This window comes from Longicatena sp. 210702-DFI.1.196, assembly GCF_020563125.1.
Classification (GTDB): domain Bacteria; phylum Bacillota_I; class Bacilli_A; order Erysipelotrichales; family Erysipelotrichaceae; genus Longicatena; species Longicatena caecimuris.
On record NZ_JAJCPX010000006.1, the window covers coordinates 1 to 57671 of the forward strand.

The 57671-nt window shown below is 37.9% G+C and carries 61 protein-coding genes (1 of these 61 running past the window's edge); 54 read left to right on the forward strand and 7 right to left on the reverse strand.

From position 1 onward, the window contains the following. Positions 1-59: 59 nt before the first annotated feature. The 3 genes from LI241_RS04140 to LI241_RS04150 all read right to left on the reverse strand — a co-directional run bounded on the left by LI241_RS04140 (position 60) and on the right by LI241_RS04150 (position 3004). Positions 60-944, reverse strand: coding sequence for a fructose bisphosphate aldolase (locus LI241_RS04140; protein ID WP_008688921.1), 885 nt, complete (start codon positions 942-944; stop codon positions 60-62). 128 nt (positions 945-1072) lie between these two features. Next, positions 1073-2194, reverse strand: coding sequence for an FAD:protein FMN transferase (locus tag LI241_RS04145; protein WP_008688920.1), 1122 nt, complete (start codon positions 2192-2194; stop codon positions 1073-1075). 516 nt (positions 2195-2710) lie between these two features. Further along, a complete protein-coding gene (locus LI241_RS04150; protein WP_008688917.1) occupies positions 2711-3004 on the reverse strand; it encodes a hypothetical protein in 294 nt (97 codons plus the stop codon). A 345-nt stretch (positions 3005-3349) separates the two neighbouring features. Here LI241_RS04150 and LI241_RS04155 point away from each other — a divergent pair, with 345 nt between their 5' ends. The 8 genes from LI241_RS04155 to LI241_RS04190 all read left to right on the forward strand — a co-directional run bounded on the left by LI241_RS04155 (position 3350) and on the right by LI241_RS04190 (position 9190). Then, a complete protein-coding gene (locus LI241_RS04155; protein WP_008688916.1) occupies positions 3350-4642 on the forward strand; it encodes an RnfABCDGE type electron transport complex subunit C in 1293 nt (430 codons plus the stop codon). Positions 4643-4655: 13 nt separating this feature from the next. Further along, positions 4656-6164, forward strand: a complete 1509-nt coding sequence (locus LI241_RS04160; RefSeq protein ID WP_008688915.1) for an RnfABCDGE type electron transport complex subunit D — start codon at positions 4656-4658, stop codon at positions 6162-6164. An 11-nt stretch (positions 6165-6175) separates the two neighbouring features. After that, positions 6176-6694, forward strand: coding sequence for an FMN-binding protein (locus tag LI241_RS04165; RefSeq protein ID WP_008688914.1), 519 nt, complete (start codon positions 6176-6178; stop codon positions 6692-6694). A 14-nt stretch (positions 6695-6708) separates the two neighbouring features. Further along, on the forward strand, positions 6709-7368 hold the full coding sequence (rsxE, locus tag LI241_RS04170) for an electron transport complex subunit RsxE (RefSeq protein WP_008688913.1): 660 nt from the start codon (positions 6709-6711) through the stop codon (positions 7366-7368). Between the two features lie 3 nt (positions 7369-7371). After that, positions 7372-7953 (forward strand): electron transport complex protein RnfA, encoded by a 582-nt coding sequence (locus LI241_RS04175; RefSeq protein WP_008688912.1) that lies wholly within the window; start codon positions 7372-7374, stop codon positions 7951-7953. Between the two features lie 3 nt (positions 7954-7956). Continuing rightward, positions 7957-8121, forward strand: coding sequence for a hypothetical protein (locus LI241_RS04180; protein ID WP_008978987.1), 165 nt, complete (start codon positions 7957-7959; stop codon positions 8119-8121). 15 nt (positions 8122-8136) lie between these two features. Then, a complete protein-coding gene (locus LI241_RS04185) occupies positions 8137-8445 on the forward strand; it encodes a (Fe-S)-binding protein (protein WP_008688911.1) in 309 nt (102 codons plus the stop codon). Between the two features lie 169 nt (positions 8446-8614). Then, the gene (locus tag LI241_RS04190) at positions 8615-9190 is read left to right on the forward strand and encodes a DNA-3-methyladenine glycosylase I (protein ID WP_008688910.1); all 576 of its coding nucleotides are present in this window, start codon (positions 8615-8617) and stop codon (positions 9188-9190) included. Positions 9191-9262: 72 nt separating this feature from the next. Here LI241_RS04190 and LI241_RS04195 read toward each other — a convergent pair whose 3' ends face one another. Together LI241_RS04195 and LI241_RS04200 are read right to left on the reverse strand one after the other, a co-directional pair. After that, complete coding sequence (locus LI241_RS04195) at positions 9263-9763, reverse strand: ECF transporter S component (protein ID WP_008688909.1); 501 nt, start codon at positions 9761-9763, stop codon at positions 9263-9265. Further along, entirely contained in the window at positions 9763-10278 is a 516-nt protein-coding gene (locus LI241_RS04200; protein WP_008688908.1) for an ECF transporter S component, read from the reverse strand. The genes LI241_RS04195 and LI241_RS04200 overlap by 1 nt, the downstream gene beginning before the upstream one ends. A gap of 119 nt (positions 10279-10397) precedes the next feature. On the opposite strand from LI241_RS04200, the gene LI241_RS04205 reads away from it, so the two are divergent. From LI241_RS04205 to LI241_RS04345, 29 genes are all read left to right on the forward strand, one after another. Further along, positions 10398-11765: a PLP-dependent aminotransferase family protein gene (locus LI241_RS04205; protein WP_008688905.1), complete on the forward strand. Its 1368-nt coding sequence runs from the start codon at positions 10398-10400 to the stop codon at positions 11763-11765. Between the two features lie 280 nt (positions 11766-12045). Further along, complete coding sequence (locus LI241_RS04210) at positions 12046-12717, forward strand: MgtC/SapB family protein (RefSeq protein ID WP_008688903.1); 672 nt, start codon at positions 12046-12048, stop codon at positions 12715-12717. Between the two features lie 164 nt (positions 12718-12881). Next, positions 12882-14273 carry an MATE family efflux transporter gene (locus LI241_RS04215; RefSeq protein WP_227151028.1) on the forward strand — a complete coding sequence of 464 codons (1392 nt, stop codon included), beginning with the start codon at positions 12882-12884 and terminating at the stop codon, positions 14271-14273. Positions 14274-14400: 127 nt separating this feature from the next. Continuing rightward, positions 14401-15078, forward strand: a complete 678-nt coding sequence (locus LI241_RS04220; protein WP_008688900.1) for a response regulator transcription factor — start codon at positions 14401-14403, stop codon at positions 15076-15078. Next, a complete protein-coding gene (locus LI241_RS04225) occupies positions 15075-16073 on the forward strand; it encodes a sensor histidine kinase KdpD (RefSeq protein WP_008688898.1) in 999 nt (332 codons plus the stop codon). The genes LI241_RS04220 and LI241_RS04225 overlap by 4 nt, the downstream gene beginning before the upstream one ends. 90 nt (positions 16074-16163) lie before the next feature. Beyond that, positions 16164-16847 (forward strand): ABC transporter ATP-binding protein, encoded by a 684-nt coding sequence (locus tag LI241_RS04230; RefSeq protein ID WP_008688897.1) that lies wholly within the window; start codon positions 16164-16166, stop codon positions 16845-16847. Next, the gene (locus LI241_RS04235; protein WP_008688896.1) at positions 16844-19435 is read left to right on the forward strand and encodes an ABC transporter permease; all 2592 of its coding nucleotides are present in this window, start codon (positions 16844-16846) and stop codon (positions 19433-19435) included. Before LI241_RS04230 ends, LI241_RS04235 begins: the two co-directional genes overlap by 4 nt. Before the next feature lie 94 nt (positions 19436-19529). After that, positions 19530-21011, forward strand: coding sequence for a glycerol kinase GlpK (gene glpK, locus LI241_RS04240; RefSeq protein ID WP_008688895.1), 1482 nt, complete (start codon positions 19530-19532; stop codon positions 21009-21011). A 203-nt stretch (positions 21012-21214) separates the two neighbouring features. Next, the gene (locus tag LI241_RS04245) at positions 21215-21634 is read left to right on the forward strand and encodes a hypothetical protein (protein WP_008688894.1); all 420 of its coding nucleotides are present in this window, start codon (positions 21215-21217) and stop codon (positions 21632-21634) included. Positions 21635-21824: 190 nt separating this feature from the next. After that, positions 21825-22244 carry an FMN-binding protein gene (locus tag LI241_RS04250; RefSeq protein WP_008688893.1) on the forward strand — a complete coding sequence of 140 codons (420 nt, stop codon included), beginning with the start codon at positions 21825-21827 and terminating at the stop codon, positions 22242-22244. A gap of 456 nt (positions 22245-22700) precedes the next feature. Further along, positions 22701-23081 (forward strand): NusG domain II-containing protein, encoded by a 381-nt coding sequence (locus tag LI241_RS04255; protein WP_008688891.1) that lies wholly within the window; start codon positions 22701-22703, stop codon positions 23079-23081. Next, positions 23081-23575 carry a Gx transporter family protein gene (locus LI241_RS04260; protein WP_017144630.1) on the forward strand — a complete coding sequence of 165 codons (495 nt, stop codon included), beginning with the start codon at positions 23081-23083 and terminating at the stop codon, positions 23573-23575. Before LI241_RS04255 ends, LI241_RS04260 begins: the two co-directional genes overlap by 1 nt. A gap of 17 nt (positions 23576-23592) precedes the next feature. Further along, positions 23593-23859: a TIGR03905 family TSCPD domain-containing protein gene (locus LI241_RS04265; protein ID WP_008688889.1), complete on the forward strand. Its 267-nt coding sequence runs from the start codon at positions 23593-23595 to the stop codon at positions 23857-23859. Positions 23860-23923: 64 nt separating this feature from the next. Beyond that, positions 23924-25735, forward strand: coding sequence for an ABC transporter ATP-binding protein (locus LI241_RS04270; RefSeq protein ID WP_227151026.1), 1812 nt, complete (start codon positions 23924-23926; stop codon positions 25733-25735). Further along, positions 25704-27551 (forward strand): ABC transporter ATP-binding protein, encoded by a 1848-nt coding sequence (locus LI241_RS04275; RefSeq protein WP_008688884.1) that lies wholly within the window; start codon positions 25704-25706, stop codon positions 27549-27551. The genes LI241_RS04270 and LI241_RS04275 overlap by 32 nt, the downstream gene beginning before the upstream one ends. Before the next feature lie 313 nt (positions 27552-27864). After that, on the forward strand, positions 27865-28380 hold the full coding sequence (locus LI241_RS04280) for a deoxyuridine 5'-triphosphate nucleotidohydrolase (protein ID WP_008688883.1): 516 nt from the start codon (positions 27865-27867) through the stop codon (positions 28378-28380). Positions 28381-28645: 265 nt separating this feature from the next. After that, positions 28646-29362: a C39 family peptidase gene (locus LI241_RS04285; protein WP_008688882.1), complete on the forward strand. Its 717-nt coding sequence runs from the start codon at positions 28646-28648 to the stop codon at positions 29360-29362. A 217-nt stretch (positions 29363-29579) separates the two neighbouring features. Continuing rightward, complete coding sequence (locus LI241_RS04290; protein WP_008979005.1) at positions 29580-29909, forward strand: PadR family transcriptional regulator; 330 nt, start codon at positions 29580-29582, stop codon at positions 29907-29909. After that, positions 29896-30891 carry a DUF1700 domain-containing protein gene (locus LI241_RS04295; protein ID WP_008688880.1) on the forward strand — a complete coding sequence of 332 codons (996 nt, stop codon included), beginning with the start codon at positions 29896-29898 and terminating at the stop codon, positions 30889-30891. Before LI241_RS04290 ends, LI241_RS04295 begins: the two co-directional genes overlap by 14 nt. A 4-nt stretch (positions 30892-30895) precedes the next feature. Next, complete coding sequence (locus LI241_RS04300) at positions 30896-31357, forward strand: hypothetical protein (RefSeq protein ID WP_008688879.1); 462 nt, start codon at positions 30896-30898, stop codon at positions 31355-31357. A 107-nt stretch (positions 31358-31464) separates the two neighbouring features. Beyond that, on the forward strand, positions 31465-32022 hold the full coding sequence (locus LI241_RS04305; RefSeq protein ID WP_008688878.1) for a GNAT family N-acetyltransferase: 558 nt from the start codon (positions 31465-31467) through the stop codon (positions 32020-32022). A gap of 92 nt (positions 32023-32114) precedes the next feature. After that, on the forward strand, positions 32115-32444 hold the full coding sequence (locus LI241_RS04310; RefSeq protein WP_008688877.1) for a PadR family transcriptional regulator: 330 nt from the start codon (positions 32115-32117) through the stop codon (positions 32442-32444). Further along, the gene (locus tag LI241_RS04315) at positions 32441-32824 is read left to right on the forward strand and encodes a DUF2812 domain-containing protein (RefSeq protein ID WP_008688875.1); all 384 of its coding nucleotides are present in this window, start codon (positions 32441-32443) and stop codon (positions 32822-32824) included. Before LI241_RS04310 ends, LI241_RS04315 begins: the two co-directional genes overlap by 4 nt. 63 nt (positions 32825-32887) lie before the next feature. Then, positions 32888-33643, forward strand: a complete 756-nt coding sequence (locus LI241_RS04320; protein ID WP_008688874.1) for a hypothetical protein — start codon at positions 32888-32890, stop codon at positions 33641-33643. Positions 33644-34064: 421 nt separating this feature from the next. Continuing rightward, positions 34065-34544, forward strand: a complete 480-nt coding sequence (gene lspA / locus LI241_RS04325) for a signal peptidase II (RefSeq protein ID WP_008688872.1) — start codon at positions 34065-34067, stop codon at positions 34542-34544. Then, positions 34532-35449, forward strand: a complete 918-nt coding sequence (locus tag LI241_RS04330; RefSeq protein ID WP_008688870.1) for an RluA family pseudouridine synthase — start codon at positions 34532-34534, stop codon at positions 35447-35449. Before lspA ends, LI241_RS04330 begins: the two co-directional genes overlap by 13 nt. Positions 35450-35453: 4 nt before the next feature. Further along, positions 35454-36698 carry a rhomboid family intramembrane serine protease gene (locus LI241_RS04335; protein WP_008688869.1) on the forward strand — a complete coding sequence of 415 codons (1245 nt, stop codon included), beginning with the start codon at positions 35454-35456 and terminating at the stop codon, positions 36696-36698. A 5-nt stretch (positions 36699-36703) separates the two neighbouring features. Next, a complete protein-coding gene (locus LI241_RS04340; RefSeq protein ID WP_008688867.1) occupies positions 36704-37189 on the forward strand; it encodes a dCMP deaminase family protein in 486 nt (161 codons plus the stop codon). Positions 37190-37417: 228 nt separating this feature from the next. Further along, positions 37418-37573 (forward strand): hypothetical protein, encoded by a 156-nt coding sequence (locus LI241_RS04345; RefSeq protein ID WP_008688865.1) that lies wholly within the window; start codon positions 37418-37420, stop codon positions 37571-37573. Positions 37574-37756: 183 nt separating this feature from the next. Here the strand turns inward: LI241_RS04345 and rnhC are convergent, their stop codons facing one another. Then, positions 37757-38650, reverse strand: a complete 894-nt coding sequence (gene rnhC, locus LI241_RS04350; protein ID WP_008688863.1) for a ribonuclease HIII — start codon at positions 38648-38650, stop codon at positions 37757-37759. 293 nt (positions 38651-38943) lie between these two features. Between rnhC and LI241_RS04355 the strand changes: the two genes are divergently transcribed. The 17 genes from LI241_RS04355 to LI241_RS04435 all read left to right on the forward strand — a co-directional run bounded on the left by LI241_RS04355 (position 38944) and on the right by LI241_RS04435 (position 57557). After that, on the forward strand, positions 38944-39603 hold the full coding sequence (locus LI241_RS04355; RefSeq protein WP_008688861.1) for a CvpA family protein: 660 nt from the start codon (positions 38944-38946) through the stop codon (positions 39601-39603). Further along, the gene (locus LI241_RS04360) at positions 39600-41927 is read left to right on the forward strand and encodes an endonuclease MutS2 (RefSeq protein WP_008688859.1); all 2328 of its coding nucleotides are present in this window, start codon (positions 39600-39602) and stop codon (positions 41925-41927) included. Before LI241_RS04355 ends, LI241_RS04360 begins: the two co-directional genes overlap by 4 nt. Before the next feature lie 4 nt (positions 41928-41931). Then, positions 41932-43713, forward strand: coding sequence for an excinuclease ABC subunit UvrC (uvrC, locus tag LI241_RS04365; RefSeq protein ID WP_008688856.1), 1782 nt, complete (start codon positions 41932-41934; stop codon positions 43711-43713). Beyond that, positions 43706-43954 carry a helix-turn-helix transcriptional regulator gene (locus tag LI241_RS04370; RefSeq protein ID WP_008688854.1) on the forward strand — a complete coding sequence of 83 codons (249 nt, stop codon included), beginning with the start codon at positions 43706-43708 and terminating at the stop codon, positions 43952-43954. Before uvrC ends, LI241_RS04370 begins: the two co-directional genes overlap by 8 nt. Before the next feature lie 232 nt (positions 43955-44186). Next, positions 44187-44678 (forward strand): hypothetical protein, encoded by a 492-nt coding sequence (locus LI241_RS04375; RefSeq protein WP_008688853.1) that lies wholly within the window; start codon positions 44187-44189, stop codon positions 44676-44678. 126 nt (positions 44679-44804) lie between these two features. After that, positions 44805-45872 (forward strand): M15 family metallopeptidase, encoded by a 1068-nt coding sequence (locus tag LI241_RS04380; protein ID WP_008688851.1) that lies wholly within the window; start codon positions 44805-44807, stop codon positions 45870-45872. Between the two features lie 305 nt (positions 45873-46177). After that, on the forward strand, positions 46178-46990 hold the full coding sequence (locus LI241_RS04385) for a hypothetical protein (RefSeq protein ID WP_008688848.1): 813 nt from the start codon (positions 46178-46180) through the stop codon (positions 46988-46990). A gap of 281 nt (positions 46991-47271) precedes the next feature. Continuing rightward, complete coding sequence (locus LI241_RS04390; protein ID WP_008688846.1) at positions 47272-48240, forward strand: GerMN domain-containing protein; 969 nt, start codon at positions 47272-47274, stop codon at positions 48238-48240. Positions 48241-48397: 157 nt separating this feature from the next. Beyond that, positions 48398-48883, forward strand: a complete 486-nt coding sequence (locus LI241_RS04395) for a metallophosphoesterase (protein WP_008688843.1) — start codon at positions 48398-48400, stop codon at positions 48881-48883. Between the two features lie 57 nt (positions 48884-48940). Next, positions 48941-50131 (forward strand): coenzyme F420-0:L-glutamate ligase, encoded by a 1191-nt coding sequence (locus LI241_RS04400; RefSeq protein ID WP_008688842.1) that lies wholly within the window; start codon positions 48941-48943, stop codon positions 50129-50131. 167 nt (positions 50132-50298) lie between these two features. Further along, positions 50299-51036: a sigma-E processing peptidase SpoIIGA gene (locus LI241_RS04405; protein WP_008688839.1), complete on the forward strand. Its 738-nt coding sequence runs from the start codon at positions 50299-50301 to the stop codon at positions 51034-51036. Next, a complete protein-coding gene (gene sigK, locus LI241_RS04410; RefSeq protein WP_008688838.1) occupies positions 51036-51752 on the forward strand; it encodes an RNA polymerase sporulation sigma factor SigK in 717 nt (238 codons plus the stop codon). The genes LI241_RS04405 and sigK overlap by 1 nt, the downstream gene beginning before the upstream one ends. A gap of 267 nt (positions 51753-52019) precedes the next feature. After that, the gene (locus tag LI241_RS04415; RefSeq protein ID WP_008688836.1) at positions 52020-52769 is read left to right on the forward strand and encodes an N-acetylmannosamine-6-phosphate 2-epimerase; all 750 of its coding nucleotides are present in this window, start codon (positions 52020-52022) and stop codon (positions 52767-52769) included. A gap of 16 nt (positions 52770-52785) precedes the next feature. Then, entirely contained in the window at positions 52786-55056 is a 2271-nt protein-coding gene (locus LI241_RS04420) for a pyruvate formate lyase family protein (RefSeq protein WP_008688833.1), read from the forward strand. After that, complete coding sequence (locus tag LI241_RS04425) at positions 55049-55945, forward strand: glycyl-radical enzyme activating protein (protein WP_008688831.1); 897 nt, start codon at positions 55049-55051, stop codon at positions 55943-55945. Before LI241_RS04420 ends, LI241_RS04425 begins: the two co-directional genes overlap by 8 nt. A gap of 545 nt (positions 55946-56490) precedes the next feature. Continuing rightward, positions 56491-57270 (forward strand): SigB/SigF/SigG family RNA polymerase sigma factor, encoded by a 780-nt coding sequence (locus LI241_RS04430; RefSeq protein WP_008688829.1) that lies wholly within the window; start codon positions 56491-56493, stop codon positions 57268-57270. A 44-nt stretch (positions 57271-57314) separates the two neighbouring features. Next, the gene (locus LI241_RS04435; protein WP_008688827.1) at positions 57315-57557 is read left to right on the forward strand and encodes a PRC-barrel domain-containing protein; all 243 of its coding nucleotides are present in this window, start codon (positions 57315-57317) and stop codon (positions 57555-57557) included. A 96-nt stretch (positions 57558-57653) separates the two neighbouring features. Here the strand turns inward: LI241_RS04435 and bcp are convergent, their stop codons facing one another. Next, positions 57654-57671, reverse strand: the 3' portion of a protein-coding gene (gene bcp / locus LI241_RS04440) for a thioredoxin-dependent thiol peroxidase (RefSeq protein ID WP_008688826.1). It continues 456 nt past the right edge of the window; the window shows 18 of its 474 coding nt (coding positions 457-474); the start codon falls outside the window, past its right edge — the gene reads right to left on this strand; it ends in the stop codon at positions 57654-57656.

The following is a 57671-nucleotide window of genomic DNA, read 5'->3' on the forward strand; positions in this document are numbered from 1 at the left end:
GGAACCGTACGTACGGTGGTGTGAGAGGGTGATTTATTTCACCCTACTCGATTTTAAATCTAAGTTATACTTGCCTCATAAATGGAAACAATGGAAGCTTTTAATAAAGCGTCAAACGCTTCTTGGGTTTGGGTAATCTGCAGACCTTGTGTTAAGGCTCTGGAAAAGCTTGCTATGATACCATGATTTTTTGCCAATAATGCATTCGCTTGTTCACGGCTGTAACCACCGGATAAGGCCACAATTCGCACAATATGCGTATCCGTTAATAAATCTTTATAGAAATCATCTTGACTTGGCAATGTTAATTTAAACATGATTTGTTCATTATCCAAAGTTAACAATTGCTTTTTAATCTCTTCTTTTAAACGTTTTTCACAGGCTGCCTTATCTTCGCTATAAATATCAACTTCCGGTTCTAAAATAGGGATAAAACCATGTGCGGCAATTTGTTTGCCTAAGGCGAATTGCTGTTCAACGATTCTTTGAATACCATCTGCATTCGCGTGATGGATGACACTTCGCATCTTAGTGCCGAAGATATGACGTTGTTTTGCCCGTTGCAGTAATTCTTCTAAATTAGGAATTGGCTTCATTAGTTGAACGCCATCACTTTCTGTTTGCAATCCTTTATCAACCTTAAGGATTGGCAAGATATGCTTTTCTTCCCATAAATAATCTGCCGTATACTTCCCTTCAATTTGACGATCCATCGTATTTTCAAAAAGGATGGCAGCTAAGATATGAGCATTCGTAAAAGCTGGAGAAGTCATGATACGTGTACGCATAGCGTGAATACAATTAAACATTTCTTCATCACTGTGGTATTGTGATGCATCGACGCCATATAAACGAAGGGCTTTTGGTGTACTTCCGCCGCTTTGATCAAGTGCAGCGATAAACCCTTTGTGTGAATGCATTTGAATGACTCTTTCATCTTTCATCATTCACACCTCCTTCAAACGTTTTTTTAAACGTTTTCTTTATACTATTATTGTACCACGTTTTCCGCAAATAAAAAGGAATGTATCAAATAGTCACTTTTCCATTTGTATGATAAATTGAACGCATGCTATTTTTTCAACATCTTTTCAGCACCTTCACTCATTACTAGCTGATATCCATGAGAAGATAAGGTTGCTGTATCATCTTCAGGGGCAATGGTATCGTCATAAACCCAAATGGCTTCAACAGAAATGCCTTTTTCTTTACGAATCTTTGCCAAAATTTTTTCGCCTTCTGCATGAGATACCGTATATAGGGTCGTCGATAACATGTCGGCAATACCACCATCCTTGGTGATAACAGTTACACTGCGGCAATGTTTTGCAGGCATAAGCGTACTAGGGTCAATAATATGATGCATGATTTGTCCTTTGTATGTATAATAGCGTTGATAATCACCGCTAGTCACAAAAGATGAAGATTCATTAATGGAAATAGATGCTAAAGAATCGCTCGATAAAGTATCATAATTGGGGATTTGCAGGCCAACATTCCAGGCACTTCCATCTGGTTTTGCGCCAATTAAGCGAACATTGCCACCGCCATTGATGATGGCATGCTTTAAACCGGCTTTTTCTAGCTTTTGTGCTACTTTTTCAACAGCATATCCTTTTGCAATTGCGCCAACATCAAGCTGTGTATGTGAATTGTTAATATAGACTGTGCTTGCTTTTTCATCCAGTTCAACATGTTCCCATCCCGTATAGGTGTTTGCCTGTTGCAAGGCTTTCTTAGAAGGGATGGTTGCGTTTTTTGGATTTTTTTCAGCGGCTTCGCGCGCATCGTGCCATAAATCTAAGACAGCTCCCATCGTAACGGAAAACTGATGATTGCTAAGGGCATCGTATTCTTTTGATTGTTTTAACAGCTCCATAATAGGTTCGTCTACCTTGATCGGCTTGTCACCGGCATGATCATTGATTGTCTTAATATTGTTAATGCCATCATAATTATGATATTTATCAAATAGCTTATCATAGCGTTTGAATTCATCTTGAAGAATCTGCTCATATTGTTTATACGTATGTTCATCTTTTGCATAGGCTGTAAACATGACTACCGTATCAAAGCCTAAGCTTGTAGAAGTCATGGAATATTTTTCTAGTGTTACAGTATCTTTTTTACTGCTGCATCCATTACTGATCAGGATTGTTAACAGGCAGCATAAGCATAATTGGATTTTTCTCATTCTTATCACCGAGAGTTATTATACCATTATCATTTGGTATTATCCACTAAAAGCAAGCTTCCTTTGTTAGCATCCTTAAAATAAGCCATTAGGGATAAAAATGTGTATAATATCGCTTCATTTCAAAACAGAAGATGGACTCATTGCAAATGAGGAAATGCGTATGCCGCGATGACGTCAGAAGATGCGGGGATTAGCTAATTATTAGAGATGTTTTGATTATTTGAGGAATCATTTGATGAAAGGAAATGTTTTATGAAATGAACATGTGTACCAAGGCCCAAGATATTGGATTTTTAAGATAAGATGAAGGAATTTAAGAAAAGAATAACGTATGCAAAGGACAGGAAAAGCGTTTCTTTTGTTATGACAGTAGGTGTTGTGTAAAAATCATAAAAACGAAATTCTAAGATAACTGCGAAATGAATAAATAATAAAAAAGTATGAAAATCATCCGAAATTGTATGGATGATTTTCATACTCTCTGTTATTTAATGATGCCTTGCTTTTTTGGCGTTATGCGAATTCAATGACGGTAGAAGCGTCGAGCATTTTTATTTTCTCCATCATCTGTTGTCGCTTTTCTTCAAAATGTTCTTTTTGATTTGCATAACAAGATGCATGCTGTTGGAAGAGCTCTAACAATTGAGCGGCTGTGATCGTTTTATTGACACAATTGCTGTTTTTCCAATTGATGGTGATATTCCACACACCATGATCATTCAAGTAAATCAAGCCTAAGGGGGTAATTGCCAAAGGTACAACAAAGCCTAATACGATCGTATCTTGAAATACGTTTTGCAGTTTCATAAACGTCATCCTCTTTCATAATATAAGATAATTGTAAAACGAAATAAACAAACAGGCAATACTTTTATAGGAGATAAAAAGAACGAAATGATAAGAAGCGTTTTCTAAGATTGCTTTTAATTAATACATGGGTGGTGATCTTATAAATGTACTGCCATAACCAGAGGAAGGAATTCACACTATATTCCATCAGCTGGAAACATCAGGAATCCGATGAAAAAAACGAAAAATTTCTTTATGTACCTATTTGAAAATGTTATAATAATCTCGGTATGTGATTTAGATGAATTATCTGAATTTACATAGAAAATTAGGAAAGGCTTAAAGAAAGGTTAGGTGACGATGATGTCATTGTTTAAAGGTCCAATGCGTCAGCACATACAGGGTCACAAAGAGTTGACAGAGCATGTTGACATTCTGGAAATTAAGGCTGGAAATTGTGTATACATTCCCATGCTGTCCGGTGCCAGCACCAATCTGGAAATGCTTGTACAGGAAGGCGATAAAGTCTTAGTAGGTACAAAGCTTGCTGTATGCAATGAACGTAATGTTGTTCCTATTTATTCAAGTGTTTCCGGTACTATGAAGGGTATTGAGAAACGTATGCATTCTTCATTAAAACCGGTGAATCATCTGGTGATTGAAAATGATGGAGAGTACAAAAAAGAACAGTCCTTTGAACCGTTGGATTATGAAACAGCGGATCGTACAGCTTTAATCGATTTCATGATGAATGCTGGTATTATTGGACTTGGTGGGGCAGGATTCCCTGCTTACATCAAATACAAATTTGCGAAGGATGTTGAAAAACTGATCATTAATGCTGTGGAATGTGAGCCATTCATTACAGCAGATTATAAGATGATACAGGCGCACAAAGAAGAACTGGTGACAGGAATTCTGGCAATGAAGAAAATGGCGATGGCAAAGGAAGCCGTAATTGCCATTAAGAAAACACATCCGGATTTGATTTCTTTTTGTGAGGAAGCTGTAAAAGGTTTGGATGGTGTGAGTGTTGTTGCTGTTCCAGATGTATATCCTATGGGCTGGGAACGCGTGTTAGTGCGTGAAATTATGCATAAGGAATATGAAAAATTGCCTGGTGAAGTTGGCGCTATCGTCAACAATGCCACAACCGCAATTGCTTTCGGTAATGCCTTGTTGCATGGGGAAGCCATTATCACAAAGACATTGACAGTGTCTGGTAATGCTATCAAACATCCACAGAATGTAACCGTACCGGTTGGTGTTCCAGTGAATGAAATTGTTGAAGCTTGCGGTGGTTATACATGTGATGATGTGAAACTGATTGCTGGTGGTCCAATGATGGGAAAAACGATCGTTAATGATAAGTTTGTGATCGATCGCAATATGAACGCTATTACGATTTTGGCAAATAAACCATATGACAGTGTGGCATGTTTGCGTTGTGGAAAGTGTAGTGATCATTGCCCGGCAGGTTTACAGCCAGTGCGTATTGCCCAAGCGGTTAAGACAAAGGATAAAAATGCCATGGAAAAACTATGTGCGATGGATTGTATCGAATGCGGTTTATGTACCTTCATCTGTCCATCTCGCTTGGATGTAACAGAAAACGTACGGAAAGCAAAACGCCAGCTTATGATGGCGAAGAAGTAAGGAGGGTAAAGAGATGAAATTTACGTTTAACGCATCGCCTAACTTACGTCAGAGTCAGAGTACCAAACAGATCATGTTAGAGTTGATGCTGGGACTGCTGGTTGTCTTCGGCTTTTCCCTAGTTTATTATAACAGTGTTTATGGTATGGAATATGCTTTACAGGCAGTGAAACTAATGGTTGTTTCCTTAGTGGTAGCCTTAGTAACAGAGATTGCCTTTGCATTCTTTACCAAGAAAGATGCTAAGTTTGATTTTGCTTATATCAAGCAATTCTTAGGTTCTTCTTTTGGATGGATTACCGCGATCATTTTGACATTGATGTGTCCGATCAGTATTCGTCCATATGCCTTAGGAGTTTCGACATTTATTGCCATTTTCTTTGGCAAGCTGTTATTCGGCGGCTTCGGTAACAATATTTTTAATCCGGCAGCTTTTGGTAGAGCTATCGTGTTTGCGACTTTTATGGGAGCGACCACGGATGTTGTAACAGGTGCAACACCAACGACATTAATTGCGACCAATTATAACTGGCTTGTTGTTAATCCTGAGATGATTCAGGAAATGATGAGTGAAGTCGGTGGCTTAGGTAAATTATTTACCGGTTGGTATCCTGGGGCCATCGGTGAAACAAGTGCATTGGTTATTTTATTAGTTGGTGTCATTTTGGCAATTCGTAAAGTGATCGACTGGCGTGTACCTGTGGTATATCTGGGAAGTATCTTCCTCTTGACTGCTTGCGTCGCATTATTGCGTGGGGTAGGTAGTTATGAAGGATTGCCTGGTTTCATTTGGTATCCGTTAGTACATGTGTTAACTGGTGGTGTCGTCTTTGGGGCTATCTTCATGTTGACGGATCCGGTTACTTCACCAACCAGTGCGCAGGGACGTTGTATCTTTGCGTTAGGTGCTGCAATCTTTACGGTATTAATTCGTATTAAGGCGAATTTACCAGAAGGATGTTTATATTCTATCTTATTAATGAACATGTTAACACCAATGATCGAAAAGAGTCTGGAAGGCAAGCAATTGGCTTTACGTAAAAAGGCATGGATCATCAGCGGTGTTGTTGGCGTGGTTGGTTTAGGAAGCGTCTTATTAGCTGGAAATGTCATTGAGGCGAAAGAACCGGCACCTAAGGTATTCTTAAAAACTGAAGATAAAGATGTGAATAAATTTGAAGCTAAGATTACGGCTACCAAAGACAATGGTGATGGCACTGCGACTTATAAGGTGGAAGCACAGGGATATGCGTCTACCGAAGATGCATCAAAATTTAATAAATTTGATATTGTGGTAAACACCAAAGATCATACGATCGTATCTGTGACACCTACAGAGGTAGTTGATACGGAATATGTCGGTGATAAGATTTTAAATGAAGCATTCTTATCACAATTTAAAGAGCAGAAATTAAGTGACAATATAGAAGTAGAAGTTAATGATGCAGTTACAGGAGCTACGTTCTCATCAAAATCAACTGTCCGTGCAGTTGAAGAAGTGCGTAAGGCTCTGGGCTACTAGGAGGTAATCGTATGAAGAAAATTTTACATCTTACGGTATTCCTAGCTCTGATTGCTGCATTAGCCGGAGGAGCTTTAGGATTTGCCAACTCTATGACAGTTCCAGTCATCGCGGAAAATGAACTGAAAGCAGAACGCGATACCTTAAAGGTTATCTATGATGATGTTCCTGACAGTGCGTTCGTTGTTGAAAAAGAAAATGTTTCTAAGACGATTCAGAAAGTCTTTAAAGTAGAAGGAAAAGGATATATCTTCAAAATGAAGGTTACCGGTTATAAAGATGGTACTTCCTTCCTTGTCGCGTTAGATAAGGATGGTAAGGTTGTTGATTATGTGGCTATATCAAACGGCGATACCCAGGGACTGGGAAGCAAGGTTACAGAAAAACCATTCCGTGAAAAACTGCAGGGTGCTGATGCTCTTGGCAGCGAAATTGATGAAGATACCATTACCGGTGCAACCGTTTCAAGTAAACCGGTCATTGAAGGTATTAAGGAAGCAGCCAAATATCAGGCTGACCATTTGAAATAGGAGGTGGATGAAGAATGAATCGTAAAGAAAATTTTACAGCAGGTTTCATCCGTGAAAATCCTGTTTTCTCATTGTATTTAGGTTTATGCTCTACATTAGCTATTACGACAACGTTGAACAATGCCATTGGTATGGGAGTAGCTGTTATTGCCGTATTGATCATGTCCAATGTCATTATTTCCTTGATTCGTAACATTACACCATCAGAAATTCGTATCCCAGTGTATATCGTTATCATCGCGACTTTAGTTAAAGTTATTCAGATGCTGATTAAAGCATATGCACCAAGTCTGGATACCGCACTTGGAGTATTTATTCCACTGATCGTTGTAAACTGTATTATCTTAGGTCGTGCTGAGGCATTTGCCAGCAAGAATAAGGTATTAGATTCTGCGTTAGATGGTTTAGGTATGGGACTTGGCTATACGGTTTCTATCATCATCATGTCTGCCATTCGTCAGATTTTAGCTACAGGTGTGATTTCTTTTGATAACCCATTTAATGCGGCGCAGAATATCTTCACTCTGCGTATCATCCCAGATGATTTTGCCATTTCCATGTTCTCTCAGCCATTTGGGGCTTTCTGTACATTTGCCTGCTTGGCGGCTGGATTGGCAGCTTATAAGGCACATAAAGAGAACAAAGCTAAAAAACTGGAAAAGGAGGCGAAATAATTTATGGATTGGAGTAATTTATTCGTCATGTTCGTAACGTTTGTTTTGATTAACAACGTTGTGCTGAATCAGTTTTTAGGTATGTGCCCATTCATGGGGGTATCCAAAAAAAGCAGTTCAGCTATTGGTATGGGGGCTGCCGTTACTTTCGTTATCGTCGCGGCTTCCTTGGTTACGTATGCGTTATATTACGGCGTATTAGATAAATGTGGTTTACAGTATATGGATTTGATTACCTTCATTCTGGTTATCGCAGCTTTAGTACAGTTGGTTGAAATGATCATTAAGAAGACGAGTCCTTCCTTATACAAGGCATTAGGTGTCTATCTGCCTTTGATTACGACAAACTGTGTCGTATTGAATGTTACCTTAAATAATATTACCAATGGATATAACTTCGCTGAAATGCTGACGTATTCCATTGCCATTCCTTTAGGCTTTACATTGGTATTGTATATTTTCTCTACCATTCGTGAACGTCTGGATGCCTGTGATACACCGCTTTCCTGGAAAGGTAACCCAATTGCCCTGATTGTAGCTGCCATTATGGCTTTGGCTTTCAGTGGCTTGATGGGTCTGGTATAGCATATGGCGAGCGCAGTTATTTACTTAGCTATTTTAGGAGGTATTTATGCATTAGTTTTCTATTTGAATCATAAAACACCGCTTCCTAAAGGCTGTGAAAACTTAAAAGCAGAGTGTGAAGGCTGCCATGATGTAGCCTGCTGCAACAACCCTGCGCATGATAAATAGGAAAGGGGAATAACCATGTTAACAGCTGTTTTAATGATGTTGGTACTTGGTGCAATTCTTGGTTTGGGACTTGGAATCGCAGATAGATTTTTGAGTGTTGAAGTAGATGAGCGCGTAGAAAAGGTCAGCAGCATGTTGCCTAACTACAACTGTGGAAGTTGCGGTTATGCTGGATGTAGTGGTCTTGCCGAGGCTTTGGTAAATGGTGAAATTACTGTGGTTGGTACATGTAAACCATGTAAAGCTGATCAGAAGGCAGCCATTGCAGAATACTTAAACACAACACCAGGACCTGACGGCAATTGTGTCAAGGTGAAACCATAAAGGTAACAATGAGATAATCTATCTTAACAGATAGGTTATCTTTTTTAGACAGCAATGGTGCATGATAGTATTTAAAACATGTGGTTTTATGAGGCTGTTATAAAGATTAAAAAGAGCTTTCCCTTCTTTATGACTTTTGATAAAATGAGAGAAAGAAAGGTGATGCAGATTGGATAAGGAAACCATTCATCGTTGTACGTGGGCAGAAAATGCAGAAGCTATCTATCAAAACTATCATGATAACGAATGGGGCGTTCCCGTTTATGAGGATCAAAAATTATTTGAAATGCTGATATTGGAAGGGTTTCAGGCAGGATTATCGTGGCTTACGATTCTAAAAAAACGCGAACATTTTAGAAAAGCTTTTAATTATTTTGATGTAGCTTGCATAGCTGCTTATGATGAAGATAAAATAACAGAATTGATGCAGAATAAAGGCATTGTGAGAAATCGTCGCAAGATTTGTGCAGCAATTCAAAATGCTAAGGTGTTTTTAGCGATACAGAAAGAATATGGTACGTTTTCAGAGTATTTATGGGGATTTACCAATCATCAGGTACAATACTTGCAAGATAAAGAAATGCCGGTCACAACTCCTTTATCTGATAGCATTTCTAAGGATTTGAAGAAGCGTGGGATGAAGTTTGTCGGCAGCACGATCATCTATTCGTATTTGCAGGCTGTCGGTGTTGTTCATGATCATCACAAAGGATGTTTCTTACATGTGGATGATAGCAATAACTAAAAAAGATGTTCTTTGATTTGCCCCTTGTCAAGTAGACAGGGATAGATCATTCCATAAGAACATCTCTTTTAGTTAGGTATTTATCTGATAGGATTTTAATAGTGGTAAGGTAACCATAACGATGACAATGCCAACGATAGCCTGTATGATATTGCTAGGCACACCGGTGAGTGATAATTGCCAACTATCATTTATAAAAGCATCTGCCATAAAATAGCCTATGACCATCCATACGCCGGCCAATGCATATATACCATAGCGTAAGAGTGGTTTTGTGACCTTGTGAAGCAACAGGGATACCAGTACAGCCTCTATTCCTTTGATAAAAAGTGTGGGAATGAAATAAATACCATAACCTCCGGCAATATCCGCCAAACCACTTCCAATACCACCTATAAGAAAGGCATAAAAAGGATTTAATAAGGATGAAAATAATAAGATAAAACCATCTCCAAGATTGAAATATCCCTGAATACCATTCGGAACTTTTATCAAATAGGTAGCCAGAAAGACCAAAGCGATGCCTAATGCCGCCAATACCAGTTCTTTTACTTTCTTATTATCCATGATCATTACGCTTTCTTTAATTTCCGTTGGCGATAGAATTGGCGCTGTATCAGTGGTAAGGCAACGATGGCAATCACGTAACCGACACCACTCTGTAAAATATTTTCGGCTATGCCACTCAAAGCGATAATCATACTTCCTTTTAAATACCATTTTGCGAAAAAATAACCAATAACCATGATCATACATCCAAGGAAATAAGCAATCCATTTTATTTTGTTACCATACTTTTGGAACAAGTAAGCAACCATACAGCCTTCCAATCCTTTGATTAATAAAGTAGGAATGAAATAATATGCATACCCACCTGCAACATCTGCTAAAGCACTGCCTAATCCACCGATCAAAAAGCCGCCAAGCGGTGAGACAATACTAGAAAATAACAAGATGAATCCATCACCTAAATTAAAATAACCATCAATCCCATTAGGTATCTTAATAAACATCGTGGAAACAAAGACGATGGCCATACCTAATGCATATAATACAATTTGCTGCGTTGTTAATGTTTTTTTGTTCATATAATATACCCCTCTTTCTTACTTGTCAGTATTCTAACAAAAATCTGTCATGATAAAAATAGACAAAAATACATAAAAAATAAAGGTCAGTTCATGTTATACTAAAATGGGTGATATATATGGAAATGCAAACAAGCACATTTGAACGACAAAAAGGAATGGCTTTATATAAACAAATCTATTTGAAATTGCGAAAGGATATTATGCAGGGTTATCTGAAAAAGGGAGATCGTTTGCCTAGCATACGTAGCTGTGAGCAATTGTTTAAAGTATCGAAAACAAGTGTTGAGCGAGCTTATCAATTATTATTAGATGAAGGCTATATCAGTTCCAGACCGCAAGCTGGATATTATGTGGATGTAGATGAAGAACATGTGCGTATGCGATTATCTTTATTACAAAATGTTCAAAGGAATCCCACCTATCGTATACGGTATGACTTTCGTAGTCAAAGCATGGATCATGATGCTTTTGATATGACTTTATGGAAAAAATATCTGAAAGAAGTTTTGGAACTGCATCAGGTGATTACGACATATGGTGATGCCCAAGGCGAAGTTTCACTGCGCGAAGCTTTACAAAAATATGCATATTCTATGCGAGGTGTCTTATGTGATGTGGATGCTATCTTGATCGGTGCCAGTTTTCAATCTTTATTATTTTTGTTATGTGGCTTGCTTGATAAACAGATGATCGTCGGTATGGAGAAGAGTGGCTTTTCCCAGGCTGAAGAAGTATTTAAAAGCTATGGTTTTCCAATTGTGTATTTATCCTTGGAGGAAGATGGGATCTCCATTGCTGAATTGCGTAAGCATCATGTACAGGTATTGTATATAAATGCGGGGTCATTGGGAAAAAATCATCAGCCGTTATCTAAAAAGAATAAGGAGGAGCTATTGCGCTGGGCAAAACAGGCAAACGCATTCATCATTGAGGATGATCATAATGGAGAATTACGTTACGCAACCAAGGTAACAAGTGCAATGCAAGGTTTTGATATGGGAGAGCGTATATTTTATATCGGCTCGTTTTCACGTTTGCTTTTGCCATCGTTACGTATCAGTTATCTGGTTATGACACAAGATATCAAACAGCGTTATATTAGCAGAAAAGACAATTATGCGCCGACGTCCAGTAAAATTGAACAATTGGCATTGGCACGTTATATCACGGATGGTCATTTGGAACGCCATATCAGACGATTAAAAAAAAGGTATGAAAAGAAAAGTCAGCATATGTTTGACTTACTGCATACCTATTTACCAGAGGCTAGTTGTATATTAGAAGAAGCTTCCTTACAATATGTGCTACGCTTTCCTTATGAGTTGAACTATGCAGAAATTCTTGTCGAGGGTGAAAAAAAAGGGATAGCTTTTAATATAAATTCCTGTCAAGAACTTGTGATTTCCTTTGCGGCTATTGCGGAAAAAGATATGGATGAGGGGATCTATCGATTGCGTCAGCTTTTGCATGAGAATGCGATATAGATTTGATTACATGCATATCGTAAAATAGGGGGGGATTGAAGAAGTAAATGCCAAATAAACAAGGAAGGTTTACGAAACAGCGGTGGAACTAGATATAATAAATGAATGTGTAACGTTGTAAGATAACGGTATGGATACAATCATAAGTTTATTATTGACAACTGAATGCATCTATCATAAATTAACTCACGTGTATGCAAATTTATAACAACAAGCGTTCCTTTTTCTATGGAAATAGGTGTATAATATAGTGATAAGATAAGGAAAAGGAGGTATTTCTATGCAGGCATTTTTATGGCAACAAGGCGAATTTCTACTACGTATTTTATTAGCCGGTGTATGTGGGGCGATGATTGGCTATGAACGCAAAAGCCGTAATAAAGAAGCAGGCATTCGTACACATATGATCGTCGCCATGGGAGCCGCTTTGATTATGATTGTATCGAAGTATGGCTTTGGCGATCTGTTAGGAAAAGAAGGCGTTGCTTTAGATCCATCGCGTATCGCGGCACAAATTGTCACCGGGGTAGGCTTTTTAGGTGCCGGGATGATTTTTATGCGTAAAAATACCATTTCCGGACTTACGACTGCAGCTGGCATATGGGCAATCAGTGCTATCGGTATGGCGATTGGAAGTGGCTTATATCTATTGGGAATCCTAACCGCTTTTGTAATCTTGTTAATTCAAATTACGTTGCATTCCAATCATAAATGGCTGCGTGAGACTTATAAAGATGATGTATGTTTTGTGATTGAAAAGGATAAAAAAAATATTGAAGACTTGCAGAAGCGTTTGCAACAACTGCATATGGAAATATTGAATGCTAAGGTCGAGGAGAAGGATGATTGTTATCATGTAGATTTTGTGGTAAATTATCCTAAAAATTATGATGCGGATGTCTTGATGAAGCTGTTTCAGGAAATCAGCTATATCAAAGAACTGGATGTATGATTCCTAGCGTTCATTTGAAATAAATCTTGCCATTTTGCAAAGAGTATAGTAAAATAAGCAAGGTTGTGATGAGAATCATCACATACAAACAAGTTCATAGGTTTTAACAGCCTCCATTTTTCACTGATTTCATGTAACTAAATCAGTCATATGGAGGCTTTTTTATGAGAAAGCAGGTGTTTTATATGCAAGTACAAGAAACTAATAAAATGGGCATACGTCCCGTATTTCCATTATTGATGTCCATGGCCTTTCCACCCATGCTCAGCATGCTGATCCAAGCTTTATATAACATTGTGGATAGTATGTTTGTGGCGCAAATCGGTGAGCATGCCCTTACAGCGGTATCTTTAGCCTTTCCTATCCAGACCCTTATCATTGCCTGTGCAGTAGGTATTGGTGTCGGTGTAAATTCATATATTGCCAGAAAGTTGGGAGAAAAGAAACAGGATGAGGCAAACAGCGCTGTGCTGCATGGCTTGTTACTGGCATTGGTAGGATCGTTGTTATTTATCCTATTGGGTATTTTTGGTATACCGGCCTTTTTTAAGATGTTTACAAGCGATGCCTTAATATATGAGGAAGCCTGTGCATATACATATATTTGTGTCTTCTTTTGTTTTGGCTGTTTCTTCCATATTTGTATTGAAAAGGTATTTCAATCTACCGGAAAGATGATCTTTCCTATGGTGATTCAGGCAATTGGGGCTATTATCAATATCATTTTAGACCCAATTATGATCTTTGGCTGGTTTGGTTTTCCGGCATTGGGCGTTCAAGGGGCAGCGATTGCTACCGTCATTGCCCAGATTACTTCTATGGCAATGTCATTTTTTGTGTTATTAAGCAGAGAACATGATGTCAAAGTCGATGTGAAGCATTTCCATTTCCATATGGATTGTATCAAAAAGATCTTGGCTGTAGGTGTTCCAAACGCGTGCATGAATGCATTGAATAGCTTTTTGGTGATGGGATTAAATACGATATTGATTGGTTTCTCTAATGCTGCTGTTGCTGTGTTTGGTATTTATTTCAAGCTGCAAACCTTTGTATTCATGCCGGCAAGTGGCTTAACGCAAGGGGCTATGCCATTGATGGGGTACAATTATGGAGCAGGGTATCATCAACGTCTGCATGAAGCGTTGAAATATGCTATTTCAGTGACCGGAATCATCATGCTATGCGGCTGTCTGCTCTTTGAAATCTTCCCAACCCAACTATTAGGTTTGTTTGATGCCAATGCGGAAATGATGAATATCGGTGTTCCTGCCTTACGTATCATCGGTATCAGTTTTATACCGGCAACCTTCGGTTTTATTTTACCAACCTTGTTTCAGGCTATGGGATTAGGCTTACAATCATTGATTATCTTCTTATTGCGTCAATTGATCATCACCTTGCCATTAGCTTTCCTTTTTGCGAATTGGTTTGGTTTATATGGTATTTGGGTATGTTTCATTCTTGCCGAAACTATAGCAGCTATCGTGGCCTACTTGCTCTATCTGCGTATTCGCAAAACGGATCCGATTCTTTCTCGCAATTGGGAAGCGGCATAAGATTGTGACAGTTTCGTCATCCTTTTGTTTCACATAGACGAAAGGATGCTTTTTTTTGTATAATAGAAGAAATGAAAGACCGTTATGTTATCAGTGTCCTACCATCAAGTAGAAAGCAGGGTGTCTTATGAAAATTTTATTTGTTGAAGATGATCAGGCAATTGCCTTAGGTCTAGTATATTCTTTAGAAAAAGAAGGCTATGAGGTCATACATTGCGTTTCTCAAAAAGCCGCCTTGGGTTTGCTGGAAACACAAGTATTTGACCTATTGCTACTGGATGTCAGTTTGCCGGATGGCGATGGTTATACCATATGTAAACAAGCCAAGCATCTACATGATGTACCTGTTATTTTCTTAACTGCTTTAGATGATGAAGTCAATGTTGTGATGGGCTTAGATCTTGGCGGGGATGATTATGTCACAAAGCCATTTCGCATCAAAGAATTGTTAAGCCGCATAAAGTCAGTTTTACGCCGTTATCAAAAGGATGCTTTAGACATTGTGCAGATACAGCATCTGGAAATCCACATCAGAGAAGGGAAAGTATATCGTAAAGGCAGTGAAGTATTCTTAACAGCGTTGGAATATCGCTTATTGATGGTGTTTGTTAATCATCAGGGACAAGTCTTATCGCGTAGTCAGCTATTGGAAGGCATATGGGATGTCGCCGGTGATTTTGTGAATGATAATACGTTGAGTGTATATATCAAACGTTTACGTGAAAAGTTGGAAAAAGATGCCGCAGAACCGGAAATTATTAAAACAATCAGAGGACGCGGGTATCGGATGGAGAAAGGATCATGAAACTATTACGCAATAAAGAAATACGAAGAAGCGTGTTGAGCTGTGTTTTATACAGCTTATTATTGTATGTTTTAAGCTTACTTTGGAACATTCCAATCTTGCTTCTCTTGTTTTTCCAAGCCGGTGGTTTTCTAGCTATTTTCTTATGGTATCAAAAACAGCGCTATGCACATATCACAGCATTATCCACATATCTGCAGGCAGTATATGAAGGCAATGAGCTGTTGGATATACGCGATTATGAAGAAGGAGAGCTTAGCATATTAAAAAGTGATATTTATAAGATTACCAGTATCTTGAAACAACAAAAGGAATTGCTAGAGAAAGATAAGACATTTCTGGCGGATACCTTAAGTAATATTTCGCATCAGCTAAAGACACCTTTAACCTCAATGATCGTCATGAACGATTTATTAGCACAAGAAGATCTGCCATTGATTAAGCGTAAACAGTTCCAGCAACAGATGCAGCATCAACTGCAGCGAATCGAATGGCTGATTGCGACCTTACTTAAGCTTTCAAAGATTGATGCGAATGCGATTATCTTTGAACCAGTTGATGTTGTTGCCCATACGTTGCTTGAAGAAAGCATAGAACCACTTTTAATAGGCATGGAGCTAAAAAACATCACTTGTACGATACAGTGCGCAACGGATATTCATTTTACTGTTGATCGCAATTGGATTAAGGAAGCCATTGTAAATATCGTGAAAAATTGTATGGAGCATACTTCTGAAAACGGTCATATCTGCATCAGCTGCAAGAATACACCTCTTTATACCTTCCTTGTGATCGAGGATGATGGCTGTGGCATTGCTACATGTGATTTAGCGCATATCTTTGAACGATTTTATAAAGGGGAAAATGCCGGTCAAGACAGTGTGGGCATAGGCTTATCTTTAGCTAAAGCTATTCTTATGCATAATCATGCGACGATTGAAGCAGAAAGTGAAGTAGGAAAAGGCACACGGTTTTTGATTCGCTTTTATAAATAAAAGCAGGCAGTTTCATGACAGAATTGTAAGACATATTGTCATGAAGCTGTCATTTCTTTCGCTTATACTTAAGCGTAGGAGGAAATACATATGGAATTGTTAAAGGTAGAGCATGTAAGTAAAATTTATGGGGCGAAAGAAACGCAGGTAAAGGCATTGGATGATGTTTCTTTTACGGTAGAAAAAGGAGAATTTGTGGCAATTGTTGGCCCAAGTGGCTCAGGTAAGTCTACGCTGCTGCATATTCTTGGCGGTGTGGATCGTCCGACAAGTGGTCAGGTAATCTTAGATGGTAATGCGATGTATCAGATGGATGAAGATGGATTGGCTATTTTTCGACGTCGTCAGATTGGCCTTATCTATCAGTTTTATAACCTGATTCCGGTATTGAATGTGAAAGAAAATATTACTTTGCCTTTGTTGTTGGATCAGCGAAAAGTAAATGAAGATTACTTTCAGAAATTGGTACAGCAACTCGGTTTGCAGGATCGTTTAAATTATTTGCCCAATCAATTATCAGGAGGACAGCAGCAGCGCGTATCTATCTGCCGTGCCATCATGGCATCACCGGCTGTCGTTTTAGCGGATGAGCCAACAGGAAATCTCGATCGTAAGAACAGCGAAGAAATTGTCGGGTTATTAAAACAGCTGCATCTAGAACAAAAACAGACGCTGATCATGATTACGCATGATGAAAGTATTGCCCTGCAGGCAGATCGCATCTTGCAAATAGAGGATGGTAAGATTGTCAAAGACGAGGTGATACGGCGATGAAGGTAGAATATCGCGTCACTTTGGAAAGCATGCGGCGCAATCGCAGAAGAACTAGAATTACCATCTTCGGAGTTGTGCTTTGTATCGCGATGCTATCCGCAATTGCGACCATGATGACTTCATATCGCAGTGCCATGATCGAAGGTGTAATCGCACGCAATGGCTTTTATCATTATAGCTTTAATGAGATATCTTCATCGGATGTTCAAAGGCTGCAAGCAAATCAAGATGTTGCACAAGTTGCCATTACCTATGCGGATAAAGCACGATATGGAACAAAGGATGACAATGCAGAAATGCAGACTACCATTCAGATAAATGGTGTAAAAGAAAAAGACTTAGCGTTAAAAGGCAATGCATTGATTCAAGGAAGCTATCCTAGCAATGCACATGAAATTTTAGTCAGTGAGCAATTTCTTAAAAAATATGAGAAAGCGATTGGTGATCCTATTACTTTACGCATTGGCGATTATCCAAAGCAGCATTGGCAAACCAAACAGCAACAAGACTATCGCATTAGCGGTGTAATCAAAAGCTGGTGGGATGATGTAGGCTATATGAACACCATTGTGGCCTATGATACACAACAAGAAGCTTTGCATAAGAATAACTTATCCGCCTATCTCTGCTTGGACTCTTTGCGGCATAAAGAGGATAAAATAGCACGCATTCAAAGCCAACTGCATACAGAATATGGTAGCAATACCAATCATGACCTGCTGCAGTTTTATGAAATTACCGATTCAGAGTTTATGAAAACGATGTTGATTGCAGGCAGTATCATGGCCACTTTGATCTTATTAGGCGGAGGCTCTCTGATTTATAATGCATTTGCCATATCATTAAGTGAGAGAACCAGATATTTAGGTATGTTATCCAGCGTTGGAGCGACGCGAAAACAGAAAAAACGCTCAGTACGCTTTGAGGCTTTCGTCATCGGATGTATTGCCTTACCGATTGGTTTATGCTTAGGAATCGGCGGGGATGCTATTGCCTTTCATTTGTTTGACGGCCTCATACGTTCATCCAGTTCTTCTGATCTGGATTTAAAAGTTGTGGTGAACTGGCAGATTCTGTTACTAATCGTTATGTTTACCATTGTACTATTGCTTTTTTCATCCTGGTTACCGGCAAGGAGAGCTTCCCGTATTTCGGCAGTTACGGCAATACGTCAGAATAGTGATGTACGCATACGTAAAAAGGATGTTAAAGTAAGCCGTATCACACAAAGATTGTTTGGCTTTGAAGGTACTCTTGCAATGAAAAACATGAAGCGCAATCCTTTCCGTTATCGTGCAACGTTGTTATCGTTTATCATTTGTATGGTTTTATTTCTTAGTGCCATCACCTTGATGGGACTTGTGCAGACGACTATCTTGATGAGCATACGTACCAATGCAGATGTTACCTTAAACATCTATAACAACACCGATGACCAATTGCCTTATAAACCTTATGAGGAAGCAAAGTTGTCTGCGTATAAACAAGTGCGTTATGCAGATCATGCGACATTGACCTTAGAAAGTTTTTTGAAATTAAACGATAGTCGCTACCTAAGTAAGGCGGGAAAAGAACAATTACAAAACTATGAAAAAAATATAGATGTCAATACCAACTTTCACGAGAGCAGTCTATCATTCCTTGATATCTATGGTTTACAGGATGAAGAATTAAAAGCCTATTGTAAACAAGTAGGGGTCGATATAGAAAAACTGAAGCAGCATCAGGGGATGATCTTAGTAAATGCTCCAGTAAAAGATGCTTATAAAACAAAGCATATCGATTGGCTAAAGGTTGCAAAAGGCAGTCACTTATCAGCGGAATTTGATAAGAAAGAGGATCCTTATAAAGCCTATGAAGATGGAGATGATATACCAGACGTTTTGCCAACACCGGTCTTAAAACATGCCGTGTATATTGAAAAAGTGACGCAGCTAACGCCAGACTTTCTTGAGGCAGCTTATAATAATCCAACAAGCTATCTGATAACATCCTTTGATGCTGTGAATGCCTTAGCAAGTACGCTTGATAAAAAAGGTGGAAATGCGCATGCTACCTGTATGATCTACTATCGCAGCATGCATCCAAATGAATTACAGGATGAACTTAGCAAGCAGCAGTCAATGAATATGTATGTAAATAATGTTGCCAAAGATAATGAAAAAACAAAAAGTTTAAGCTTAGTAATCTCCTTATTTCTTTATAGCTTTGTCGGTTTATTGATTTTAGTTTCTATTACCAATATCATCAACACGATAGCTACTAGCATGCAGTTAAGAAGAAGAGAATTCGCAATGTTGAAATCCATCGGCATGACAAAAAAACAGTTTCATCGTATGATTGGTTATGAAAGTATCTTTTATGGTTTCAAGACATGTTTGTATGGACTTCCTATCGCCTTTTTGATCATGGTAATCTTATCAAAAACTTTTTCTTTAAGTTTTGAAAATAAGCTCTATATTCCATGGTTGGGAATTGGTATCACGATTTTCGTGTTGTTCCTATTATTGATCTTAATCATGTTCTTCTCTATTAAAAGAAGTGAGCAGGAAAATATCATCGAAACGATACGACAGGAAAGTATCTAAGGTAAAAAACGGTTGAGGAAGACCGTTTTTTTCAGGAATGGAAAACGGGTAGCGGCAATGGTATAATAAGAGTAACGATGCAGGAGGCAAGGTTATGCAAAATTATGTTATGGCAATTGATCAAGGAACAACCAGTACTAGAGCCATCCTTTTTGATCAGCAAAGCAATATCATCGGAATTGCTCAAAAGGAATTGGAAAATTACTATCCTCATCCTGGTTGGGTAGAACAGAATGCAAATGATATTTGGGCAAGTACAGTAGGGGTCATGTTTGAGGTATTGGCAAAAACAGGTATCAAAGATACACAAATTGCGGCAATCGGTATCACAAATCAAAGAGAAACAACTGTTGTCTGGGATAAGGAAAGCGGACAGCCCATCTATTTTGCCATTGTATGGCAATCTCGGCAAAGCGATTCTTATTGTGAAGCATTCAAAGCCCAAGGCTTAGAAGAAATGATCAAGGAAAAGACGGGATTATTGTTAGATCCGTATTTTTCTGCCAGTAAGATTCGTTTTATCTTAGATCATGTTGCGGGGGCTCAGGAAAGGGCAGAACGTGGTGAACTGCTGTTTGGGACGATGGATACATGGTTGTTGTGGAAACTGAGCCAAGGGGCAAAGCATATGAGTGATGTGTCGAATGCATCACGAACGATGTTAATGAATTTAAAAACTTTGGATTATGATGAAGAATTGTTAAAACTGTGGAACATTCCAAGATGCATGTTACCGGAAATTCATGATACCAGTGAAGTCTATGGCTATACCAGTGGATTATTTGATCATCCGATTCCGATTGCGGCTTTGGTTGGCGATCAGCAGGCAGCTTTATTTGGTCAGACTTGTTTTGATGCGGGTAATGTTAAGAATACGTATGGTACCGGATGTTTCCTGCTTATGAATACGAAGGAGAAAATTATCCACTCTCAACATGGCCTGTTAACATGTGTAGGCTGGCGTATTAGGGGGCAAACCGCTTATGTTTTAGAAGGTAGCGTGTTTGTGGCCGGAGCTGCTATTCAGTGGCTAAGAGATGGTTTGGCTATCATTTCCAGCAGCAGTGAAAGTGAAAGCAGAGCCAAGCAAGTAAATGATTGTGATGGTGTTTATGTAGTGCCTTCCTTTACCGGGTTAGGTGCGCCTTATTGGAAGCCACAGGTAAAAGGGGGCATCTTAGGATTAACCAGAGGCACAAAGCAAGAGCATATCATACGTGCTACCATAGAATCTTTAGCTTATCAAACCAGTGATGTCGTATTTGCTATGCAAGAGGACAGTGGTTTAGCCATTAAAAAGATGCAGGTAGATGGCGGTGCTAGTCGTAATGATTTCCTCTTACAATTTCAAAGTGATATTCTAAATACGCAAGTAATTCGTTCAACCATCAGTGAAACGACCGCATTAGGAGCGGCTTATCTGGCAGGTTTAGCCGTCGGTGTTTGGAAACATCAGGATGATATCCGTAAGCAATTTCAAGTTGCCAGCATTTTTGAACCGATGATGGAGGAAGAAAACCGCATTGCTCATTTAAACGGCTGGAAGCGAGCAATCCATGCGATTATGGAGTTTTAAATAACTGCGGCAAGCAATTTGCAAAAGATAAAATCACAGGGTCATCACGACATACAAGAAAATGGTAATTTTTGCTTGTGAAAATGTTAGTAAATCAATTGACGTATATCCTTACCTTTGTTAAAATATCTTTGGTAAAGAGGGAATATTTCTTCTAAGTCGTAATGAACGATTTACCAGAAAGAGAAAAGGAGATAATGAACATGAAAAAACTGACAGTATTACTGGCAGCATTGTTTATGCTGACGGCGTGCGGTAGCAGCGAAGAAGCAAAAACGGGATCTGCCGAAACAGCAAAAGATGCCAAAGGTGATTATGCAAGTGCTAAAATCACAGTAAAAGGCGATGCAGTTGAGTCTATTACATTAGATGAGACAAAGGATGGCAAATCAAAAAAAGAGCTTGGTGCTAACTACAACATGAAGCCACACAGCAAAATCAAAAAAGAATGGAATGAACAGGTAGAATACTTGGAAAAGTACATTGTTAAAAACGGTATCGATAAGGTCGAATTAACAGATCAAGGCTACCCTAAAAATGACGATGTATTGGCAGGATGCACCATCAACATCACAAATCTGATGCAAGCAGCTAAAGATGCAGAAGCTGCAGCAAAGAAATAAACAACCGACAGATAGTACAGTTCTCATAAAACTGGACTATCTGTTTTTTTAACGAATTCATAATGTTATCTTTATGCGTAAACTAAAACAATGCCTAGGTTTATAGTTTTATGGTAGTAGCGCATATGGCAGGATGTATGGTTGCACAAAAAGCGGTAACACTAAAATTAAGCAGAAAGGATGCGAAAGAATGAAAAAAATAACAGTGTTACTGCTTGGTGTATGCATGCTGTTGAGCGGTTGTGCAAAAAGCGAGCAGAAAGAGGGAACAGGAACTTATACAAATGCAAACGGGGAAACGACAACGGCTAAAGTAACTTTAAAAGATGGTAAAATCAGTAAGGTTTCCATTGATGAAACCGCGAAAGACAAAGACAAGACAAAAAAAGAACTTGGCGCTGACTATCATATGAAAACAGCAAGCGGTATTGGCAAAGAATGGAATGAACAAGTGAAATTCTTTGAAAACTACGTAGCTAAACATGGTATTGAAAAGTTGGAATTAAAAGATAATGGAAAGGCAGCTAACGCAGATGTTATCAGCGGCTGCACCATTAGTGTTGAAGGGTTTGTAAAAGCAATCGCCGATGCTAAGGCAAATGCTAAATAAAAAGTGATGCTCCTATATTTGTATAGGGCATCACTTTTTTCAAGCATGGAAGTTTATTTCTTATTGATTCTGGCATTCGCAATAACGATGACATCGCCCGAATTTAAAGTTACTGTTTCACTATTTAGATTATATTCCTGGCATAAGGATAGTCATTAAAATAAGAGTTTTCATACACGTAATAGGAAGCTGTGTCTTTATATTCATTACTGGATGGTTTTAATATGTGATAAAGGAATTCAATAAAAGGAATTTCATAGGATGATTTGATATATAATAAGTGATTTTCTTTTTTATCCATGTTCTACCTGCATATTCTGCATCATTTTTAAGCGTTATTTAGAATGGTACAGTCTATTAAGGGCAATCTATACGATGATAATCATAAACAGCTGTACAAAAAGCGATTGCAAATGTGAAATCTTATGAGTATAATATAAAATAATGGAGGAATTTATGAACAAAGCAGATAAGATATTTATTGGACTCATCGTAGTAATTTCATGCTTGTTGTATGTCCCTTCGTTATGGTATGCCTATCAGAATCAAGGCAGCGTGAAAGAAGTCGTCGTCAGTTATAAAGATAAAGTGGTATTACAAAAACGTTTGTCATTAGATCATGTATATGAAGTAAAAGGTACATTAGGACCTGTAAAGGTAGAAGTAAAGGATGAAAAAGTGCGGGTGGAAAAAGAAACATCCCCTTATCATCTTTGTTCTATCCAAGGATGGGTGGATGACGTTAATCGTCCAATCGTCTGTCTGCCGAATAATATTGTTGTAGAGATACGTTCTGCATCTGATGAGGAAGCAGACATAGATACGGTGATTCAATGATGAGCAAAACTAAGAAAATGACGACTATTACCATGTTGATTGCTATCAGCATCTTATTTCACATGATTGAATCGATGATACCCATTCCTGTTCCTATTCCAGGTTTTAAGCTGGGCTTAGCGAATATCGTTGGTTTGATAGCCTTGTACTTGTTTGATGAAAAAGTCATGTTGGAAGTAAATCTGATGCGTGTTTTATTGGCATCTTTATTGCGAGGTGTGCTATTTGGGACAGGTTTTTGGTTGTCCCTGTGTGGAACGTTATTAAGCTGTGTTGCATGCATTATCGCAAAGCGGTATACACCGATGAGCATTTATGGTGTCAGTGTCGCCGGCAGTAGTTTTCATGCTATTGGACAAGTCATCGCGATTACGTATATATATCAGCAATTTTTTATGCAGGCCATTCTGCCTGTCTTAATTTTGCTTGGTATACCAACCGGCTTATGTATGGCATTGCTTGCTAATCAAGTGTTAATACGATTACAAAGGTAAAAAAGGAGGACATAAAGATGGAAACATTTGTATATAGACCAAAGGGAGTATGCTCACAGCAAATGACATTTACCATGGATGGCGATATTATTCGTGACGTTAAGATCGTTGGTGGCTGTGCCGGCAATTTACTGGGAATTTCCCGCATTTTGAAAGATAAAAAGATCAGTGAAGTTATGGAGGCTTTCCATGGAGTGCGCTGTGGCATGAAGGCGACCTCATGTCCAGATCAGATTGCGACGGCTTTGCAGGCATATGCAAAGCAGCACAATATGGATATTTAACAAGAAACCTTTAACCATGACAGGCACATGACGCCTGTTTTTTTGTACACGAAGGGGTGAGAAAATGAAAACTATAAAATTTTTATGGACGTATATGCGTCCTTATCGTTATCAACTATTGTTATTGGTAGTGGATGTGGCATTGTATGCATTGTGTATGTTGCTAGCACCTTTGTTAATATCCTTTGTAGTAGATAATGTGATTCAGGGAGTACCATTTGACAATGCGTTTCTGCAAAATCTAGTTGATGCTTTTGGGGGTATGCAGGTGTTGCAGGATAATTTATGGATTTGGTCTTGTATGATCGTGGCAGCTTACATCATCGTTGCGCTTGCCATCAATCGACGCAGTTTGCATAGTGGCAACGTGGCAGAAACACTGGCTTTAAATATTCGTAACGCCATGTATGATCATTTGCAAAAACTGCCTTTTGCCTATCATAAAAGCCGTGACAGCGGTGACTTGATACAGCGCAGCACTTCTGATATTGAAACCATTCGCCGCTTTTTTGCGACCCAGCTATCCGAGATGTTGTTTGCTATTTTAAATGCGACCATTGCTGCGTTGATCTTATTTCGCCGCAGTGTAAAACTAACCTTATTGTCGATTTGTTTAATTCCTTTTATTCTGTTAGCCAGTAATATCTTCTTTTCAAAAGCTAAGAAGATCTTTTTAGAGTGTGATTTGGCGGAAAGTACAATGACGACAGTATTGCAGGAAAATCTCAATGGTGTTCGTGTTGTAAAAGCATTTCATCAGGAAAAACGAGAGATTGCTAAATTTTCATCCAGCAATGAAGCATTCGCCAAAAAATATTTTGATTTGATGCATGCACTTGCATTATTTTGGAGCAGTACCGATTTGTTAGGACAGCTGCAGATCCTTTTGATGATTGCTGGAGGTATCTTCATGGCTTTGCAAGGAGAAATCACGACCGGTACGTTCTTTGTCTTTTTAATGTATGAATCTACCATTGTTTGGCCACTTCGACAGCTTGGACGTATCTTATCTGATTTAGGTAAGGTGAGTGTTTCTGTGAAACGTGTGCAGGAAGTATTGGAGGAGCCATGTGAAGATCTTGTCAGTGGTTATACGCCCGAAATTCATGGTAACATTCAATTTGAGCATGTAAGCTTTCGCTATGCAGATGGCGCGCAGGATACCTTAAAGGATATCAGTTTTACAATACCAAAAGGCAGTCGGGTTGCCATCATGGGACCTACGGGAAGCGGTAAATCTTCCTTGGTGCAGCTATTAAGTGGTATCTATGCATACCATGAAGGAAGCATTCGCATTGATGGTGTGGAATTAAGGGAAATTTCTAAGAACTGGCTGCGTCGTCATGTTCAGATTGTTTTACAGGAGCCATTCTTGTTTTCCAAAACAATCTATGAAAATATTCATGTGGCATCAGAAAAAGCAAGCCACAGTGATGTGCATAAGGCTGCCAGTATGGCAAGTATCCATAAGGATATCGAACAGTTTGATGAAGGCTATGAAACCATGGTAGGGGAAAAAGGTGTTACCTTATCCGGGGGACAGAAACAACGTGTTGCCATTGCCCGCTGCTTGTTGGCAAAAAGTCCCATCATCATCCTCGATGATTCGCTTTCTGCTTTGGATACACAAACCGATCGCATGATTCAAGAAGCTCTGGATGATTATCAGCAGGAACTCACTATGCTGATGATTACCCATCGTATTTCTTCTGCAAAAAAAGCAGATTTCATCATTGTGTTGGAGGATGGTCAAATCACACAGCAGGGAACGCATGCCCAACTCATCCAACAAGAAGGTCTTTATAAACGTATTTATGAATTGCAAAATGAAGGAGGTGAAAGCGATGGAGATGAAAGAACAAGAATTCAAAAGTGATGTGTTTGATGCGCATACATGGAAATATGTGTTTCAGCTCTTATGGAAGCATAAAAAACATTTAGTTTTCTTAATCCTATTTAATATCGCCTTGGCTATCAGCGATGTCATCATGCCCATGTTAAATCGTCATGCCATCAATACGTATGTCGATGATGCACATAGTGCCGCAGGTTTAGGCAATTTTATAGCAATCTATGCCGCCATGATCATCCTGCAATGTCTGTTAGTTTATCTCTTCTTTCGATTTGCGGCAAGAGTTGAAAGTGATTATGGAAAGCAGTTGCGCCTGCTTTGTTTTGAAAAGCTGCAAAACCAAACCTTTTCTTATTTTGATAAAACAGCCAATGGCTGGCTGATGGCAAGAATTACTTCCGATACGGCCCGTTTGGCTGAAACGTTAGCTTGGGCTTTTGTCGATGTGGTATGGGGCATTTTTGTGATGATTGGTATTAGTATCGTCATGCTGATCGTGAATTGGCAAATGGCCTTAGCGGTATTGATCATGGTGCCGCTATTATGGCTAATATCACTATATTTTCAAAGAAGGATATTAAAGGCACAGCGATTGTCTAGAAAAGCGAATTCCAAGATAACAGCCGCTTTTGCCGAAGGCATTAACGGTGCGCAGACAACGAAGACCTTGGCAATTGAAGAACAGAACTTTCGCGAATTTCAAACAAAGACAGCGGATATGAAACGTTACAGCATGTCTGCCTTGCGTATCAATGCTATCTTTCAACCTGTCGTATATTTATGCAGTGCTTTAGTGATCGCTATGCTGCTTTATATCGGTGGACAGCAAGTTTTATTGCATACGATTCAGTTTGGTACCTTAGCGATGTTTATCAATTATGCTCAATTATTTTTTGATCCGTTGAAACAAATTGCCAGAGTCTTGGCAGAAATTCAAATGGCACAAGCCAGTGCGGAACGTGTCGTTGCCTTGTTAGAAGAACCAATTGCGATACAGGATAAAGAAAGCGTCAGAAAGATTTATGGAACGTTGTTGGATGAGCATAAAGAAGCGTATGAACCATTGTTAGGAGATGTAGCTTTTCATCATGTGAGTTTTGCTTATCTTCCAAATGAGCCCATCTTAAAGGACTTTAATTTAGAGGTAAAACAAGGGCAGATGGTAGCCCTTGTCGGGGAAACCGGTTCGGGGAAAAGTACGATTGTGAATTTGCTTTGTCGTTTTTATGAACCGAAAGAAGGCTATATTGCTATTGATGGTCATGATTATCGCGACCGCAGCGTTGGCTGGCTGCATTCTCATATCGGATATGTGCTGCAGACACCGAATTTATTCTCAGGAACGATTGCCGATAATATTCGCTATGGCCGACCGGAAGCAAGCGATGCCGAAGTGATTGCTGTTGCAAAACAAATCCATGCCCATGAATTTATCATGAAGATGGAAAAAGGCTATGAAAGTCAGGTGGGGGAAGGCGGCGATTTATTATCGACCGGACAAAAGCAATTGATTAGTTTTGCCAGAGCTATTTTGGCTAATCCAAGTATTGTTATTCTTGATGAAGCCACTAGTTCTATTGACACAGAAAGTGAAAAAGCTATCCAACATGCGATTACAAAGCTATTAGAAAAGCGCACCAGTTTTGTTGTTGCCCATCGTTTATCGACCATTGTGCATGCGGACATCATTGTTGTCTTGTCCCATGGTCGCATTATTGAGCAGGGCACCCATGCGGAATTGATGGCACTGCGAGGGCACTATCATAAACTATATACTGTTCAATACCAAGAAGAGAAAGAGCGTGTATTGCTTCATAGAGAGGATGGCTTGGCTACCTAAAATATAAAAGTCGTTGCTGTTTTGTAGCAGAAACGACTTTTTTGCGTGAAGTATTATAACGATCAAAGGATTTAAAGATAGCGCTTGCCTCTCATTATCCTTGATTATGAAAGCACATGGATTGCGGTGAAAGCTACAAAAGAAGCCAATATCCATGAGGAAGCAAATGATTATTTTGAATTTTTGAATCATATAGTATCATAAAATTGTATCATTTTGCGTTATCAAACAAGGCGCTAGAATGCTTTTTTGACTGACAGCAAGCGCAAGGTATGTTATAATTTAAGACGTAAAAATATGAGGTGAGAGGACTATGCAAAGAATTGCGAAATTTCATAAAGTAAGCTTTCAACAATTTGAAAAGGACTGGAAAGACACCTTTGCTGGCAGTAACAGTGTTGAAATTCAGAATATCTATGACACGTTAAGGCTGCCACAACGAGCAACAGCAGGTTCTGCCGGCTATGATTTTTATGCTCCTATCAGTTTCACCCTACATCCTAGGGAAACGATTAAGATTCCAACAGGAATACGTGCTGAAATGCAGGAAGGATGGGTTTTATCTTTATATCCAAGAAGTTCGCTGGGGTTTAAATATCGTCTGCAATTAAACAATACCGTTGGTATCGTAGATAGCGATTATTTTTATTCAGATAATGAAGGACATATTTTCGCGAAAATAACCAATGATGCTAAGGAAGATAAAACCTTGTATATGAAACAAGGAGAAGGATTTTTACAGGGAATCTTCTTGCCATTTGGTATTACAGAGGATGATGAGGTCGCAGCAAAACGTAATGGAGGCTTTGGTAGTACCAATACACAATAAGCAGCAGGTAAGCATATCTGTTGTTTTTTTATTGAATTTGGTAGTTTAGGTATAAAAAAGGCTAGACTTGTATTACAAGATGAAAAAAGGTAAAATTATTTTAGGCAAATAACGCAATATTATTTTTACATAAGAAGCAGAAAGGCAGTACAGTATGAGAAACCTCATGTAGATAGCTTTCATCACTTTTTTATGCATCCTTTGTATCGGATGTAGTACACATATACCATCCACTACAGATAAAAAAGAGCGAGCAGCGTATCCTATGGCCCATTTTCCTAAAGCATATAAATTGGAAGACAAGGTAAAAGCCAAATTAGAACTATATGCCATGCTAGATCAGCGACTGGCTCCCATTATTGAGCATCCGCAGACATATCCTGCAATTTTATTTCAAATGTTGTATGTGAATTTTGAAACACTTGGCTTTGTCGCCAATTATCCCCAGCAAAAGGATAAAGTGATATCGGATACGATTGGTCAAGTAACAAAAGGGGAAATACCACTTTTATTACAGTGGGATAAACGTTGGGGATATGGTCAGTATGGAGATGCTTTTTTAGGAGCTACCGGTTGTGGACCTACTGCTTTAACGATGGTGATAGCAGGTTTAACGAATAGAACGGATATCACGCCGTATACGGATGCTCAGTATGCTAAAAAACATCATTATTATGTGAATGGCATTGGCAGTAGTTGGGATTTGATTAGTGAAGGCGGTAGTGCTTTTGGAGTGAAGGCACATGTTATGGGTACGGATAAAGGTAGTATTTATTTACGTTTAAAACAAGGATATCCTATTATCTGTAGTATGGGCAAAGGTGTGTTCACAACAAATGGGCATTACATTGTGTTAAGCGGTATTGAAAAAGGAAAAATCAAAGTAAAGGATCCTAACAGCATCATTCGCAGCAATGTCCTTTGGGATTTTGAAACTTTTGATGATCAAATAGAAGCATGCTGGTATTTTAGTAAAAAGTAAAGTTCTTAGAAAATTGTAACGATTTTACTCAATCACAGACAAATAGGAAGTTTAAAATCATCCATCAATGATTTCTTACTTCCTTTTTTTCTTTTTAAATATGTGTACTCACTATTGTCATAGTTCTTTACTTATAGGTAATACTTAGTATTAAATTAAATTTAGTATTTGACAATACCAAGTAGTAGGTATATCATAATAGTAGGAGGTGATGCCAGTGAACACCCAGTTTAAGAAAGGGGTATTGGAACTGATCGTCTTATTGTCGGTTTATAAAAAAGACATGTATGGCTATGAATTGGTATCTGAGGTCAGCAAGGTAATAGATGTTAATGAAGGAACAATCTATCCTTTGTTAAAACGTTTGACCAATGAACATTACTTTGAAACATATCTGGTAGAATCGAGCGAAGGACCTCCGCGCAAATATTATCGCATCACAAGCTTAGGAAAAGAACGTGGAAGATTATTGCTTAAAGAGTGGAATGCCTTCCATGAAACCGTGAATAACTTTATTAAGGAGAGTGAAACGTATGACGAAAGATGAGTTTCTTCGCATTTTAGACCGTAAACTACAGGTCATTAATGAACGCGAACGCAGAGATATCATAGATGAATATCGCACGCATATTGAAATGAAGGTACAGGAAGGGAAAACGGAAGCTGAGGCAATTGAAGATTTTGGGGATATTGATGAATTGGTGAATGAAATTCTGGATGCTTATAAAATCAATACCAAACAAGTGAATAACAGTTTTGATCATAAGTTTAACAGCTTTATGGATGATTTGTTTGAAGGCTTCCAACGTTTCTTAGGATCATTTACATCCTTAGATGTTGAAGATGTTGTGCGTTTGGTTTTTGAAATATTAACGATTTTAATTTTATTGCTTATTTTACGTATTCCGTTTGCGTTGGTATCAAGTTTAGGTTATGAACTCTTACATTCATTGATCGGCTTTGGAATAGGTAATGTATTAGCACATATTTGGGAATTGATCATCAGTATTGCTTATATTGTACTGTTTATTGTTGTTTTCGTTAATCTGATTGGCAAACGTGTACAACGTTACCGTCAAAAAAATCCTAATAGTAAATCAGTCTTTGATGATTTTAAAGATAGTGTGCATAAAATGAATCGCTCACATGCCCAAGACACCATCTATGATGAAACAAAAGATGCTAGTTATCAGAAAGAACAGTATCAAGAACATCCTTATCAGAAACAAGAGGACAAAGAACAAGCTGAATTTGAACAAGATCAATATCAATCCGTTCATCGGGAAAGTGATAGTATAGGTGAAGGCGTTGGCAGTCTGGTTTCTGTGCTTATGAAAATTTTCTTCTGTTTGATGATGATACCAGTCATCGGTATCATGGTGGGATTATGTTGTGCCCTTGGCGCAATGGTCATCTTAAGTTTAGAAGGACTGACCTTGTTTGGCGCTTACTTCATCGTTATCGGTGGTATTATTTTAGTAAGTGCCTTCCTTACTGCCATGTATCGTGTATTATGGAAAAGGGGGTAATGAAATGAAACGTTTTCTAGTATCCTTTATCATTGGGATGACATTATTAGCTGCGGGTGTCACTACGTTAATCTTTGAATTACGTGATTTTCGTTTTGTTGATGCAAGTAGCGAGGAAATTGAACAAAATTCATTGAGTGATGAAATCACCATTGGCAAGGAAGATGTAAAACTGTATTTTGACGATGGTATGTCTTATGATATTCATATTGATGATACGGTAAAAGACAACGTCATCCAACTGAATTATGCAGAAACGATTGCATTTCGCAATGAACGAACTTCTTTGTATTTCAGCTATGCCGATCATGCGCATATTACATCCTTTCATGAGGGATGGGAAACTTTTCAAAAGGTCATTGATGGTTTGAAAAAGCATGAAATTTACAGTTTTGATGCTTGCTTTGCAATTCGCATCACATGCAATGAAGCGACACGGAAACATTTGCAATTTTACCAGAATTAAAAATGTTCATAGCGTATGAAATAAAAAAAAGACGAGGAGGTATTGAGATGAGGAGCACTGTACGATCATAGGTAACATAAAAAGAAATGAAGAAAGGACCTATGAACATGACAAAATTTCTTGAACATAAAGATATTTACCTACGACCTCAGCAAGAGGAAGATGCAGCTTTCTTTTATACTTGGAATAACGATGCACTTACGCGTGGGAAGATCGGAGAAAAACGCAGTAAAAGCTTGTTGCAAATACAGCAAAGTTTAAACAAGCAGCGAAGTGACAGTATCTGGTTTAGCGTGGTGAAAAAAGATAGCGATGAAGTGATTGGAGAAACCGGCTTTTTGCGGATGGATCCGGATAATGGTTGCAGTGATTTTTCTATCATCCTTCCCTATGCTGCCCAGCAACATAAAGGCTATGGAAAGCAAGTTGTGGAATTGATGTTTGCATATGCCTTTGGCTATCTTCATTTGCATCGTTTGGCAATCGGTGTCGTTGATTTCAACACAGAAGCCTTACAATTTTATAAACGGGTTGGTTTTCAACAGGAAGGCATCTATGAAGAAAGCTATTATTATGATTTCAAATATCATGATTTTATCATGATGCGCATCTTAAAACAGGAATATCTAAGATTATATCAAGCAGAATGCAAGAGCAGAACATGAGACGTTCTGCTTTTTTTTGGCTGACAATATCGTTTAACGATATTATACTAAAAATGAAGGGAATATCGTTAAACGATATTGGAGGTGAGAACATGCCGAAGAAACAGTTGGATACATTAACGGAACCGATGTATTATACACTGATTGCGTTAATGACACCAAAATGCGGTATTGAAATCACAGAATTTGTAAGAGATTTAACACAAGGGCGTGTCCGTTTAGTTCCCGGTACACTGTATGCTATTTTATCAAAGTTTGAAAGTGAAGAGCTGATTGATGAAGTCATGCTGGAAGGGCGTAAACGTATTTATCAGATTACCGAGAAAGGAAAAGTGATGCTGATGGAAGAACATCAGCGTCTAGAGACAATGCTAAAAGAAGGAGAAATTGGTTTAAAGTTGCAGAAAGGAGATTCCTTATGAAAACTCGCTATGCTTTTTTGTATTTCAATATTTGTGAATATAAGGTATTAGAAACCTACTTACGCCAGATGGCAAAAAAAGGTTGGGCATTAGATTCCATATTTGGCTATATTTTTATCTTCACTAAGAAAAAACAGCCCAAGCATACATATTATGTTGACTTTAATATGAGCCGTGATGCAAGCAAGAATGCGCAGTTTCACGATATGATTGAAGAATATGGCTATGCGTATGTTGCCGGAAACAGTTTGTTGAGTGTTTTTGGCAGTGATGAGGATATGGAAATACCAATCCGTGGTGATGATGAAATAACATATCAACAATTGAACAAAGCAGGAAGATGGCTGAATTGGGGAAATCTTATAGTTGGTTTGCTTTAGATCATCATCGGCTTGCTAAGTGTTTTTCAGTATTATGATCATGTTGTATACAGGATTAGTTTAATGAGCGTCGGTTTTACACAGATATTAATTGGCATGATCTGGTTGAGTGTAAGTTATCCTTTTATTCAATGGCGAATGTTTAAAAAAACGTCCTTTACCTTGTGGAGCATACAGCTGCGATCCTATTTTGTAATCTTATGTACATGTGCTTTCTTTTGTACGTTGCTTCTTTTTTTACCAATAGTTGTCTTTTGCAGCATACTTATTTTATTAAGCTTACTGCTTTTATTAAAATCGCTATGGGAAGCTTCTGGAAAACGTTTGTCACGCATATTTGCGGCATTGTTTGCTCTTATTCTCACTTGTGTGTTAATGGGCAGCAATCTTATCTCTGCTTATTATAAAGCACGTGCGAACACAACCTTAGAGGCAATGAACACGATGGTGAAAGAGTATATGGTAGAGCAGGGATATCAATATGAGCCAGGTATGACATTGACAGATAATTCCATTATTTTTTCGCAAAAAGAAAGTAGTTTTATGGCACAAGAGAAAACATGGCTGACTCGTTTGTATCTGCTTGAGCATAGTTTATGGAAAGAAGATGTTCGTAAAGATATTTTAGATCAATTAGGTGCAGATGCACCACATTTGCAGAAAGAACAGCTAGGGGATATGCAAATATATAAGAATGCAGATACTGCAATTTATGTAAAAGGTGATTTCATCGTTTATACGTATAGTGAAGAACAAAAAGAACTATCAAATGAATTTGTGCAAGCATTGTTTGCGGAAGCTGTAAAGAAAAGTGGTTAATGTAAATTTGTTTCAGAAATAAAATGCAAAATAATGTAAATAATACTTGAAAAGTATGTAACATCATGTTATAGTATAGACAAGATTTAATACTAAATCTGCGAAATGCTTTTTATAAAAGATTTCCTAACGAATGAACGTGTCAGTTCATCCTCCTTATTTATAAACTTTCCTAATTACCGATTTACCATTCTTTTGTAAAAAGTATCATAAAAGCTGCTGACAGGCAGCTTTTTTCAAGTTATTCATATTAAAAGCACGAATATTCTTTTTCATGTTCCTTATTTACATGCTGCATATTCGCTTTTTATATTGTTTTACATAAAAAATGTAAGAAAAACAAGTTAACTATTTGTATGACTGCGTAAATCTTGGTATAATAATTTCGATTGCGCTTGAATAAGCAAGAAGGGTGAAAAAGATGAAAGTGAAACATATTTTGCTGTTTGTAAGTGTCGTATTGTTAGATCAGCTTAGCAAATGGCTACTTGATATAAATATGCAGATAGGAGATAGTATAACGTTGATTCCGGGATTTTTCCGTATTACGTATTTGCATAATACGGGGGCAGCTTGGAGCATGTTTGAAGGGAAAATGGGATTTTTCATGATTGTGACAGTCATTGCTCTCATTGTGATGGGATATTTCTATTATTGTGCGGAGAAAAAGGATGCGTTAACAAAGTATGGATTAGTCTTAATGATGGCAGGTACTCTTGGGAATTTTATTGACCGCCTATGTTTCCAGCATGTACGTGATTTCTTAGACTTTGTAATCTTAGGATATGATTTTCCTGTATTTAATGTGGCCGATATCGCATTGTGCGTCGGAGTCTTTTTGATTCTGGTATCTGTCTTTTTAGAGGAGCGTTTTGGAGGTGTGAAAAAATGCGAGAAATAGATGTAATCGTAACAGAAGAAGAGGCTTTTCAACGCATTGATAAATATATTAGTGAAAAGGAAGATGATTTATCACGTAGTCGTGTTCAGCAGCTGTTGCAAGAGGGCATTGTCTGTGTGAATGGTAATGCTTGTAAGGCAAATTACAAAATAAAACCTAAAGATCATATAACGGCAGTATTTTGTGATGAGATAGAAATGGAAGCGAAACCTGAACAGATGGATTTGGATATTCGTTATGAAGACCATGATGTAATTGTCATCAATAAGCCAAAAGGTATGGTCGTTCATCCGGCAGTAGGCAATCAGACGGGAACATTAGTCAATGGATTGCTGTATCATTGTAAAGATTTATCCGGTATAAATGGTGTCTTGCGCCCCGGTATTGTCCATCGTATCGATAAGGATACAACAGGGCTATTGATTGTCGCCAAAAATGATAAAGCACATACAGCTTTAAGTAAGCAGCTTCAAAATAAAACGGTAAATCGTCTGTATTATGCGCTTGTTCATGGCGTTATTGAACATGATTTTGGTACGATTGATGCACCGATTGGAAGAGATGTGAAGGATCGCCAGAAAATGGCAGTAACGGCCACCAATGCCAAGGATGCTCGTACCCATTTTAAGGTCATAGAGCGTTTTGCCCACTATACACTTGTGGAATGCCGATTAGAAACAGGTAGAACACATCAAATACGTGTCCACATGCAATACATTAAGCATCCGGTTGTCGGTGATGAGAAATACTCATATCGTAAAACTATGCAAACACAAGGACAGCTATTACATGCCCATCAATTGACCTTTGTTCATCCTACAACGAATGAGAAAATAACAGTTGAAGCAGAACTTCCTAAACAGTTCGCGGACATTTTAGAAGAACTGCGCAGTCAACAGAGGTGAGGATATGGAGATTTCCAAATATGATATTTATGCTTATCAGATCATGCATTATCTGATTACGGCATATCAATATCAAGTTGTGCGCGTGGATCAGTATAAAGAAGATCTGTGGCTGGCTAATCCAAAACAGGAACAGTATCCAGTGATTCGCATCAGCTCACAGCGTATGGAAAAAGTAGATGAAAATATTGCCTATCTGCGTAATGTACATCGTAAGATATTAGATATGATTCATCGCGAAGGACATCTTCTTTTATTGAATACATGTCCGGATTGTTTCTTATTGGATAATCCTTTTATAAAACAGATTCGTGTTGGCCCTCATAGTGTCAGTGATATTATGATCTTACAAACGTTTCGCAATCTGGCAGAGGTCGTGCACGATGTAGAAGATCCTAAAGAAGAAATGGCGCGGTTGGCACGTTCAATAGAAGAAACCCAAATTCTTCAACAAAAAAAGTTCATTGCGAAAGTCAAGCGTTCCTTGCGTCCGGATATCACGATTACGGTCATGGCTTTTTGTGTGCTATATGCGCTTGTTAATTATATCATCAGTATGGCTACAAAGGGCAGTATCGCTTCATGGATTGCCGCGGGTGCGTATTATAAGATGAATGTGGTCGCGGCACATGAATATTGGCGTTTATTAAGCGCTGGCTTTTTACATGCAGATATCATTGTTTTGTTATTTTCCATGTATGCGTTATATCAAATAGGAAAACTGTGTGAACCATTGTTTACTAAAGGACAATATCTCGCGGTATTGATCGGTTCTATTTTCACTGGTTATGTCTGTATGTTGATTGGCAATGGCAATGCTATCGCTTATGGCATCAGTTCAGGTATCTGGGGCATTAGTGGGGCTTATATTGCAAGTGTTTTCGGGAATGGCAGCTATCATTTGCCAATGATACGTTATATGGTTTTGAAGGTTCTGCTGTTCGATATATTTGTCTGGTTACTGCCGGGCATGTCCTTTTTAGGAAATCTGGGGGGGATGGTGTTTGGTATGGTCATAACAATGTCTTTTGTTAAAAATAAAAAATGGCCAAAATTACGCACACATGCGAAAGCAGCTACCTCTTTATTATTTGTGAGTTTATGTGTGCTAGGGCTTTCCATTCAAACGGTAACACCATTGCAGCCGGAGATGGACCAAGAAATTATTCAAATCTTTACACATACACCTATGGATGGCTATGCACGGTATTTAAAGTCGTGTTATAATAAACAATATAGATTGGAGTAATGGTTATGAAAAGAATGGACGTATTAAGTTGGGATGAGTATTTTATGGGTTTGGCACATTTGAGTGCTATGCGTAGCAAAGATCCCAGCACACAAGTTGGCGCTGTGATTGTCAGCGGCGAACATCGCGTTGTAAGCATTGGTTATAATGGCTTTCCTAATGGATGTAGTGATGATGAATTTCCCTGGGATCGGGAAGGAGACTTTGGTGCTACTAAGTATCCTTATGTCGTTCATGCGGAATTAAACGCTATTCTGAATAGTAAAAATGATTTGCGTGGCTGTAGCATTTATGTATCTTTATTCCCATGTAATGAATGTGCAAAAGCAATCATTCAAAGCGGAATCAGCCGCATTGTTTATGAATCCGATAAATATGCGGATACCGATGCGACCATTGCCAGCAAACGGATGTTGCGAGCTGCTGGAGTGGAATTATATCAGTTGCCATATCGTATACAGATGCAGGTGCAAAAAGAGGAAAACGAATAAAGGTATTTAAAGAAACGTGATGATAAGTCACGTTTTTTTTTAAAAGAATAGGAAAATAACAGTATCTTTAGAAATGAATCCGTATGCCCATAGGGAAGGAGAATGGATTTCTTATTATTCTTATAAATATTATTAATTTGATACAAATGCATTGACAGATGGTATAAGATAGCATATGATAAAGGTGAAGAAAGGGAATGAGCAATTCTCTTAGAAAGGAGTCTTCTTATGAAAGCATCCGTAAGAAAACAAGTGAAGGCTCTGGAAGAAGAAGGCAAACGCTATGACCTTTACAAGTATGCGAAAAGTTATAATATTGGTCGTATTGTGCTTGCAATCCTTTTAGTGGCATTCCTTATCGCTGCCCATATTTGGCATTTCTAATCACTACACTACAGTTAACGCTGTAGTTTTTTTCTGGCTCGTGGAAAGATTATGGAAGATATTGTCGTTAGAAGACATCGGCTGTTTTATTGCGTAGGATTGGTGTGAAAAAGCTTTTAGGCGGATAACAGAAAAGAACCTCCTTCACTGGTTTATCCAGTGTAGGAGGTTCCTAGCAAAACTTTATAAATAATCAGGGAACGCTTTTTTGGTATTCGCAAAATGAAGTTTCCCGACATTTGCCAATTCTGCTTTTCCATATTGTTTTACAAAAGCACGTATTGCCTGATCCACTTTACTTCCAGCTCCTTTGACAAAGGGAAATTCATAATGTTGACACATAGCATCAAATGCCTGTAAAAAAGCGTAACGGGCAATGATGGAACCGGCAGCAACACTGAGATACTTATTTTCGGCCTTTGTTTCAAAATGGATAGTATGCACCACTTCCTCTACATCGTGTAAATAACGATAATAAGATTTCGCCTGTACAAATTGATCAATGATGCATAAGGAAGGAAGACTGCCTAGTTTTCTTCGTAAGTGTACATATGCTTGATTATGCAGTCTTGATTTAATAGCTACCATATTGTATTGGGGATGGATAGCATTATATTTGGCGTTATCTAATACTAAAAGACTATAGGTTAAACGTTCACATAAGATAGGGCCTAATTCACGAATACGTTCATCCGTAACGGCTTTGGAATCCTGTATGCCAAGCTCACGTAAAAAAGGAACATCCTCTTTTTTTACATAGGTTGCACAAACCGTGATAGGTCCAAAATAATCTCCGGTACCGACTTCATCACTGCCACACTGCGGATACCATTCGGTATGGGGATTTTGTGGTTGATCGGATGGTTGCGAGGACTTTTTATCGTATGCATCTGCATAAAAGTCAGCACCCTCTCCTTGAAACTCGACTTTTCCTGATGTATATGCCGTAATGATACAGTCACTTGTTTTTATCTGAAATTGGGCATAAGGAGGAGTCTTACGTTTTTCACCTTTTTCTAATTGTTTCGCTAAAGCCTTTATTTGTGCATCTGACATCGTAATGGTCCTAGTACTCATGAAAATCACTCCTTCTCATAGTATTCTTTATTTTACCATGGAGCAATTATGAAGAAAAGCAGAAGTTTTAACAAATCTGTTTCATAAAGAATAGCATACAAAGAAAAAAGATTTTTCTTACTTTTCTAAACAAACGATATTTTGATGGTTTACTCATCTGAATTGCAGATAATTACCAGGCATGAACAACAATTTGTGTCATATCCTAGAATATATGCCCTTATCCTTGAGGTTTTCTTAAGCATTTTCGATGCAAATGTGGTAAAATAATACAACGGAAAGGATGGATGTCAATGTATGAGATCATGATTATTAACGTTGTTGTCGTCATAGTCATGCTATTGTTTCTATACAGTGGTTATAAACAAGGCTTTTTATGGAAATTGATCAGTATCCTCGGCTTTTTCGTTGTAGGCTGGCTGGCATGGATGGCAAGTGATCCGGTCTCTAGCATATTGGCATTATATCCGAAAGATCAAATACCGTTACAAGGGACGATAGTAGAAGGTGTTTTCTATGATTCGATGAATCGTTTGTTACTATTCGCCATTTTATTCGCGGTATTTGAAGTCATCTTATTGTTGTTAAAGCCAATTGCAAAGCTTGCTGACATGATTCCTGTTGTATCAACACTAAACAGATGGTGTGGATTGATATTAGGTGGTGTGCAGGGAATCTTGTTAGTTAGTGTGTGCGCCTTGTTTTTAACATTTCCGTTCGTGCATGAAGGAAAACGTTATGTGCAAGAATCTGTGTTACAGTATTGTCAGCCAGTGTGTACGGCAATATGGAAACTCGTTGAAAAACCGTTATTGCAAGTGCCGGTATTCCATGAACAAACAGAATCCATAAAACCTTTGAAGGAAGATGAAAAACAGCAACTTAAACAATGGCTGCTGGATATAGAGTTAGATAAGGAGAGTGTAGATGCCATCTTAGGGGCATTACGATGAAACATATGAAAGAGCGTTATGAAGAATTAGAATTAGATGCGGTCAAGGAACAAATCATACGTCATTGTTCCTTTTCCCTGGGAAAACAAAAAATTCGACAGCTTTCCCCACGTTTTGAAGAGCTGTGGGTAAGGCGAGAATTAACAAGAACACAAGAAGCATTAACTTTAGTATACCGTTATGGAAATCTTCCTTTTCAGGGGGTACACGATATAGGAAATGCTATCGAAAATGCCCGACGAAACCGAACCCTTTCATGCTTAGAATTACGCCAAATTGCGGACAGTATTCGGGCGGTAGAACATGTCGTTTCGTATTTTAAAGCGAGTGAGGTAGAAACACCGCGCTTAAAAGAATTGATTGCTTCATTTGACCAGCCTATGCCTGTAGCTAATGCCATTGAGACATGTATTTCCAGTAGCTGTGAGGTCATGGATCAAGCAAGTGGTGAATTAAAAAGTATCCGAAAATCCATTCGCATGTGTGAAGGAGAAATTAGTAAAGAAGCACAACGCTTTATTGCCTCTCATAGCACACAATTGATGGATACCATCACAACCATGCGCAATGATCGTATTTGTGTGTTGGTTAAGATAAGTGAGAAAAACAGTGTAGATGGCTTTATACATGGAGAAAGTGCATCTGGGCAAACGGCATATATAGAGCCGAAATCACTATTAATATTAAATAATCGTTTGGCTAGTTTAAAAAGTCGGGAACAAGAAGAAATTGCTCGTATTCTCTTTGCCTTGAGTCAGAAGGTTAAAACGGTTGCCCATGCATTAGAAGGTAACTTAGAAACCTTTGCCCTATTGGATGTCATTTTTTCTAAGGCCTTATGGGCAAAAGAAAAAAATGGCTGTATCGCTCAATTGGACAATCAGCATCACCATTTATATTTAAAGCAGGCAAAACATCCGCTCATCGATGAACAATATGTAGTAGCCAACACGTATGAGATCAAAGAACCATATCGCAGTTTATTGATCACCGGTAGTAATACTGGAGGAAAGACTGTCACCTTAAAAACCATTGGTTTATTTGTAGTTATGACAATGTGTGGAATGGCCGTAAGTGCACAAGAGGCCATCATACCTGTTTTCAATGGGGTATATGTGAATATTGGCGATGATCAATCTATTGCGGAATCACTATCAACATTCTCTTCTCATATATCACAATTAGCGGCTATATGTCATAAAGCAGATGCGAATTCTTTAGTGTTACTAGATGAATTAGGCAATGGCACAGACCCCAAAGAAGGAGAGCCATTAGCCGTAGCTATTTTAGAAGAACTATCCAGACGCAGAGCCACCATCATCGCCACAACACATTATTCTGCTTTAAAGAGCTATGCAGCCGGTAAGGAAGATATGCTGGTATCCAGTGTGGAGTTTGATATGGAAGCATTACGTCCGACATATCGTTATATCGAAGGTATCAGCGGTCAATCTAACGCTTTTGCTATCGCAGAACGTTATGGCTTAAGTAAGCGTATCATTGCAGATGCCAAACGTCGCAAGGATGAACAAGCCAGTGTAAATGATATTGCAATGGAAAAGCTGGAACAGCTTACGATGGAAGTTGAGGAAAAGAAACAAAAAATGGAACAACGGCTACAAGATGTACGTTTGTTACAAGAAACATTAGCTACGCAAAAAAGTAAGTTTGAAAAGGAAAAAGAACAGTTGTTGGAGCAGGTGAAAGCGGATGCTAAAAAGAAATTGGATGAAGTACAGGAAGAAGCTGAGCTGTTATTAGAAGAATTGAAACAAATGAAAGCAAACGCCAAGCCACATGAGATTACAGAACTGAAATCCGCTATGCGTAAGCTGCAAATAGACGATGAAGAATTAGTGGAAGAAAGTGATGAAGTCTTTGCCGTCGGCGATTATGTTAAGTTGAAAAAGTTAAATTATTATGGTGAGATCATCTCCATGAATAAAGATAAAGTGTGTGTATTAGCAAATGGTATGAAAATGAATACGACCACGAAGGACATCACACATGAAAAACGTAAGATCGTTAAAAAGAAAACGAAGGGCTATACAAAAAGCAGTATCACATCTTTCTCTATGGAATGTAATGTCATTGGTATGCGTGTAGCAGAGGCAATACCAATCATCGATAAATATTTAGATAATGCGTTATTGGCTAAGGTATATCAGGTGCGCATCATTCATGGTATGGGAACAGGAAAGCTGCGTAAGGGCGTGCATGATTATCTGAAACATAATCCTCAAGTGGAAAGCTATACGATGGGCGGCCAAGGGGAAGGCGGCTTAGGTGCAACAGTTGTAAAATTGAAACAGAAAGGAAAGTAACGAAATGGCAAATATGGCAAAGATACAAGATAAACTGGCCATTCTGCCAGCACTGCCCGGCTGTTATCTGATGAAAAATATAGATGGGGATATTATCTATGTCGGTAAAGCAAAAAAGCTGAAAAATCGTGTACGACAGTATTTTGTCGGTGCGCACGATTTTAAGACGACTAGATTGGTAGCCAATATTGATGATTTTGAATATATTGTCACCGGTAGTGAAAAAGAAGCATTGTTATTGGAAATTAATCTGATTAAGAAACACACTCCGCCTTACAACATCATGTTTATGGATGATAAGACCTATCCTTATATTAAATTGACCAAGGAAAAGGCACCGATTTTGCGTGTCGTGCGAAATACCAAAGACCGCAAAGCTGAATACTTTGGCCCTTTTCCTGATAGTGGTGCGGCTTGGGAAACAATGAAACTGTTAAATCAATTATACCCCTTACGGAAATGTCGCCATCTGCCTAAGAAAGCCTGTCTTTATTATCATATGGGACAATGTCTGGCACCATGTGAACAAGCGATAGATGAAAAGGTGTATGCCGATATGGCAAATGGAATCCGTAAATTTTTAAAGGGTGATGTTAAAGAAATCCTGACACAGTTAAAAGCCGACATGCAGCAGGCAAGTGAAGAACTGGCATTTGAAAAGGCGCAAGAAAAATTAAATCTGATTCATGCCATTGAGCATGTGACAGCGAAACAGCAGATTGATTTTAAAGATCATAAGGATCGAGATGTGTTTGGGTATTATGTCGATAAAGGGTATATTTCCATTCAAGGATTCTTTGTGCGTGGAGGGAAACTCTTAGAACGTGAATTATCAATACAACCATTATATGAACAGCCCCAGGATGCCTTTATTTCTTTTATCCTGCAGTATTATACAAAGAATCCATTGCCTCAGGAAATACTGTTACCAAAGGAATATGAAATAGAACACTTACAAGAAATATTAAGCGAAGCAAAAATCTTACAGCCGCTACGTGGTGATAAACTGAAACTGGTGGAAATGGTTTTGGCAAATGCTAAAAACGCGCATCAACAGAAATTTGAATTAGTTGAACGAAAAGAAAGCCGACGTGAAGAGGCGATGCAGCAATTATGTCAATTATTACATCAAGATATTCATCGCATTGAATTATTCGATAACTCACATATATCGGGTGCATTTAATGTTAGCGGCATGGTAGTCTTTAAAGATGGAGAACCATCACGACAGGATTATCGCACCTATCGTTTAGGCGAATATGTATCTGATTTGGACTCAATGAAGGAAGTTGTGTATCGTCGTTATTTTCGTTTATTAAAAGAAAAAGGACGTTTTCCGGATTTATTGATTGTCGATGGAGGCTATTTACAGATAGAGGCGGCAAAAGAAATTATCGAAGCATTAGATGTGCCTGTTACGTTGTGCGGTCTGGTAAAAAATGACAATCACAGAACAGCAAATTTGATGAATGCGGAAGGTGAAATTCTTCCGGTAGAACGTGACAGTTCTTTGTTTTTCTTATTGACACAAATGCAGGATGAAGTTCACCGCTTTGCAATCAGTTATCATCGCAAATTACGAGGAAAAGCGATGACGAAATCAATTTTAGATGAAGTAGAAGGTATCGGAGAAGTACGAAAAAAAGAAATTTGGAAACATTTTAAATCTTTAAAGCGTTTAAAAGAAGCTGATGTAGATGAGATTGCGCAGGTTGTCCCGCGAAAGGTAGCACAAAATATCTTTAATATTTTGCATAGCACAGACCAAATTGAAAGTGATGCATAACATAAAGATAGGTAGGAAATGTATAGGGGGGCTGCTTACGCAAAATATACTGACTCCAAGAGAGAAAGAAGTATTTGAACTTCTTATCGCGAACTACAGTACAAGAGAAATTGCCAAACGTATGGGAATTTCAGACAAGACAGTGCGCAATCATATTTCCAACGTCATGTTAAAACTTGGCGTAAAGGGACGTGCACAGGCGGTTGTGGAGCTGCTGAAATTAGGTGAATTGCAGCTGTAGATATGCTTGCAAAAGGCAGATGATGACACATATGGAATCTGCCTTTTCTTCATTACCAATAAGGTAACAGGCATGGTATAAGAGCAAGTTACATAAAAAGACGCTGCACATGTTTGCTAGAATAATAAAAATGTAAAATGGTTTAATTTTTTATAATGGACTATGAAATATCTTTCGCTTTTCATGATTTACCCTTGTCATATCGTATACATCAGTGAAGGGAAGTGATGTTATGGCTGAAAGAATTATCACATACCCATTGCATGTCAATGCGATGCAATACCGTTATATATGTCATGAGGTACAACGAACACGACAGGTTTATTTGTATTTTCGCAACATGATCTTAAAAAATTATGAAAAAGTCAAACAGCATCAATGCCAGCAGCTGTTAACAAAGGATGAAATAGCTATACAACTACATACGTATTTACAGAAATATGCTCCTATGATCACATGGTTAGAAGAACAATCCATGGTAAAAGACTTATGGCAGTTTCGACTTGCATATACTACTGCTGAAAAGACTCCATCTACGTATTATCGCTGTGAAAATATCACGAATACTTTATATTGGCGTCATCTAAATTTGCGTGCGCTCATTTATGATGTAGCCTACTGGCAATTAGAACCTATTCTTTTCCATTGGGAAATCATTGGCAGCTGTTTGTGGTATCATAATGGACGTGTTTTCTTAAAACTTCATTTCCAAACATTGTTGTAAATGATTATAATATGGAAACGTCTACTATGGGGAATGATGAAAAGCTATTTGCAGACATGATTTCGTAAGGAATTTACATGTGTTTCATTGCAAAGTCATGGTATAATAGAAAACGAGGTGTAGCCTATGAAAGTAAAAAGAACTATATTTGTCCTTTCTCTTATCGTTTTATTTGTTTTTTGTCTGTGGAAGATGAATGAACATTATGATGAATTGGCAAGATATCCATATGAATTAACAGATGAGCAACGTAACTTAGTGTTGGAACATTTTGATACAGAGGAAATTAATTACTTAGTAACGCAAAAAATTGAACCAAAAGAATTTCTTCCTTACATAACAACAGAAGGCTTTGAATTAACAAATACGTTATGGTATGATACAGCTTACCATACACGGAAAGAAAGTAAGTCATACGTCGTTTCTTTTATTAACAAATATCGCCAGCAAATGGAATATGGAACGTTAAAGGATATGTTAAGCAATTATTCTTATAATGTGCTGACTCGTTTCTTTGATGAAGGGGATGGTTTTGAGGATGATGCAAAATTGATTGCGGATCCTAAAGATATCTTAACAACAATAGGCGATAAAGAAACATTATATATCTATGAACCTAATGATTTGGTTTCGATTAATGATTTACCTCATGATTCTATCACGAATAGCAATGATGTTACAATTCGCAAAGAAGTTGTAAAACCACTTCATGAATTAGCCAAAGCCGCTAAAGAAATTAATCAAAAAACCTTTGGGGATATGGAAATCGTTGCCGGATATTTATCGTATGAAGATCAATTTCCTTTATATGATAAGGCTTTGACAAAATACAAGGACGAGGTGTTTTCTTATTGGGATTATCCAGGTCGTAATGAATACCAATTAGGATATACGATTCAATTAAAGCCAAAAGAAAAAGCGAAGACGAATAAAAAAGATAAAGACAAAAATACTTCTTCAAAAGATACAAAGACAACGAAAGCACCGAGTGAAGAAGAACAAGAACAGGCGATTTGGTTAAAGGATAATGCTTATAAATATGGTTTTATCGTTCGTTATCCTAAACAGGCTGATGATGTGACCAAGAAGAAATACCAGCCATATACATTACGTTATGTAGGAAAAGATTTAGCAAAGTATATGCATGATAATAATAAGGTGTTAGAAGAAGTAAATGCTGATGATGTTTCTTAAAAGATATCATTACGACATCTTTTAAATTTCTCATAAGTCATCAAGGGCAAAAGGCAAAATTGTATCTATGAAAAAATCAATCATATATAAGAGGCTATAATAGATAAGATTAAGCCTTTAGGATAAGAATACACCAGATGGAAGTGCACCTTCGTTCATTGGATATTGAATGAAGGTGCGCTTTTTATGAGATTTATGTATGCTAAGTACACGAATATGCATAGTTATTCCTTAGCTGGCCTTTCTTCAATTGAATGTTGGATAAGAATTTGATATAGTAAAGTTGTAAAAGGTAGGTAAATATCATGATGAAAAAAAAGGGGAATTTAATCAAGCTGTTTCCTATGATAGGTATGGTGATTATTGTTGCAGGTATGATTGTTAGTTTTCTAAAGATTGATAAGATACAATTGGAAATTAAAAGCGGAGATTTCGTTATTGTTTCTTATGAACTTGATAATGAGAAAAAGGAAATGAAAGCTATCGAAAATAAAAAAGAGGAACTTGCGGAAATTTTAAAAACACATAATATACAAGCAGAAATTTTCACAATAGCTATACCTGATTTTACTGCTTATAAAACATATGGGAAGAATAACGTTTCACCATATTCAATACAGATAGCGGATGATTCATTTTTTAATTATTATGGTATTAATAATCCTAAGGATTCTGTTTTATATCGTTATGATGATGAGGAATCTGGAAATCTCAATTTGAAATTTCTTATAGACAAAGATAAGGCTGAATTTGAATCATTTCCAATAGAAGGTAAAGCCATTTTAGATAGAAACAAACTTCCTAAATTTGTTCCACAAAAATCTACGATACCGAGTGGTGATTATATAACGATGCGTACGTTTGACATGCTAAAAAAGAAAGTAAACGTCATTCAAGACACACATATCAAAGATTATTATGTTTATATTAAATCTGCCAATACTGATCAAATAGCACAGTTACTAGATAAAGAGGAAAGGGTAGTTGTCAGTGATCAAATGTCGGAGTCTTCCATATTCAGTAATTGGTATAAATTTATGATTCTGGGAACCGTGTGTTTACTTGTACTGGCTGTTCTTGAAATTGTTATAATTGTCAAAAGAAAGAAAGTATCCTAAGTAGTATGATTTCATGATAAAGAAGAATTAGACTTTAATTATATTACAAATATTGGGAGAATTTCGCAATGCGTAGTTCATGTTGCTGCTCAATAAACTTTTATATTATACGTTGTTTTCAAATTAGGGAATAAGTTCATTAAAAGAGCAAGAAACTATGGGTGATCGATCTATCTTTAGACGATTTACTACATAGTTTCTTATTGGATTCTTTTTATGAAAGTTCTATAAGCAGTTCTTATATAAAAAGGCAATACATAGAATATAGCAGAGGTGATCAAATGCCGAAGTATAAGAAACCGCTGGCTTTTTTATTTGGAGCGATAGCGATGATCAGTTACCTGTCAATCCGCTATTTTCCAAGAACGGAAGATACACAAACAGTGTTATCTGTACAAGATGAAAGTACACATATGCAAGTGTATCTAAAAGATCATGATCATAGTCTGGTACCTTTAAGCATTCCTGTAAGTGAAGAGATGAATGAAGAAGACAAATTACAGCTGATGGTATCCTATATGAGCGGTAAGCAAAATATTAAAGGTTTTTTACCTTTATTTACTAAAGAGTGTACGGTGAAAAAGGTGATGATTGCTAATGGCAAGGCCGTTATGGATTTTGATGATAGTTTAAAAAACTATCAGAAAGAAGATGAACTACGTGTACTGGAATCGCTAACGTGGGGAGCCACCCAGTTTCATGATGTAGAACAACTGGAAATACAATTGAATGGCGTAAAATTATCTAGTATGCCAAATGCGCAGACACCGATTCCCGATGTATTGAATCGCGGTATCGGTATTAATCATTTTGAAACAGCCACCAGTGCGTTGCATACTTCGGATAGTGTTACGGTATATTGCGCAAAGAAAATTGAAGGCCAGCAATTTTTGATACCGCGCAGTAAACGTGTGATGCATGCAAGTGACAGCATTAAAGAAGGGGTTTTACAAGTTATCAGCGATGTGAGTGCAAGCAGCGAATTATCACAACCACTATATCAGGACGATGTTAAAATAAATAATTTTCAATTTTCTAATGGTACTTTGATCGTGGATATCAATAAAAATTTACTTTCTTCAGATAAAAGTGTAAAGGAAGATTTGTATGATTCTTTGATTTTATCATTAAGCGCTTTAAGTGGAGTCGATAAAGTACAGGTAAAAGTAGATGGTGTCAGTGTGATGCCACAACAGCAGGAAAGTGCTGTTTCGGTATATGATCTATCTTATAATGAAATAGCTTTTTAATAAATATTAGGATAATCGCTAAAAGCCAGTTTTTTCCCATCAGGACTGGTTTTCATTTGGATATAGGTAAGGAATCAATTGTTATGTATTGACAACAAACATAAGAAAATATAGCATGAATATCATGTTTATGCTATACTAATAACAGGTGGTTAAGATGAAAATTATCGTAGTAAGCGACAGTCATGGAAAACAGGGAATTCTGGAACAGATCGTTGAAAAACATCCGGATGCGGATGCCTACCTACATTGTGGTGATATTGAGGATTATGCGGAAAACTATCCGTCTTATATCGTCGTACAGGGGAATAACGATATTTATTATGATTATCCAGATGAACGTGTAATAACGGCTGGCAGTCATCGTATCTATATGACACATGGTCATCATTTTTCTTATATTAAACGATTGGAACAAATGGCAGATACGGCAAAAGCAAAAGACTGTGATATCGTTTGCTACGGACACACGCATGTTGCTGCAGATGATGTCGTTCATGGGATACGTCTGATCAATCCCGGTTCTTTATGGAGAAGCCGTGATGGCAGAGGGCCATCCTATGCAATATTGACACTGCAAGAGGAACAGGTTGATGTGGAATTCATTTTTCTCCCACAGAAGAAAAGCAAGTTTTTCTGGTAAGGACCGTACATAGATACGGTTTTTGTGCGGAATGCAAAGGAAAGGTATTAGGGTATTATGGAAAGAAAAGTTGGAACTATTTCAAGAGGTGTCCGCTGTCCTATCATCCGTGAGGGTGACGATCTTGCAGGCATCGTAGTAAACAGTGTGGTTGAGGCTGCACAGGCAGAAGGCTTCGCCCTTCGTGATCGTGATGTTGTGGCAATTACAGAATCAATCGTTGCCAGAGCACAAGGAAACTATGCATCAGTAGATGCCATTGCACAGGATGTCAAACAAAAACTGGGCGGTGAAACCATTGGGGTAATCTTCCCGATTCTTTCACGTAACCGTTTTGCTATTTGTTTGAAAGGTATTGCAAAAGGCGCTAAAAAAGTTGTCCTGATGTTAAGCTATCCAAGTGATGAGGTAGGTAATGAATTAGTAAGCCTGGATCAGCTGGATGAAGCTGGTATTAACCCTTATAGTGATGTATTGTCACTTGAGAAATATCGTTCACTGTTTGGAGAAAATCCACATCCTTTTACAGGCATTGATTATGTGGAATATTATGGTAATCTAATTCGTGAATGTGGTGCAGAGGTTGAAATCATCTTCTCTAATAACGCGAAAACAATTCTAAAGTATACCAAAAACGTATTAACATGTGATATCCATACACGCGCTCGTACGAAACGCATCTTAAAGGCAAATGGTGCTGAACGTGTATGTGGGTTGGATGATATTATGACTTCCTCTATAGATGGTAGTGGATATAATACTTCCTATGGTCTTTTAGGCTCTAATAAATCAACAGAGGATATGGTCAAATTGTTTCCACGTGAATGTCAGGATCTAGTAGAAGATATCCAAAGTCAGCTGTTAAAGTTAACAGATAAACATATCGAAGTTATGGTTTATGGTGATGGAGCATTTAAAGATCCTGTTGGTAAGATCTGGGAATTGGCTGATCCATGTGTTTCACCTGCATACACGGCAGGTCTTGAAGGAACACCAAATGAGTTGAAGCTGAAATATCTGGCGGATAATGATTTTGCGAACTTGAAAGGTGAAGCTTTACAGAAGGCAATCGAGGCGAAAATTAAAGAAAAAGATGATGACTTAAAAGGCGATATGGCATCACAGGGTACAACGCCTAGAAGATTGACCGATTTGATTGGCTCTTTATGTGATTTGACGAGTGGATCTGGTGATAAAGGAACGCCAATCGTATTAGTACAAGGATATTTTGATAATTTTACAAACTAAAAACGATGTTCTAATACTGTATATCAGGCATCTCTATTGTTAAAACAAGAGAGATGCTTTTTTTAATGAGACATGTGTCACATTAATGAAAATGGTTTTTACAGATAAAGCATTTCTCGACAACATGTGTACGCAAGGATGACTATAATATGCATGAGGTGAGGAAGATGGAAAGCTATGTTGAGGTATCTTGGCTGAACGGTGTTTTGTTATTGTATCTATCGGCGCTTTTTGCTAGTTATGCTATGTTTCAGCCATTAAAAGATCTGCATCTTCTTTTCTATGCGGCTGTAATATCTATGCTGAGTGTCAGCTTGTGGCAAGATGGTAGTCTTTTCATCGTCATACTTGTTGAGCTTCTTTTTTTTCTAACCCTTTTTCGGTATGCTAGAAAAACATATATAGTTGCTTTCTGTTTCCGTGTGCTTTGTATGCTAACAAGTTATGTTATTTATCAAGGCAGCTTTCATAATGGTTTTTGGTTTGTGCCCATTCAGGCATCAATCATACCCTGCTGGCTATTGTATTTGTTATTTCTATTTTTCTGTAAAAGTCGTTGGCGGATACGCTTTAGTGAAAAAAATTGCTTATATCCCTTGACGCTTTATGTAGGTAACAAACATTTTAAGGTTATTGGGTATTTGGATAGTGGAAATCTGCTTAGTCATGAGGGGATACCGGTTGTCTTTCTACAACGTCGTTATCTGTCATATTTTGTGGATGAACGCATACAATTAGTAGTAATGAAGACAGTTCAGGAAGAAAGCAGTTTACCGTGCTATACATGTGAATTGAAGTTGCACGGTTGTCATAAAAGAAAGGTACTCGTACATCTGCAAGAAGATTTGAAACTGCCTATGCACAGTGAGTTGCTGTTAAATATGAAAGTGATGACGATGGGGTGATGAGAATGAAGAAACTTTGGACATTTTTAAAGTGGCTGTTTGGCAGTCGCGATGATTTACAAGTTTGGTATATCCAAGGCAGTGATGTTTTACCAAAGCCATTAGAGAAAGATGAAGAATTAGCAGCGTTGATTGCTTTGGAAAATGGTGATGAAGAAGCACGCAATAAGTTAATTGAACATAATTTACGCTTGGTCGTCTATATTGCGAAACGTTATGAAACCAATCCGATTTTTATGGAAGATCTCATCAGTATCGGCTCTATTGGTTTGATTAAGGCGGTCAATACATTTAAACGTGATAAAAATATTAAGCTGGTAACATATGCTTCCCGTTGTATTGAGAATGAAATTCTGATGTTTTTACGTAAGAAAAGTCGTCGTAAAGTGGAAGTAAGTTTTGATGAGCCTTTAAATATTGATTATGATGGAAATGAATTGTTATTGTCTGATATATTAGGAACAGATGATGATATCGTTACGAAAGAGTTTGAGAAGCAAGAAAATAAGCGTGAATTATTGGCGGCCATGGCAACCTTAAAAGACAGAGAACGTCAAATCTTGCAAATGCGGTATGGTATTGAGCACGAAGAGTTAACACAGAAAGATATCGCGAAACGCTTGGGAATCTCTCAGTCTTATATCTCACGCTTGGAAAAACGGATCATTCAAAAATTAAAGGTACAGATGAAAAAGAATCATAGTATGCAAGAATAGGGTAAGTAAAAGTAATCTGTAACCATACATGATCTAAATGGTTGCTATTTCCTTAATACTGTCAAAATTTATCATATTATGTTAGGGCTTTCCGCATAGGAAGCTCTTTTTTAACTTAATCGAAGAATCATATCAGGTCACTAGTAAAATAAGAAAGTTTGAATGATTCAAAATGATTCAAAAAGAATAAATATGAATAAATATGATTGACAAGCTACAACGTGAAGAATATAATGAAAGCAAAGAAAAGGATGCAGGAGGATTGTTATGAAAACTACAGATGAAAGAAAAAAAGCGTTGCTGGAAAGCTTTAAAAACGGATTAATCGTATCTTGTCAGGTACAAAAGGATGATCCTATTTATACTGAGGATATCGTTGTAAAGATGGCAGAAGCTGCCAAATGGGCCGGTGCGGTCGGAATACGTGCAAATTCACCGGAACAAATCAAGGCCATCAAGGAAAAAGTTGATTTGCCAATGATTGGTTTATGGAAGATTTGGCATGAGGATACAGATGTTTTTATAACGCCAACTTTGGAAGCAGCAAAAGCGGTTTGGGAAGCTGGTGCTGAAATTATTGCTTTGGATTGTACAAAACAAATCACACATGAAAAAACGATTGCTTGGGATTTGCTGGATATCGTGAAAAAGGAAATTCCCGAAGCTATTATCTTTGCGGATGTATCAAGTTATGAAGAGGCAGCACATGCGATTGCGCATGGTGCGGATATTGTTGCACCGACGTTATATGGCTATACCAAAGAAACTGCTCATATTGAAGGTGCTGATTACCGATTGTTTGCGAAGATGTGTCGTGATTTTAAGGATGATGTTTATATGATGATGGAAGGTCATCTGTATACACCGGAAGATGCGATGAAGTGCATATATTTAGGAGCGCATGCCGTTGTTGTAGGAAGTGCAATCACACGTCCGCATTTGACTGCTAAGCGTTTCGTAGATTTGTTAGGTGGCTATCAGGATAATTGGAGAGAGGCTGAAAAAGCAAAACATTAAGATAGGAAGTGTGAACATGAAACACAAGATCAATATAGATGGGGCACAGAATGTGGAAGTATCCAAACCGATTCCCTGTGAAAAGAGTATCGAAGAACAACTGAATATCATGGAAGCCTATACCAAAGCACACAAGGATAGCGCAGGACTTGATAAGGCAGAAAGAGAAATTCGTTGTCTGTCTACCATTTTTCCGGTGTTGTTTCGCTCTCTTGAAGATGATGATTTAATTGCCGGCCGCTTAGATTTTCTGCCTATTGGGTTTGGCAGTGTAACAAGTATAGGCGGTGTTGGTCATTATTGCGTATTTCATAAGCTAAGAGCATTTAAAGAACAATTAACGAATACGGAAGATAAGAAACGCGTAGATGCTTTATACGACTATTGGCAAGAGCATGATGTCAAAGCTATTTATTGTCAGGATGTGTTAACGGAGGATACAACAGGACGTTTTATTGACTGCCATTATCCTTTTATGGCAACGGCTCGTTTAAGCGGCATGATGTTGAATTATAAACGCTTAATGCGTGAGGGGATCGAAGGATTAAAGAAAGATATTCGCCAACAAGGAGATAATGCGTTTTTGTGTGCCAGTTATGAAGCAATGGAATTATTGCAGAAAGTAATCGACAAACAAATTGCATTGGTACAGGATGCCAAACAAAACGCAAGCAAACAACGCTTGCTGGATTTGCAACTAATGGAAGCCGATTTACGTTTTATTCGTGAACAACCGCCAACAACGTTTCATCAAAGTCTCCAGCTGTTTTGGATCTATGCATTATGTGCCGGTGTTATAAATTATGGACGTATGGATGATGTGCTGGGTCCTTATTTACAAAACGATCTGGATGCAGGAAGACTTGATGAGGATGAGGCATATCGCTATCTGAAATCTTTATGGAAGATGATTGAAAATCGTCGTACGACGGTAAATGGACGTATCATCGTCGGTGGTGTAGGACGTGAGCATCCTAAAGAAGCAGATACCTTTGCCCGTATTGCATTACGCGTTTGCCGTGATACACGATATGTAGAACCACAGTTTACATTACGCTTTTCTAAAGATACGCCAGTGGATATCATGGATATGGCATACGATTGTATCGGCAGTGGAGCTACGTATCCTACTTTGTATAATGATGATGTGAATGTGCCGGCTGTCATGCATGCCATGCGCGTGGAAGAAGCAATTGCCCAGCAGTATGTACCTTTTGGCTGTGGTGAATATGTCATTCAAGGGAAAAGTGTGGGAACACCGAATACCTTGCTGAATCTGTTAAAACTATTGAATATAACTTTGAATAAAGGCATTGATCCTAACGATCAAAAATATAAAGCCGGACCTGTACACGTACCGCCTTGTGAAGAATTTAAAAGCTTTGATGATTTATACAATACCTATAAAGAAGTGTTGGATTATTATTTTGATTTAAGTGTCGATGCCCAACTGCACTCCTATGAAGTCATGAATCAAGAAGTGTCCTTCCTCTTTACATCAATTTTAATGGATGATTGTATTCATCGTAAGAAAGCGCTATTGGATGGTGGTGTAGAAATTTTAGGTGGTACAAATGAAACCTATGGCAATATCAATACCAGTGATGCCTTATATGCCATTAAAAAGTTGGTGTATGAGGAAGGAAAGTATACACTTGCTCAACTCCATGAGGCGCAGATGGCAGATTTTAATGGTTATGAGCATATTCGTAAGGAACTATTGCGGCAAGATAAATACGGCAATGATGCAAAAGAATGTGATGCATTAGCAAATGATTTATATGAATATGTTGCAAAAGGCATTCGACAAAGAGGCATCCAAAAGGGACTGGGCTATTATTTAATCGTTATATCCAATAATCAAACGAATACCGATTGGGGACATCAAACATGGGCAAGTTTAGATGGACGTAAAGCCGGAGTGTTTATGAATCCGGCAAATAATCCGCAAGGTGGGGCTGCCAAGAATGGACCAACGGCTTGTTTAAATTCGTTAGCAAAATTTCAGGCAAAGTATCATGGAGGCAGTGTGCAGAATATCAAATTTACCCCACGGATGTTTCGAGAAGATCGTGAAAAGATCAAAATGTTGTTTCAGACATATTTTGATAAAGGTGGCTGTCAGCTGATGGTAACGGTTGTGGATCATGGTATCTTAGAGGATGCCCAAAAACATCCTGAGAAATACCCTGATTTGATCGTCCGTGTAGCAGGCTATAGTGCCGTATTTGTGAATTTGACGAAAGATATTCAGGATGAATTATTAAGCAGGTGCTTATATGATTAGCGTTACCCATATTGAACGATTCGCTATTCATGATGGCCCTGGTATTCGTACAACGGTATTTTTAAAAGGCTGTACACTTTGTTGCCCATGGTGTGCAAATCCGGAAACACAAAGCAGTCAACCGGTACTTTTGCATGATATGCGTAAATGTGTAAGCTGCCATACATGTGAACAAAGCTGTCCACAAAAAGCTATTCATTTCCAAAAAGGAAGGTTTCACCACGATGCCCAAAGATGTAATGGTTGTCAAAGCTGTGTAGAAATGTGTTTACAAGATGCTTTGCAGCTGCGTGGAGAAGATATGGAAAGCGAGGCAATTCTTCATGAAGTCATGAAGGATAAGGATTATTATGATATGAGTCATGGCGGTGTGACGTTTAGTGGTGGTGAACCATTTGTACAAGTAACATCATTATGCGAAATATTACAAGAAGCGAAAGCATTAGGTCTGCATACAGCTGTGGAAACAACAGGAAATTATCCGTTGGCTGATTTGCAACGAGCAGAGCCATTTATTGACTTATTCCTGTATGACTTTAAACATCTGGACGACGCAAAACTTCTGCAGTTCACGCATGGTAATGGACAACTGATAAAAACCAATTTGGCCTATCTGTTACATCAAGATGTTCATAAGGTCATCGTTCGTATGCCGATCATCACCGGCTTTAATGATGAGGCATCTTTGGTTTATCAGGAACTTGACTATTTACATGCATTGGGTGTGCAGAGCGTGCATTTATTGCCCTATCATTCACTGGGAAAAAGCAAAGCTGAACAAATGGGAAAGCCATATGTTTTTCCTACCGAAATCATGGCGAATGAAGTATTAGAGCCTTATCGTGCCTATGCATTGGCAAAAGGTATGTATGCCCAAATAGGTGGATAAAAAAGTGCTACTTAGCATGATGAAATGAGCTTCAATATTCACTAAAAGTAAAGAAACGAAAGCAAAGATTAATTTCTGTATTGTACAGAGGTTAATCTTTTTTATTATTCTATACGTATACTACTCAATATCTTCTTTTACGGTTTGCTTGAATTCATTTACTATCTTACATTCATCTTTATGACTATAAAATATCTCATTTTTTTATGATAAATTTCCATATTAGCGTGAAGTAGTACAGGATCTTTGGCTGATGAAAAGCACATAAAGCAACGACTACTTCACCCCAAACCCCTATTTCATAAGCGATGCTGCTTTGTTACTAGCTGATTATGATGACGTACGTTGTGCTGTTACATTTCTAACAATCTGTGCAGCATGTATAACGCATTTTTGCATAAACCTCATGGGCCTCATGCTATCTCTTTTTTTTGATTGTCAAGTCTTTTCTGTTTCCAATTACTTACAGTAGGATTCTGGCATAAGCAAATCTTGGCAAGGGAACACTTCTTGTATAGTCATTTAAGCAGGAAGGTGGAAGTTACATGAGTCGTTATAAAGTAGTAATCAGTGGTATTCATACGGCTGATTTAAAAGTATTAAGCAACGAGGAGATGAAAGAATTATTTAAAAAGTATCAAAGTGGGGATGAACAGGCAAAAGAGGATTTGATACAGGGGAATTTAAAGTTGGTGTTGTCCATCGTTCAGCGTTTTTCAAATCGTTGCGAGAATATGGATGACTTATTTCAGGTTGGCTGCATTGGACTGGTGAAATCCATTGATAACTTTGATTTAAAACATGAAGTACGTTTTTCCACTTATGCAGTCCCTATGATCATGGGAGAGATCAAACGCTATCTGCGTGACAATCAAGTAATTCGGGTATCACGGCATTTAAAGGATTTGGCCTATAAAGTTTTTCGCTTAAAAGAAGAGTATATCCATGAACATCAAAAAGAGCCAACGATTCATTGGCTGGCTGAACAACTACAGGTCAAAGAAAAGGATGTTGTTGACGCATTAGATTCTACGCAAAGTGTCGTATCGATATTTGAACCTGTTTATAATTCGGATGGTGATGAGCTGTATCTATTGGATCAGATTAAGGATGACAAGGACGAAATTGAGCGTTTATCGAATTATATGACATTAAAAAAAAGCATGCGAAACTTGAAGGGAAAAGAAAAGGATATTATTCAGAAACGCTATTATCAGGATAAGACACAAACAGAAATCGCCAATGAATTGGGTATTTCGCAGGCACAGGTATCGCGTCTAGAAAAAAATGCAATTGCCTTACTTAAAAAAGAATTTGAAATCTAGGCACCAAAATCGTTATTTCTCATATACTGATGGTAGGTGAGAAAATGCGCTTTAGTGATATATGCAATAAACAGGTCATTAACATAGCAGATGGTTCTTTAGTTGGACTTGTTGTAGATCTTGGCTTTGACCCTTGTACCTATGAGATTCATTCGTTGTTTGTTCAGCCTTTGCAGCCATTTGTTAAAAAGATGCTGCCGTGGTTTTTTAAATGTGAACAGATTCAGATCATGGTGAAAGAAATAGAAAACATAGAAGGTGATGTGATTCTTGTTCGCTTTTCATAAAAAAGAGGATATAACCATACATCGAAGATGAATATGAGCATCATCGAAGATGTGGTTATGACCTCTTTCTTTGTTTGTTAGTCTTATTTTTGTTGATTATTGCTCATTTGATAA

What these genes read in the sequence shown, in the direction of transcription:
- LI241_RS04200 (WP_008688908.1), bottom strand. Translation starts at nt 10,278, where the DNA reads ATGAACAAAAAAACATTAACAACGCAGCAAATTGTATTATATGCATTA.
- LI241_RS04255 (WP_008688891.1), top strand. Translation starts at nt 22,701, where the DNA reads ATGAACAAAGCAGATAAGATATTTATTGGACTCATCGTAGTAATTTCA.
- LI241_RS04345 (WP_008688865.1), top strand. Translation starts at nt 37,418, where the DNA reads ATGAAAGCATCCGTAAGAAAACAAGTGAAGGCTCTGGAAGAAGAAGGC.
- LI241_RS04230 (WP_008688897.1), top strand. Translation starts at nt 16,164, where the DNA reads ATGGAATTGTTAAAGGTAGAGCATGTAAGTAAAATTTATGGGGCGAAA.
- LI241_RS04265 (WP_008688889.1), top strand. Translation starts at nt 23,593, where the DNA reads ATGGAAACATTTGTATATAGACCAAAGGGAGTATGCTCACAGCAAATG.
- LI241_RS04215 (WP_227151028.1), top strand. Translation starts at nt 12,882, where the DNA reads ATGAGAAAGCAGGTGTTTTATATGCAAGTACAAGAAACTAATAAAATG.
- LI241_RS04140 (WP_008688921.1), bottom strand. Translation starts at nt 944, where the DNA reads ATGAAAGATGAAAGAGTCATTCAAATGCATTCACACAAAGGGTTTATC.
- LI241_RS04390 (WP_008688846.1), top strand. Translation starts at nt 47,272, where the DNA reads ATGCCGAAGTATAAGAAACCGCTGGCTTTTTTATTTGGAGCGATAGCG.
- LI241_RS04260 (WP_017144630.1), top strand. Translation starts at nt 23,081, where the DNA reads ATGAGCAAAACTAAGAAAATGACGACTATTACCATGTTGATTGCTATC.
- LI241_RS04430 (WP_008688829.1), top strand. Translation starts at nt 56,491, where the DNA reads ATGAGTCGTTATAAAGTAGTAATCAGTGGTATTCATACGGCTGATTTA.
- LI241_RS04285 (WP_008688882.1), top strand. Translation starts at nt 28,646, where the DNA reads ATGGCCCATTTTCCTAAAGCATATAAATTGGAAGACAAGGTAAAAGCC.
- rsxE (WP_008688913.1), top strand. Translation starts at nt 6,709, where the DNA reads ATGAATCGTAAAGAAAATTTTACAGCAGGTTTCATCCGTGAAAATCCT.
- uvrC (WP_008688856.1), top strand. Translation starts at nt 41,932, where the DNA reads ATGGCAAATATGGCAAAGATACAAGATAAACTGGCCATTCTGCCAGCA.
- LI241_RS04225 (WP_008688898.1), top strand. Translation starts at nt 15,075, where the DNA reads ATGAAACTATTACGCAATAAAGAAATACGAAGAAGCGTGTTGAGCTGT.
- LI241_RS04375 (WP_008688853.1), top strand. Translation starts at nt 44,187, where the DNA reads ATGGCTGAAAGAATTATCACATACCCATTGCATGTCAATGCGATGCAA.
- LI241_RS04160 (WP_008688915.1), top strand. Translation starts at nt 4,656, where the DNA reads ATGAAATTTACGTTTAACGCATCGCCTAACTTACGTCAGAGTCAGAGT.
- LI241_RS04380 (WP_008688851.1), top strand. Translation starts at nt 44,805, where the DNA reads ATGAAAGTAAAAAGAACTATATTTGTCCTTTCTCTTATCGTTTTATTT.
- lspA (WP_008688872.1), top strand. Translation starts at nt 34,065, where the DNA reads ATGAAAGTGAAACATATTTTGCTGTTTGTAAGTGTCGTATTGTTAGAT.
- LI241_RS04330 (WP_008688870.1), top strand. Translation starts at nt 34,532, where the DNA reads ATGCGAGAAATAGATGTAATCGTAACAGAAGAAGAGGCTTTTCAACGC.
- LI241_RS04250 (WP_008688893.1), top strand. Translation starts at nt 21,825, where the DNA reads ATGAAAAAAATAACAGTGTTACTGCTTGGTGTATGCATGCTGTTGAGC.
- LI241_RS04165 (WP_008688914.1), top strand. Translation starts at nt 6,176, where the DNA reads ATGAAGAAAATTTTACATCTTACGGTATTCCTAGCTCTGATTGCTGCA.
- LI241_RS04335 (WP_008688869.1), top strand. Translation starts at nt 35,454, where the DNA reads ATGGAGATTTCCAAATATGATATTTATGCTTATCAGATCATGCATTAT.
- LI241_RS04395 (WP_008688843.1), top strand. Translation starts at nt 48,398, where the DNA reads ATGAAAATTATCGTAGTAAGCGACAGTCATGGAAAACAGGGAATTCTG.
- LI241_RS04275 (WP_008688884.1), top strand. Translation starts at nt 25,704, where the DNA reads ATGGAGATGAAAGAACAAGAATTCAAAAGTGATGTGTTTGATGCGCAT.
- LI241_RS04305 (WP_008688878.1), top strand. Translation starts at nt 31,465, where the DNA reads ATGACAAAATTTCTTGAACATAAAGATATTTACCTACGACCTCAGCAA.
- sigK (WP_008688838.1), top strand. Translation starts at nt 51,036, where the DNA reads ATGAGAATGAAGAAACTTTGGACATTTTTAAAGTGGCTGTTTGGCAGT.
- LI241_RS04320 (WP_008688874.1), top strand. Translation starts at nt 32,888, where the DNA reads ATGAGCGTCGGTTTTACACAGATATTAATTGGCATGATCTGGTTGAGT.
- LI241_RS04435 (WP_008688827.1), top strand. Translation starts at nt 57,315, where the DNA reads ATGCGCTTTAGTGATATATGCAATAAACAGGTCATTAACATAGCAGAT.
- LI241_RS04310 (WP_008688877.1), top strand. Translation starts at nt 32,115, where the DNA reads ATGCCGAAGAAACAGTTGGATACATTAACGGAACCGATGTATTATACA.
- LI241_RS04155 (WP_008688916.1), top strand. Translation starts at nt 3,350, where the DNA reads ATGTCATTGTTTAAAGGTCCAATGCGTCAGCACATACAGGGTCACAAA.
- LI241_RS04425 (WP_008688831.1), top strand. Translation starts at nt 55,049, where the DNA reads ATGATTAGCGTTACCCATATTGAACGATTCGCTATTCATGATGGCCCT.
- LI241_RS04315 (WP_008688875.1), top strand. Translation starts at nt 32,441, where the DNA reads ATGAAAACTCGCTATGCTTTTTTGTATTTCAATATTTGTGAATATAAG.
- LI241_RS04400 (WP_008688842.1), top strand. Translation starts at nt 48,941, where the DNA reads ATGGAAAGAAAAGTTGGAACTATTTCAAGAGGTGTCCGCTGTCCTATC.
- LI241_RS04360 (WP_008688859.1), top strand. Translation starts at nt 39,600, where the DNA reads ATGAAACATATGAAAGAGCGTTATGAAGAATTAGAATTAGATGCGGTC.
- LI241_RS04235 (WP_008688896.1), top strand. Translation starts at nt 16,844, where the DNA reads ATGAAGGTAGAATATCGCGTCACTTTGGAAAGCATGCGGCGCAATCGC.
- LI241_RS04185 (WP_008688911.1), top strand. Translation starts at nt 8,137, where the DNA reads ATGTTAACAGCTGTTTTAATGATGTTGGTACTTGGTGCAATTCTTGGT.
- LI241_RS04385 (WP_008688848.1), top strand. Translation starts at nt 46,178, where the DNA reads ATGATGAAAAAAAAGGGGAATTTAATCAAGCTGTTTCCTATGATAGGT.
- LI241_RS04245 (WP_008688894.1), top strand. Translation starts at nt 21,215, where the DNA reads ATGAAAAAACTGACAGTATTACTGGCAGCATTGTTTATGCTGACGGCG.
- LI241_RS04340 (WP_008688867.1), top strand. Translation starts at nt 36,704, where the DNA reads ATGAAAAGAATGGACGTATTAAGTTGGGATGAGTATTTTATGGGTTTG.
- rnhC (WP_008688863.1), bottom strand. Translation starts at nt 38,650, where the DNA reads ATGAGTACTAGGACCATTACGATGTCAGATGCACAAATAAAGGCTTTA.
- LI241_RS04180 (WP_008978987.1), top strand. Translation starts at nt 7,957, where the DNA reads ATGGCGAGCGCAGTTATTTACTTAGCTATTTTAGGAGGTATTTATGCA.
- LI241_RS04210 (WP_008688903.1), top strand. Translation starts at nt 12,046, where the DNA reads ATGCAGGCATTTTTATGGCAACAAGGCGAATTTCTACTACGTATTTTA.
- LI241_RS04220 (WP_008688900.1), top strand. Translation starts at nt 14,401, where the DNA reads ATGAAAATTTTATTTGTTGAAGATGATCAGGCAATTGCCTTAGGTCTA.
- LI241_RS04295 (WP_008688880.1), top strand. Translation starts at nt 29,896, where the DNA reads ATGACGAAAGATGAGTTTCTTCGCATTTTAGACCGTAAACTACAGGTC.
- LI241_RS04405 (WP_008688839.1), top strand. Translation starts at nt 50,299, where the DNA reads ATGGAAAGCTATGTTGAGGTATCTTGGCTGAACGGTGTTTTGTTATTG.
- LI241_RS04280 (WP_008688883.1), top strand. Translation starts at nt 27,865, where the DNA reads ATGCAAAGAATTGCGAAATTTCATAAAGTAAGCTTTCAACAATTTGAA.
- LI241_RS04145 (WP_008688920.1), bottom strand. Translation starts at nt 2,194, where the DNA reads ATGAGAAAAATCCAATTATGCTTATGCTGCCTGTTAACAATCCTGATC.
- LI241_RS04175 (WP_008688912.1), top strand. Translation starts at nt 7,372, where the DNA reads ATGGATTGGAGTAATTTATTCGTCATGTTCGTAACGTTTGTTTTGATT.
- LI241_RS04150 (WP_008688917.1), bottom strand. Translation starts at nt 3,004, where the DNA reads ATGAAACTGCAAAACGTATTTCAAGATACGATCGTATTAGGCTTTGTT.
- LI241_RS04270 (WP_227151026.1), top strand. Translation starts at nt 23,924, where the DNA reads ATGAAAACTATAAAATTTTTATGGACGTATATGCGTCCTTATCGTTAT.
- LI241_RS04205 (WP_008688905.1), top strand. Translation starts at nt 10,398, where the DNA reads ATGGAAATGCAAACAAGCACATTTGAACGACAAAAAGGAATGGCTTTA.
- glpK (WP_008688895.1), top strand. Translation starts at nt 19,530, where the DNA reads ATGCAAAATTATGTTATGGCAATTGATCAAGGAACAACCAGTACTAGA.
- LI241_RS04370 (WP_008688854.1), top strand. Translation starts at nt 43,706, where the DNA reads ATGCATAACATAAAGATAGGTAGGAAATGTATAGGGGGGCTGCTTACG.
- LI241_RS04420 (WP_008688833.1), top strand. Translation starts at nt 52,786, where the DNA reads ATGAAACACAAGATCAATATAGATGGGGCACAGAATGTGGAAGTATCC.
- LI241_RS04355 (WP_008688861.1), top strand. Translation starts at nt 38,944, where the DNA reads ATGTATGAGATCATGATTATTAACGTTGTTGTCGTCATAGTCATGCTA.
- LI241_RS04195 (WP_008688909.1), bottom strand. Translation starts at nt 9,763, where the DNA reads ATGATCATGGATAATAAGAAAGTAAAAGAACTGGTATTGGCGGCATTA.
- LI241_RS04415 (WP_008688836.1), top strand. Translation starts at nt 52,020, where the DNA reads ATGAAAACTACAGATGAAAGAAAAAAAGCGTTGCTGGAAAGCTTTAAA.
- LI241_RS04300 (WP_008688879.1), top strand. Translation starts at nt 30,896, where the DNA reads ATGAAACGTTTTCTAGTATCCTTTATCATTGGGATGACATTATTAGCT.